General features: G+C 57.2%; 57 protein-coding genes and 1 pseudogene (2 of these 58 running past the window's edge). 20 read left to right on the top strand and 38 right to left on the bottom strand.

The window, feature by feature from the left end:
* The 3 genes in view from ACW55A_RS21540 to ACW55A_RS21530 are tightly spaced (at most 56 nt apart) and all read right to left on the bottom strand, a layout consistent with a single transcriptional unit that may run on beyond the window.
* On the bottom strand, positions 1-740 hold the 5' portion of the coding sequence (locus ACW55A_RS21540; protein WP_498811590.1) for an SMP-30/gluconolactonase/LRE family protein. It extends 277 nt beyond the left edge of the window; the window shows 740 of its 1,017 coding nt (coding positions 1-740); its start codon is at positions 738-740; its stop codon lies off the left edge, out of view.
* 20 nt (positions 741-760) lie between these two features.
* Positions 761-1,330 carry a cupin domain-containing protein gene (locus tag ACW55A_RS21535; RefSeq protein ID WP_003371174.1) on the bottom strand — a complete coding sequence of 190 codons (570 nt, stop codon included), beginning with the start codon at positions 1,328-1,330 and terminating at the stop codon, positions 761-763.
* Between the two features lie 56 nt (positions 1,331-1,386).
* Positions 1,387-1,881 (bottom strand): YagU family protein, encoded by a 495-nt coding sequence (locus ACW55A_RS21530; RefSeq protein ID WP_003371176.1) that lies wholly within the window; start codon positions 1,879-1,881, stop codon positions 1,387-1,389.
* A gap of 131 nt (positions 1,882-2,012) precedes the next feature.
* Here ACW55A_RS21530 and ACW55A_RS21525 point away from each other — a divergent pair, with 131 nt between their 5' ends.
* From ACW55A_RS21525 to ACW55A_RS21515, 3 genes are all read left to right on the top strand, one after another.
* Positions 2,013-2,933: a LysR family transcriptional regulator gene (locus tag ACW55A_RS21525; RefSeq protein ID WP_044310439.1), complete on the top strand. Its 921-nt coding sequence runs from the start codon at positions 2,013-2,015 to the stop codon at positions 2,931-2,933.
* Positions 2,934-3,089: 156 nt separating this feature from the next.
* Positions 3,090-3,245 carry a hypothetical protein gene (locus tag ACW55A_RS21520; RefSeq protein ID WP_003317799.1) on the top strand — a complete coding sequence of 52 codons (156 nt, stop codon included), beginning with the start codon at positions 3,090-3,092 and terminating at the stop codon, positions 3,243-3,245.
* Positions 3,246-3,348: 103 nt separating this feature from the next.
* Entirely contained in the window at positions 3,349-4,020 is a 672-nt protein-coding gene (locus ACW55A_RS21515; RefSeq protein ID WP_003430778.1) for a haloacid dehalogenase type II, read from the top strand.
* Positions 4,021-4,069: 49 nt separating this feature from the next.
* On the opposite strand, the gene ACW55A_RS21510 is transcribed toward ACW55A_RS21515, so the two are convergent.
* From ACW55A_RS21510 to ACW55A_RS21500, 3 genes are all read right to left on the bottom strand, one after another.
* Positions 4,070-4,513, bottom strand: a complete 444-nt coding sequence (locus ACW55A_RS21510; protein WP_455809637.1) for a DUF421 domain-containing protein — start codon at positions 4,511-4,513, stop codon at positions 4,070-4,072.
* Between the two features lie 14 nt (positions 4,514-4,527).
* Positions 4,528-5,055 (bottom strand): hypothetical protein, encoded by a 528-nt coding sequence (locus ACW55A_RS21505; RefSeq protein WP_003371185.1) that lies wholly within the window; start codon positions 5,053-5,055, stop codon positions 4,528-4,530.
* 450 nt (positions 5,056-5,505) lie between these two features.
* Positions 5,506-8,451, bottom strand: a complete 2,946-nt coding sequence (locus ACW55A_RS21500) for an autotransporter family protein (protein WP_498811589.1) — start codon at positions 8,449-8,451, stop codon at positions 5,506-5,508.
* Positions 8,452-8,872: 421 nt separating this feature from the next.
* Between ACW55A_RS21500 and ACW55A_RS21495 the strand changes: the two genes are divergently transcribed.
* Together ACW55A_RS21495 and ACW55A_RS21490 are read left to right on the top strand one after the other, a co-directional pair.
* Positions 8,873-10,147 (top strand): OmpP1/FadL family transporter, encoded by a 1,275-nt coding sequence (locus ACW55A_RS21495; RefSeq protein WP_498811588.1) that lies wholly within the window; start codon positions 8,873-8,875, stop codon positions 10,145-10,147.
* Between the two features lie 284 nt (positions 10,148-10,431).
* The gene (locus tag ACW55A_RS21490) at positions 10,432-10,932 is read left to right on the top strand and encodes a hypothetical protein (protein ID WP_455809639.1); all 501 of its coding nucleotides are present in this window, start codon (positions 10,432-10,434) and stop codon (positions 10,930-10,932) included.
* Between the two features lie 56 nt (positions 10,933-10,988).
* On the opposite strand, the gene ACW55A_RS21485 is transcribed toward ACW55A_RS21490, so the two are convergent.
* The 3 genes from ACW55A_RS21485 to ACW55A_RS21475 all read right to left on the bottom strand — a co-directional run bounded on the left by ACW55A_RS21485 (position 10,989) and on the right by ACW55A_RS21475 (position 13,960).
* The gene (locus ACW55A_RS21485; protein ID WP_003371192.1) at positions 10,989-11,495 is read right to left on the bottom strand and encodes a hypothetical protein; all 507 of its coding nucleotides are present in this window, start codon (positions 11,493-11,495) and stop codon (positions 10,989-10,991) included.
* A gap of 225 nt (positions 11,496-11,720) precedes the next feature.
* Positions 11,721-13,370 carry an ATP-binding response regulator gene (locus ACW55A_RS21480; protein WP_058396821.1) on the bottom strand — a complete coding sequence of 550 codons (1,650 nt, stop codon included), beginning with the start codon at positions 13,368-13,370 and terminating at the stop codon, positions 11,721-11,723.
* A gap of 365 nt (positions 13,371-13,735) precedes the next feature.
* Complete coding sequence (locus ACW55A_RS21475) at positions 13,736-13,960, bottom strand: hypothetical protein (RefSeq protein ID WP_024662187.1); 225 nt, start codon at positions 13,958-13,960, stop codon at positions 13,736-13,738.
* Positions 13,961-14,317: 357 nt separating this feature from the next.
* Between ACW55A_RS21475 and ACW55A_RS21470 the strand changes: the two genes are divergently transcribed.
* Genes ACW55A_RS21470 through ACW55A_RS21460 form a run of 3 tightly spaced genes read left to right on the top strand, consistent with a single transcriptional unit; the run spans position 14,318 to position 19,082 of the window.
* A complete protein-coding gene (locus ACW55A_RS21470) occupies positions 14,318-15,574 on the top strand; it encodes an HlyD family secretion protein (RefSeq protein WP_455809640.1) in 1,257 nt (418 codons plus the stop codon).
* Positions 15,571-17,721, top strand: coding sequence for a peptidase domain-containing ABC transporter (locus tag ACW55A_RS21465; RefSeq protein WP_455809641.1), 2,151 nt, complete (start codon positions 15,571-15,573; stop codon positions 17,719-17,721). The genes ACW55A_RS21470 and ACW55A_RS21465 overlap by 4 nt, the downstream gene beginning before the upstream one ends.
* Positions 17,721-19,082: a TolC family protein gene (locus ACW55A_RS21460; protein ID WP_498811638.1), complete on the top strand. Its 1,362-nt coding sequence runs from the start codon at positions 17,721-17,723 to the stop codon at positions 19,080-19,082. The genes ACW55A_RS21465 and ACW55A_RS21460 overlap by 1 nt, the downstream gene beginning before the upstream one ends.
* Before the next feature lie 15 nt (positions 19,083-19,097).
* Here the strand turns inward: ACW55A_RS21460 and ACW55A_RS21455 are convergent, their stop codons facing one another.
* On the bottom strand, positions 19,098-19,721 hold the full coding sequence (locus tag ACW55A_RS21455) for a response regulator (protein ID WP_498811587.1): 624 nt from the start codon (positions 19,719-19,721) through the stop codon (positions 19,098-19,100).
* A 249-nt stretch (positions 19,722-19,970) separates the two neighbouring features.
* Here ACW55A_RS21455 and ACW55A_RS21450 point away from each other — a divergent pair, with 249 nt between their 5' ends.
* Positions 19,971-21,584, top strand: coding sequence for an ATP-binding response regulator (locus ACW55A_RS21450; RefSeq protein ID WP_003371205.1), 1,614 nt, complete (start codon positions 19,971-19,973; stop codon positions 21,582-21,584).
* A gap of 22 nt (positions 21,585-21,606) precedes the next feature.
* On the opposite strand, the gene ACW55A_RS21445 is transcribed toward ACW55A_RS21450, so the two are convergent.
* From ACW55A_RS21445 to ACW55A_RS21410, 8 genes are all read right to left on the bottom strand, one after another.
* Positions 21,607-21,801 carry a hypothetical protein gene (locus ACW55A_RS21445; RefSeq protein WP_003371208.1) on the bottom strand — a complete coding sequence of 65 codons (195 nt, stop codon included), beginning with the start codon at positions 21,799-21,801 and terminating at the stop codon, positions 21,607-21,609.
* A 1-nt stretch (position 21,802) separates the two neighbouring features.
* Positions 21,803-21,994, bottom strand: coding sequence for a hypothetical protein (locus tag ACW55A_RS21440; protein ID WP_003430765.1), 192 nt, complete (start codon positions 21,992-21,994; stop codon positions 21,803-21,805).
* Between the two features lie 64 nt (positions 21,995-22,058).
* Positions 22,059-22,274 (bottom strand): hypothetical protein, encoded by a 216-nt coding sequence (locus ACW55A_RS21435; RefSeq protein WP_003371213.1) that lies wholly within the window; start codon positions 22,272-22,274, stop codon positions 22,059-22,061.
* Positions 22,275-22,461: 187 nt separating this feature from the next.
* Entirely contained in the window at positions 22,462-23,592 is a 1,131-nt protein-coding gene (locus tag ACW55A_RS21430; RefSeq protein WP_058416298.1) for a M20 family metallopeptidase, read from the bottom strand.
* A 12-nt stretch (positions 23,593-23,604) separates the two neighbouring features.
* Positions 23,605-24,360 (bottom strand): glutamine amidotransferase, encoded by a 756-nt coding sequence (locus tag ACW55A_RS21425; protein WP_003430764.1) that lies wholly within the window; start codon positions 24,358-24,360, stop codon positions 23,605-23,607.
* The gene (locus tag ACW55A_RS21420; protein ID WP_498811586.1) at positions 24,357-25,472 is read right to left on the bottom strand and encodes a phosphotriesterase family protein; all 1,116 of its coding nucleotides are present in this window, start codon (positions 25,470-25,472) and stop codon (positions 24,357-24,359) included. The genes ACW55A_RS21425 and ACW55A_RS21420 overlap by 4 nt, the downstream gene beginning before the upstream one ends.
* The gene (locus ACW55A_RS21415) at positions 25,469-26,257 is read right to left on the bottom strand and encodes a substrate-binding domain-containing protein (RefSeq protein ID WP_498811585.1); all 789 of its coding nucleotides are present in this window, start codon (positions 26,255-26,257) and stop codon (positions 25,469-25,471) included. Before ACW55A_RS21415 ends, ACW55A_RS21420 begins: the two co-directional genes overlap by 4 nt.
* 258 nt (positions 26,258-26,515) lie before the next feature.
* Positions 26,516-27,529, bottom strand: coding sequence for a LacI family DNA-binding transcriptional regulator (locus ACW55A_RS21410; protein WP_455809690.1), 1,014 nt, complete (start codon positions 27,527-27,529; stop codon positions 26,516-26,518).
* 706 nt (positions 27,530-28,235) lie between these two features.
* Between ACW55A_RS21410 and ACW55A_RS21405 the strand changes: the two genes are divergently transcribed.
* The 3 genes from ACW55A_RS21405 (at position 28,236) to ospF (ending at position 32,703) form a co-directional block, all read left to right on the top strand.
* Entirely contained in the window at positions 28,236-30,341 is a 2,106-nt protein-coding gene (locus tag ACW55A_RS21405; RefSeq protein WP_498811584.1) for an NUDIX hydrolase, read from the top strand.
* 108 nt (positions 30,342-30,449) lie between these two features.
* Positions 30,450-31,733 carry a cellulase family glycosylhydrolase gene (locus tag ACW55A_RS21400; RefSeq protein ID WP_498811583.1) on the top strand — a complete coding sequence of 428 codons (1,284 nt, stop codon included), beginning with the start codon at positions 30,450-30,452 and terminating at the stop codon, positions 31,731-31,733.
* A 166-nt stretch (positions 31,734-31,899) separates the two neighbouring features.
* The gene (gene ospF / locus ACW55A_RS21395) at positions 31,900-32,703 is read left to right on the top strand and encodes a type III secretion system effector phosphothreonine lyase (RefSeq protein WP_455809692.1); all 804 of its coding nucleotides are present in this window, start codon (positions 31,900-31,902) and stop codon (positions 32,701-32,703) included.
* A gap of 94 nt (positions 32,704-32,797) precedes the next feature.
* On the opposite strand, the gene ACW55A_RS21390 is transcribed toward ospF, so the two are convergent.
* The 13 genes from ACW55A_RS21390 to ACW55A_RS21330 all read right to left on the bottom strand — a co-directional run bounded on the left by ACW55A_RS21390 (position 32,798) and on the right by ACW55A_RS21330 (position 44,849).
* The gene (locus tag ACW55A_RS21390) at positions 32,798-33,874 is read right to left on the bottom strand and encodes a protein-glutamate methylesterase/protein-glutamine glutaminase (protein ID WP_003430751.1); all 1,077 of its coding nucleotides are present in this window, start codon (positions 33,872-33,874) and stop codon (positions 32,798-32,800) included.
* Positions 33,837-34,370 carry a chemoreceptor glutamine deamidase CheD gene (gene cheD, locus ACW55A_RS21385; protein WP_058396828.1) on the bottom strand — a complete coding sequence of 178 codons (534 nt, stop codon included), beginning with the start codon at positions 34,368-34,370 and terminating at the stop codon, positions 33,837-33,839. The genes ACW55A_RS21390 and cheD overlap by 38 nt, the downstream gene beginning before the upstream one ends.
* Positions 34,367-35,176, bottom strand: coding sequence for a CheR family methyltransferase (locus ACW55A_RS21380; RefSeq protein ID WP_003371237.1), 810 nt, complete (start codon positions 35,174-35,176; stop codon positions 34,367-34,369). Before ACW55A_RS21380 ends, cheD begins: the two co-directional genes overlap by 4 nt.
* 9 nt (positions 35,177-35,185) lie before the next feature.
* Entirely contained in the window at positions 35,186-35,725 is a 540-nt protein-coding gene (locus ACW55A_RS21375; RefSeq protein WP_455809693.1) for a chemotaxis protein CheW, read from the bottom strand.
* 36 nt (positions 35,726-35,761) lie between these two features.
* Entirely contained in the window at positions 35,762-37,417 is a 1,656-nt protein-coding gene (locus ACW55A_RS21370; RefSeq protein WP_054082221.1) for a methyl-accepting chemotaxis protein, read from the bottom strand.
* 30 nt (positions 37,418-37,447) lie between these two features.
* Positions 37,448-39,571 carry a chemotaxis protein CheA gene (locus tag ACW55A_RS21365; RefSeq protein ID WP_498811582.1) on the bottom strand — a complete coding sequence of 708 codons (2,124 nt, stop codon included), beginning with the start codon at positions 39,569-39,571 and terminating at the stop codon, positions 37,448-37,450.
* 46 nt (positions 39,572-39,617) lie between these two features.
* On the bottom strand, positions 39,618-39,908 hold the full coding sequence (locus ACW55A_RS21360) for an STAS domain-containing protein (protein WP_003403294.1): 291 nt from the start codon (positions 39,906-39,908) through the stop codon (positions 39,618-39,620).
* Positions 39,909-39,931: 23 nt separating this feature from the next.
* Complete coding sequence (locus ACW55A_RS21355; RefSeq protein WP_002553206.1) at positions 39,932-40,300, bottom strand: response regulator; 369 nt, start codon at positions 40,298-40,300, stop codon at positions 39,932-39,934.
* Positions 40,301-40,309: 9 nt separating this feature from the next.
* Entirely contained in the window at positions 40,310-41,527 is a 1,218-nt protein-coding gene (locus ACW55A_RS21350) for a methyl-accepting chemotaxis protein (RefSeq protein WP_455809695.1), read from the bottom strand.
* A gap of 647 nt (positions 41,528-42,174) precedes the next feature.
* Positions 42,175-43,473, bottom strand: coding sequence for an NAD(P)/FAD-dependent oxidoreductase (locus ACW55A_RS21345; RefSeq protein WP_003430739.1), 1,299 nt, complete (start codon positions 43,471-43,473; stop codon positions 42,175-42,177).
* 95 nt (positions 43,474-43,568) lie between these two features.
* Positions 43,569-43,754: a DUF3094 family protein gene (locus ACW55A_RS21340; protein WP_498811581.1), complete on the bottom strand. Its 186-nt coding sequence runs from the start codon at positions 43,752-43,754 to the stop codon at positions 43,569-43,571.
* On the bottom strand, positions 43,690-44,223 hold the full coding sequence (locus ACW55A_RS21335) for an MOSC domain-containing protein (RefSeq protein ID WP_455809697.1): 534 nt from the start codon (positions 44,221-44,223) through the stop codon (positions 43,690-43,692). The genes ACW55A_RS21340 and ACW55A_RS21335 overlap by 65 nt, the downstream gene beginning before the upstream one ends.
* Entirely contained in the window at positions 44,220-44,849 is a 630-nt protein-coding gene (locus tag ACW55A_RS21330) for a DUF1780 domain-containing protein (RefSeq protein WP_455809698.1), read from the bottom strand. Before ACW55A_RS21330 ends, ACW55A_RS21335 begins: the two co-directional genes overlap by 4 nt.
* 127 nt (positions 44,850-44,976) lie before the next feature.
* Between ACW55A_RS21330 and ACW55A_RS21325 the strand changes: the two genes are divergently transcribed.
* From ACW55A_RS21325 to ACW55A_RS21315, 3 genes are all read left to right on the top strand, one after another.
* Complete coding sequence (locus ACW55A_RS21325) at positions 44,977-45,444, top strand: hypothetical protein (protein WP_248672632.1); 468 nt, start codon at positions 44,977-44,979, stop codon at positions 45,442-45,444.
* A gap of 439 nt (positions 45,445-45,883) precedes the next feature.
* Positions 45,884-47,356 carry a tetratricopeptide repeat protein gene (locus ACW55A_RS21320; protein ID WP_248672633.1) on the top strand — a complete coding sequence of 491 codons (1,473 nt, stop codon included), beginning with the start codon at positions 45,884-45,886 and terminating at the stop codon, positions 47,354-47,356.
* A gap of 104 nt (positions 47,357-47,460) precedes the next feature.
* Positions 47,461-47,919, top strand: a complete 459-nt coding sequence (locus ACW55A_RS21315; RefSeq protein ID WP_057401677.1) for a hypothetical protein — start codon at positions 47,461-47,463, stop codon at positions 47,917-47,919.
* Positions 47,920-48,057: 138 nt separating this feature from the next.
* Here ACW55A_RS21315 and yacG read toward each other — a convergent pair whose 3' ends face one another.
* The 5 genes from yacG to pilB are packed head-to-tail and all read right to left on the bottom strand — an operon-like array spanning position 48,058 to position 52,672.
* A complete protein-coding gene (yacG, locus tag ACW55A_RS21310) occupies positions 48,058-48,267 on the bottom strand; it encodes a DNA gyrase inhibitor YacG (protein WP_002552020.1) in 210 nt (69 codons plus the stop codon).
* Positions 48,264-48,887: a dephospho-CoA kinase gene (gene coaE / locus ACW55A_RS21305; protein ID WP_003414821.1), complete on the bottom strand. Its 624-nt coding sequence runs from the start codon at positions 48,885-48,887 to the stop codon at positions 48,264-48,266. Before coaE ends, yacG begins: the two co-directional genes overlap by 4 nt.
* The gene (locus ACW55A_RS21300) at positions 48,884-49,756 is read right to left on the bottom strand and encodes a prepilin peptidase (RefSeq protein ID WP_003430731.1); all 873 of its coding nucleotides are present in this window, start codon (positions 49,754-49,756) and stop codon (positions 48,884-48,886) included. Before ACW55A_RS21300 ends, coaE begins: the two co-directional genes overlap by 4 nt.
* Before the next feature lies 1 nt (position 49,757).
* Entirely contained in the window at positions 49,758-50,975 is a 1,218-nt protein-coding gene (locus ACW55A_RS21295) for a type II secretion system F family protein (RefSeq protein ID WP_003371261.1), read from the bottom strand.
* Positions 50,976-50,977: 2 nt separating this feature from the next.
* Positions 50,978-52,672, bottom strand: coding sequence for a type IV-A pilus assembly ATPase PilB (gene pilB, locus ACW55A_RS21290; RefSeq protein ID WP_003430729.1), 1,695 nt, complete (start codon positions 52,670-52,672; stop codon positions 50,978-50,980).
* 226 nt (positions 52,673-52,898) lie between these two features.
* Here pilB and ACW55A_RS21285 point away from each other — a divergent pair, with 226 nt between their 5' ends.
* Positions 52,899-53,333: a pilin gene (locus ACW55A_RS21285; RefSeq protein ID WP_003371267.1), complete on the top strand. Its 435-nt coding sequence runs from the start codon at positions 52,899-52,901 to the stop codon at positions 53,331-53,333.
* Positions 53,334-53,583: 250 nt separating this feature from the next.
* On the opposite strand, the pseudogene ACW55A_RS21280 reads toward ACW55A_RS21285, so the two are convergent.
* A pseudogene (locus ACW55A_RS21280) lies at positions 53,584-53,790 on the bottom strand (winged helix-turn-helix transcriptional regulator); the annotation flags it as partial.
* Between the two features lie 53 nt (positions 53,791-53,843).
* Between ACW55A_RS21280 and ACW55A_RS21275 the strand changes: the two are divergent.
* The 3 genes from ACW55A_RS21275 to ACW55A_RS21265 all read left to right on the top strand — a co-directional run bounded on the left by ACW55A_RS21275 (position 53,844) and on the right by ACW55A_RS21265 (position 55,401).
* Positions 53,844-54,065: a glutathione S-transferase family protein gene (locus tag ACW55A_RS21275; RefSeq protein WP_498811580.1), complete on the top strand. Its 222-nt coding sequence runs from the start codon at positions 53,844-53,846 to the stop codon at positions 54,063-54,065.
* A gap of 239 nt (positions 54,066-54,304) precedes the next feature.
* Complete coding sequence (locus tag ACW55A_RS21270) at positions 54,305-54,997, top strand: DUF433 domain-containing protein (protein WP_498811579.1); 693 nt, start codon at positions 54,305-54,307, stop codon at positions 54,995-54,997.
* Positions 54,994-55,401, top strand: coding sequence for a PIN-like domain-containing protein (locus ACW55A_RS21265; RefSeq protein WP_498811578.1), 408 nt, complete (start codon positions 54,994-54,996; stop codon positions 55,399-55,401). The genes ACW55A_RS21270 and ACW55A_RS21265 overlap by 4 nt, the downstream gene beginning before the upstream one ends.
* Before the next feature lie 44 nt (positions 55,402-55,445).
* Here ACW55A_RS21265 and ACW55A_RS21260 read toward each other — a convergent pair whose 3' ends face one another.
* Complete coding sequence (locus ACW55A_RS21260) at positions 55,446-55,991, bottom strand: DUF1523 family protein (RefSeq protein ID WP_003371273.1); 546 nt, start codon at positions 55,989-55,991, stop codon at positions 55,446-55,448.
* A 119-nt stretch (positions 55,992-56,110) separates the two neighbouring features.
* On the opposite strand from ACW55A_RS21260, the gene ACW55A_RS21255 reads away from it, so the two are divergent.
* On the top strand, positions 56,111-56,267 hold the start of the coding sequence (locus ACW55A_RS21255) for an ATP-grasp domain-containing protein (RefSeq protein ID WP_455809580.1). 842 nt of this gene lie beyond the right edge of the window; 157 of the gene's 999 nt are visible here — the first part of the coding sequence; the start codon lies at positions 56,111-56,113; the stop codon falls past the right edge of the window.

Raw genomic sequence — 56,267 nt, 5'->3', positions numbered from 1 at the left:
CGCACCTGATAGACCATGATGCGATGTGCCAGCTTCTTGTTGGTGAAGTCGTGGGCCATTTGTGAGTCGGCCACATAAAGCAGCTGCTGATCCGGCGAGAAGGCCAGGCCGTTGGGCGAGTGGACTTCGGGAGTGTCGAGACGGGTGATCTGCCCGGTGTCGGGTACGTAGCGATAGATGAACTCGCCGCCTTGCTCAGGCTTGCCGCCATAGCCCTCGCTTTTGCTCAACACCCCGAAGGTGGGATCGGAAAACCAGAGAGCGCCGCTTTTATCCGCCACTACATCGTTCGGACTGTTCAGCCGTTTGCCCTGGTAGGTGTCGACCAATGTACGCCACTCACCATTGGGCTCCTGCCGCACGATGCCGCGCTTGCCATGGGAGGCCGCCACCACACGGCCCTGGCCGTCGAGCGTATGCCCATTTTGAAAGTCGGCTTTTTCCAGCCAGGTGGACACGCCATCCTTTGCCTGCCAGCTGCTGACCTTGTTGGCCTTGATGTCACTCCAGATCAAACGGCCATCGGCCAGGCACAGCGGGCCTTCTGCCCACTTCGCCTGATCGGTGAGCAGCTCGACGTGGGCCTGTGGGGCAACCAGTTGGCTGAAGGCCGGGTCGATAACGACTTGCCGGACAGGGGCGACGGCGTCGGTTGCGCCTGCTGAACCCGCAGCCAGGAGCGCACTGCCCAATAGCCATGAGGAGGGGCGCAGAAAGCGATTTTTACGGGTCGGTTTCATAGGTTCAGGTCCGTATGCGATCAGTAGGCACAGCTGCCGTTGGTACGTTTGTCAGCCGCACCCGGTTTAAGTTTGATGATCAGTTGAACATTGGGTTGATCACCCACGGTGCGCGTCAGGTGGCCTACACGTTCGTCATCCGGACGCGGCCGGGACCGGGTGTCGGCATTGAACTGCATCTCTCCCGGTCCTTGCACCAGCACACTGCCATCGGTGGTCTCCACCGACCATTGCCCCTGCAGGGTGACGACCCATTGTGGCCCCGGCGCGTGGTGCCAGTTGCCGACGTATCCCACCGGCAGCACCGCGTAGGCGATGCTTTCGATATCGTCAGGGGAGACGCCGACCCATTGCGGCGCGGCTGGCGGGGCATAGCTTTTGAACTCCAGGCCTTCCAGGCGGCAGTGGCCCACATGCGTGGCACCGTTTTCGTCAGCCCACAGCGTGGCATATGAAACAGGTGGTTGCAGTTGACCGTTACTGTGAGTCATTTGCGCAGACTCTTTCGGCACCGATTGCACGTCGGCATTGGCACTCGCCATGCCCGTGCAGGCGGCGCAGGCCAGAGCCAGGGTGTATAGAGAGTTCATCGGGTCACTCCGTTTACAGGGAAATTCCGTGTGTCTGTCGCAAGACAGCGCGCTACTCAGGCCGGTCGGGTGTGAGGCAGCCAGCGCTGCTGCAAATCCCGCCGTATGACTTCGATCACCCACATCCACAGCAAGTGCCCGAACGTTTCAGATAACAACTCCGAGGCAGGCAGCTCCCACAGCGGCGGTGCCCAATGGAACGCAGGCAGGATGACGCCGTGAAACCCCAGGGTCACCAACAGGCCGAAACCCAGACCCTGCCACAGGGCGGCGCGCGGATACCGGAGTACAAGCAGGCAATAGAACATGGCGAAGAAGATGGAAAAGCCATGGTGGACCAGGGCACTGCCGTAATTCACCACATGCTCTGAATACACATAAGTCAGCTGCTGAGCGTTGATGCCCAGCGAATCAAGCATCTCCACGGGCGGGACCGGGCGGTCCGGCGTGCGAGGCGGGAAGGGGATCTCTGTACCCCATTTGATGAAACTGGAAACATTGCCTCCAACAAAGCCGGCCAGTGCGGCGACACCATACGCTCGCGTGTTCAAATCAGCGCCCCTTCTTCGATAGACCAGGCTGTGAGCGATCTCGCTCTAGCCGTTTACCATGAAGTATGTGCAACGCTCATTTATTTGTAACATACTAATTTGATAGCTCATTGATACTAAAAAAATATCAGATGATTGATTTGAAATTGATGCGCCAGTACGTGGTGGTCGCTGAAACCTTGAATTTTCGCAAGGCCGCGCAGCGCTTGAACATGTCACAGCCGCCCCTGAGCGTTGCGATTCGTCGTCTGGAAGAATGCCTGGGCGTGCAGTTGTTGCTGCGCAGTACGCGCTCCACGCAATTGACCGCTGCGGGCGTCGTGTTTTTGGCCGAGGCTCGGCAGACGCTGTTGCAGGCCGAACGGGCCTGTGAAATGGCACGTCGCTCAGCGGCAGGCATGCTCGGCACGATTCGCCTGGGCTTTGTCGACAGCGTGGTCGATGGTTTGCTGCCGGCGCTGCTGCGTCGCTATCAGGCAGCGAACCCGAACGTCGATATTCAACTGCAGGAGGCCACCCCTCCCGAGCAACTTGAAGGCCTGCGCAACGACCGGCTGGACGTCGGCATTCTGGTGTTGCCGGTCATAGACCCGGGCAATATCCATATCGAGCCGCTGTTCGAGGATCGCATGGTTGCGGTGCTGCCGCAGGATCATCCCTTGGCCGAGCAGACGTCCATCGGTCTTGCGGCGCTGGCAGACCAACCCTGGATTCTGTTCGCCCCGCATCATGGCCCGGGCATGCACTCGCACATTCTGCTGGCCTGCGCCAACGCTGGCTTTACTCCTCGGGTCGTGCAACAGCCTCGCCAGATGCAGACCACCGCCGCGCTGGTGGCTGGCGGAATGGGCGTGGCGCTCATGCCGCAGCGCTATGCCCGACGTCAGCCGGGGCGGCTTGCCTGTCGTGAGCTGACGGGCCCAGGTACACCTGTCGCCTATGTGCTGGCGCTGGCGTATCGCGAGCTGTCTCCGTGTGCGCAGTCCTTGCGCGAAGTGATCATGGAGCTGGTTCAGTCGCCGGCGTTCACGCTGTCGTCTGCGGAGTCGTGACCCCGTCACCTGAACTCAGGTCCCAACCCGCTATTCGCGTGCCGGTTCAAATGCACTGAACGCCTTGCTACGCCCTGACTCCAAATCTTGCCCCGGCGCTCAAACAATGCATCACGTCGATGGGTGTTCGAATCCTCTGCCAATCAAGGAATTCCCATGACCGATCCACGTAACGTTGCCCACGACAAAAAAGTCCAGCAAGAGAAAAAGAACCACGGCGAAGAAATCGCGCCGAATGCCGAGCACGCGCCTCAGCCGGGGATGAAGCCGGCACTCAAGCACGATGATGACGAGCAGGAAGAGCAGGCGTAAGCCAGTGACCTGATCGTGACCTTTGGCGGTGCTGGCTGATGTCAGCACCGCCAGGTGGCGCATTCGATGCAATCACCTCAGGCAGGCAACAGGGGCCTATAGCATGCTCAAACACATCATTTTTGACGTAAACGAGACGCTGCTGGATCTGGCCGCGCTCGACGCTTTCTTCGAGGGACTATTCGGCGATAGCCGTGTGCGCACCGAATGGTTCCTGACACTGCAAGAGTGCTGGATGACCAACACCATAACCGGCCAATATCAGGCGTTTGGTGATCTGGCGCAGGGCGCTTTGAGAATGGTTGCCGCACGGCACAAGGTGGACGTGGGCGACGATCAGTGCCAGGCCCTGGCCGCAGGCATCAAATCTCTTCCTGCGCATAAGGACGTTCATCAGGCACTGCAGTTATTGAAGGACTACGGGTTTGTGCTCATTGCCCTGAGCAATGGCGCGCTGGAGGCGCTGCAGCAACAGCTCGAATTTGCAGGATTGACCGACTGCTTCGAGCACATCATGGCAGGCAGCGAAATCAGTCAATTCAAGCCAGCCGCAGCAACCTACCAAATGGTCGCACAGCGCCTGGGCATCGCTACGGATCAGATGATCATGGTCGCAGCGCACGCCTGGGACATCGCCGGGGCTGCCCAGGCCGGGTGTCGCACCGCGTTTGTCGAGCGCCCGGGGAAGGTGCTCAACCCGCTCGGCACCCAGCCTGACTTGATCGGTAAAGATGTTCAGGATGTCGCCATGAAACTTTGCGCAGGTCCGTTTTAGCGCTGATTCGCGAGTCGGCCTGCAGCCATCCCTGATCACTTGCAGACCTTCACTTGAAGGGTATGACCGATATCTCCCCGTTCCTTTCGATGATCGCGTACCTGATGTCCTTCATCTCCACGATTCCTTGCGTGGTGCGTGCTGCCTCCATCACATCGGATTCACTGATACGCGCCTCTCTCATTCGTTGAGTCAGTGGCTTGCCGTCTTCCACAATGACCGTGGGGCCGCTATCCAGAAACTTTGCCAACCGCTTTGATCGGCGTTTGGCCAGGGAAAAGCCGACGTCTATGGCGATAAGGGTGGAGATGATCAGTATCGCGTTAGTCACCGAAAAATCATCGCCCAGCAGCGCCTGCTGAGTGGCCTCGCCAATGATCAGCAACAAGACGAAATCGAAGGTGGTGAGGTCGGTAAGAGAGCGGCGTCCGGCAATACGAAACAAGACCATCAAGACAAAATAAATCGCTGCTGCTCTGAGCACTGCATCCATAAATCGCGTTCTCTCTACGGGTAGATAAACCTGGGCATCGGCAGCGTTTCGCCACCCAGCATATGCATTTGCCCTCGGTACAGTCCCACCCCGTTACTGCGAACAGTCAGGTACAAGGTGGCCAGACCGTCCTTGTCGGCCTGCATCGGAATAACCAGATCACGGCCTTCGCTGTGAAGGGGCGCGGGCTGGGGGTTGAGGTTCTCGATCGACACGCCTTCTAGCAGTCCACTGCCGACGACCAGATAACGCATTTCGGAGGGGGCGCCTTTGGACGTGACAATCATATCGTCCTGACTGCCGTTGCGGCTGAAACGCTCGTAGCTCACCTGCAGTTTGCCATCTGCCGTTTCGGGCTCCACCTGGCTCAATGGCCCTTTGGAAAACAAGCCGGCGAGGGTCAGCACTATCAGCACAATCAGGCCAGCCCAACCGATGCGCTCAAAGCGCCAGACTCGACGCTGCTGCGCCATATCTTCCTCGACGGGATATGACCGGCTGCGGAACTCATGGTCGTCCGCCTCATCACCGCGTAGTGCCATTAACGTGCTGTCCATTAGGGAAATTTTGTAGGCACCTTATTACGCTTCCAACCGGCCCGCTGTCCAGAACGGTTTAAGTCCTTGCCATGGTTTTGACGTTCCTGGTGAGTGACTGCCAGAAGCTCTGGCGTAAGGGCGTAGATGCGATTCACCGTATGTGATTGAGCGCTTGCCTGTAACAGTCGTGTTGTTTGAGATAAATGGCCGCATCACTCGCAGGTAATCTGATGGCCTGGAGCACGGTTTGAACGTTAGCCGAGCGAATGCCGACAGGAGGGCGATGAAGGGGCGGTTCGAGTGTCTTGCGTTACTCGTTGATCGGCGCGTAGGACGATAACGCGGAGTGGATTCGGTATCGCACTATGTAAATGCCTTCCAATGAATTCGGGCTGGATACCACTCCAGGCGAGCCTGTGCAAATGGTTATCCAGCCCGATGCTGCAATTACGATCAGAAGCGGACCGTCACGCCGGCATTCACCGAGTGGAAACGAGTGTCAGTGCCGAACTGCCCCTGGTAAGACAAGCCCAGATCGGTCTGACGGTTCAATCGCAGCTTCGCGCCGACTTCGGTCAAGGCGGTGTCGCGGTTTTGAGCTACGCCTTGCACTTCGAAGTTTGGACCGCCGGCAAAGCTCTGCTCGTTTCGCGGATCCAGATCACCAAAGGCGCGTCGCCATCCCAGTGAGCCGTAGACCTGAGTATCGAGGTTGGCCACTCGGGTGTTCGTCGATGCGCGCAGGCCGAGCGTCGAGAAGACGGTATTCTGCTTGTCGCTGGACACGTCTAACGCGGCTGGCCCACCTTTTTCGTGCAGATCTTTGGCGTCGTAGCGAACATAGGAAAGCCCGGCGAAAGGTTCCAGAGCCACGCTGCCAAGCGGTATGCGGTAGGCCGCTTCACCACTGGCCTGCAACGATTTCGCGTCGCGTTTGCCAGTCAAGTGATCACTGAATCCGGCGAAGGCCACATTCCGCTCGCTCTCCAGCTTGTGCAAGGTGTAGCCGACGTCGGCGCTGAGGCGCAGTGCATCGATCTGGGCTCCGGTGTACAGGCCAAGATGATAGTTGTCGCTGTGGCCGTCGGCATCGCGATCATCGGCGTCGAACTTCGAGCGGCTATAGCCAGCGTAGACGCCGCCGCGCCAATCCGGGGTGAAGCTGCCGTCCGCACCGAACAGCAGGCCACCTGTGCTTTGATGCAGACCGCCTGCGCCATTGTTGCTGCTTGTTTTGGTCCAGTTGCCGAATGGTTGCACCCAGGCACCGCTTTCGGCGGGTGGAGTGGTTGGCATCAGATTGAGTGCCATGGCTGGCATCCGCAATGTCCCGGTATCGAGAAGATTACGCACACGAGTCCCCAGTACTCCGGACACCACCTGGCTGTTGGCGATCAGGGCGGTCGAGGTACTGGCGAGCGTGTCGCCGGACAGCTGATCGGCAGCATTACGCGCGCTTTCGGCATCCAGAATCAACAGATTGTTATAGAGGCGCAGCGGTTCGCCGCTTTGCTCCAGCACGCTGAGCGCACCCGCTGTATTGAACTGATTCTGGGTCAGCATGACCGTTTGAAAGATACCCGGTGTTGGCGCGGGGGTCGGCTCTGGCTCAGGTGTTGGAGTCGGCTCAGGTGTTGGTGTTGGTGTTGGTTCAGGTGTTGGTGTTGGTGTTGGTTCAGGTGTTGGTACAGGTGTAGGCTCCGGAGTTGGAGTCGGCGCTGGAGTCGGCGTAGGTTCTACGCTTTTTTGTTCAATGGTGAGGTTAAGGTCATTGGCTGTGCGTTGCAGCCCGACATTCAGGAACGCCGAGTTGGTAAGTGCCTGGGCATAGGCAGTGCCTGCGGCGGCGCCGTCGACCAAACCGCCCTGGGCGGAGAGCAGCGTGTAGGTTCTGCCGCTCTGATAGCTCTGCGCGGGATCCAGCGCGGTCACGTTGACTTGCGTACCGCGCAGGGTTGCGGTGCCGCTCACGTTGATCCGGTCTGCGCTGCCGTCGCCCGCGATGTCTGCGGCGTAGCGTGAACCGGCGGCCATCTCGAGGTTGCCTTGTATCGCCAGCGCACCTATGGCGCTTTCTCCTGGCGACAGCGTACCGCCGGAGGCGACCTGGGTGCTGCCCACCTGACCGACACCGGCCAGAATACCTCCGTCCAGTACCTGAGCGCTGTTTGTGTAAGTCCCGAACTCAGTGCGGCCCGCAATGCCGTTGACCACCAGTGTGCCGTTACCTACGTTAAACCGCGAAACGCTTTGGGTGGTGGCTGTGTTGCCGCGCTGATTGACCTGGTCGACGTTCCCCGCCAACACCAGTCGCCCGCCGCGCACAACGACGCTACCGGCCAATCCCGAGGTGTCGCCGCTCAGCGTGGTATTGCCGCTGAATGCATACACTCGACCCGTACCATTCAGCGTGTTGGCGAACTGCAGATCGGTGTCAGTATGGTTGAACGCCAGGGAACCGTTGCCGGTGCCAAAGCTGACGGCGGTTTGCGGGTTCAGTCGGCCTGCCGCCAGAGCTGCTCCTGCAGTCATGGAATCAACATCGGTACGGTCAGGGTCCACCGCGACCGGGCCGCCGATGGTAAACGTGCCGCGCGTCGCCGAGTTGCTGTCGTTCACGAAGCTGATGAGCATACCGTTAGTGGCGCTCAGTTCGGCACCGTCGGCCAGCGACAGGTAAGTACGGACAACGTTGGTGCCGAGCGTCAGCGATTGCACGTCGAGACGGGTACCCTGTCCGGTAACATTGACCTGATTGCTTTGGTTGATAACGGCCGACCCCAGTCGCAGCTCGTTACTCGTCAGTACTGCGCCGTTCTCGAGGGTCAGGTCGTTTCTGTTCACAAAGGAGCCGCTGTTGTCCCAGCGGGTTCCTGCGCCTGAAAGCTTGACGACGGAGTCTATGTCGACCTGCTGGCTGTTGATTTTGCCGCCGTCATTGGCCGTGATGCTCGAGCGATAGACAAACACTCCGCCAGCCTGGATGTTGACCGCATCGACCAGGGAGTTCTGACCACTCACCGACAGCGTCGCGTTCGAAAATGCGTTGGAACGGGACCCGAAAACTTCACCCATATCCAGATCCCGAACCGACACCTGCCCTCCGTTACGGACCGTCAGATCGCCCTGGCCGACACCACCGACAACGATCGAGTTACCGAGAACGAATGAGGTGCGAGGCACCACCCAGCGCGAACCTGCCCCTTCAACCACAACATTGGCCTGAGCCATATTGACGCCGGTTCTGCTGGCCTGGCCAACGATGCTGCCGCCTTCGCTGGTCACGGTTGCGCCGCTGTTGATTGTCAGGGTAGAAGTGTTGCCGTCAGTTGCATTGACGTCGATCGCGCCATCGATCAAACGGTCGCTGTTAAAGGTTTCCTGACCATTAGTGAGCACATAGTCAACGGCCTGAGCCTCTGGAAGCAGTGCGAGAGTAATTGCAAAAGCAAGAGGGGATATTCTGAATAGGGGGTTCATAGCGACTCCAGATACTCCATAAAAGCCACCAGGGTGGCTGCCAGCCCCGAGGGCTTAAGCGTTTCCGTTCGGCGGGTTGCCAACAACGGGAGTATCAGGAGGGGAGGGTGCAGTGGATATAGCACGGATGTACTAGAGGCGGCCTATTACTGATTATATAAGTTCCGATCAACAGGCAGGCAGTTATTCAATAGCTCATCTGTACTATGGAAGTAGGTGTCGGCAACTCTTATCATCGCGCGGTTTTATTGAAACGTTAGAAATCGGCGTGGCCTCGGGTAACGTTGACAGTTGCAAATTCGCCATGGACGCTTATAAATCACAACGGCCGCAGATTAAAATGACCCTGTTGAAAACTACACTTGGCCTTGCCGCTGTATTGGCATCCACTCAACTTCTTGCTGGCGGCTTCGCCCGTACCGAGCAAAGTATCGCCGGTATGGGCAGCGGTCAGGCTGGCCGTGCATCGATGGCTGAGGACGCCAGCACGGTGTACGGTAATCCGGCAGGTATGGCGCGGCTGGACAACAGCCAAATCACCATGGGGGCCGCGTTCGTGGACGCATCCACTGACATCAGCCATGCCGCCGGTCGTTCACAAGGGAGTAATGATGGCAATATGGTGCCCTTCAGCACGGTGCCGTTCGGTTTTTACACCCGGAAAATCGATGAGCACTGGGCGTTCGGCCTGGGGCTCTACGCACCCTTCGGTTTGTCCACCGATTATGAAAGCAGTTTTCAGGGGCGCATGTTCGCCAGCAAAAGCGAGATCAAGGTGGTGACGTTGCAACCCACCATCAGCTACGCCTTCAATAACAGGCTGTCGATTGGCTTCGGTCCGACGTTCAACCGAATTGCCGGAACGCTTGAATCAGACATCACGCTTAATCCGGCCATTGCTGACACCCGTGTCAAGGTTTCAGGTGATGACACGGCCGTGGGCTTCAATATCGGCGTGTTATTCAACGCAACCGACTCCACCCACGTAGGCCTGACCTACCATTCCAAGGTCGATTACAAGCTGGGCTGTCACACGCAAGTTTCCACCGGCGCAGGAACGCCGCCGCAGTTGCTTGCGAGCAACCGTTACGACTGTACGTTGAAAGTGGCCACGCCGGAGTCTTACGATTTTTCAGTGACTCAGGAGCTTAGTGACGCCTGGACACTTTACGCCAGTGCGACCTGGACAGGCTGGAGCAGCATGCAGGACTTGAGCCTGCGCAATCAACCGGTCTCGGCCGCGCAAGGCGGCACGCTGGCTTCGGCACTGACCGGCTCCATTCAGGAAGGCCTGAACTGGCACGATACATGGGCTTACGCGCTCGGTACTGCGTATCGGCTGGATCCGCAGTGGGTGTTGCGTGCGGGCGTGATTATCGATCAGTCGCCGACCGGTAATACCGGGCGTTCACCCCGTACGCCGACCGGGGATCGCGAGGTCTTCAGCGTAGGGGCGGGTTACGACGTCACGCCACAACTGAGCCTGGATGTCGCCTACTCGTATCTTCAGGAAGAAAGTGTCGATGTCAGTCGCGCCAATGCACTGGGCAGTTACAGTGCGACGTACAAAAGCCGTGCGAGTTTATACGGTATTGGGGCGACGTATAGATTCTGATCCTGAAAGAGACTCTCATAACGCCCGGTTAAATTTTCCGGGCGTTGTTCTAATGCCGGTCAGTTAGCCTGGACCGGCTCGAGGAAGGTCCAGGTTTTTGCGGGGGTGACATAAAAATTTAATGGCTTGTTTCTGTGATCAAAAACAGTACGCCGTATAGCGCATCTGTACTATTGATACGCCCTCAGGTCGTAGATACAGTCCCGTGCGATGTGCATGTCGTGGTTACTTAAATAATGGATGCGTGGGTAACTCCTGCATCGATCAGTCGGCGGAGTATGTGAATGAAAAGTGCAGCCTTGTTTCCGTTAGTTCTGGCCTTGTCAGGATGCGCGGGGCTTGATCAGGCCATGTCGGTGACAAACGGGGTCTTTGATCAGACCGGAGATTTGCTGAGCGGGGATCTTCGGGGGCTGACAACTGCCAAGCAAACGACATTGACGGAAATCTGGAACGACTGGGAAACCAATGAGGTCACTGCCAAGGAAAAGTGGGACGCTAACACGCTGATCATCCCTGGCATTGTGCAGCGCATTACCAAGACAGGAACAGCCATCGGTCAGAATCAGATTGCGATCATCTTCACCGACCCCAAGAACCCCAAATGCACCGGTCAAGGGCTGACCCGCGATGACTTGCTGGTGAGCAAGAAGAAGATCAGCGGATTAAAGAAAGGCGACAAGATTCTGATGAAGGGTGTTCTCGGCACCAGCGAGTCAAAATGGACCGACAACGATTCCTGCTGGCTGTCTTTCGACAAGGCCGAGTTTACGCTTCAAAAATGACAGGCTGAACCGCCGGTAATCGCAGCATTACCGGCTTCACACTTATTGCTGAGCGGTCAGTATGTGTAGAACCGGTCGACCGTCTCGCCGTTGAAGAGTATGACTATCCTGTTGATCACCTTCTTCATACCCGTACTCTTCGTTCCTGTGACGGTACTGACGTCATCCATCACATCTTCGGCATCTCCCAAGTGACCATCTGCCTGCGCCAATACTGAGTTCGACGTTCCGGCGCCGTACTTGTAACTGTACTTGTAGGCCATTTTCTTCAGCATTGCCACGCCTGATTCGCCACGCTCGTATGACCACTGTGCGGAGTTGTCGCCGACATCATCTTCCGCCGAATTCGGAGCACCAAATTTCGCCCGGATTTGAGATTTGGTCGATTTTTTGGGAATGATATTGGCTTTTATATAGTCAGGCTCAAACTTAGGCTCACCCGTCAACGCATCCAGCCCGCCAAGAGGGTTACTGCCCCCCGTCGAACAGGCCGTTAAAGCGGCCATGACTGTTATCGCAACCGCTAAACCTTTTAGCCGCGCCAGTGAATAATAATTGCCCATGCCGAATGCCCCTGATGGTAAATCAGTTGTTGAAGGTTTTTATAGACAGACAGAAACGTGCGAAAAAGCCTTGCGGTGACAAGCTTTTCAGCGTCTATATATAATGAAGTCGTTTCTTTCTTAGCTTAGGCTAACGGCGTAAGTATTCACTATAGTACAGGTGTACTAGCGAACTATAACGCCGTTGTAATCAAACTAACGTGCGCTGTTGGCTGACTGTCGCACTCAGGACCCGGTAAGAGACGCGCGACGTGTCGTCTGCATCAAGTCCATCTTGAAACTCAGGAGCAGTGAACGTAACTCTGCAGGCCGTACCGGTTTGGACAGAACCGGTATCTGTGGGTCATTCAGCGATTGCTGTACATGCTGAATCTCGTGGCCAGTGATGACGATTGCAGGTATCCGGCGGCCATGCAGTTGGCTGAGGTAGCTAATGCAGTCTGCGCCTGTGGCGCTTCGGTCGAGGTCGAAGTCGGTAACGACCAGATCGCAATCGACGCTCGCTTGAGGGGTGGCGGAAGCGGTCTGGACGTCGCAGCCCCATTTGCGCAGCAGCATCGCGGTGGCCTGCAGCACGTTGTAATTATCCTCGATCAGCAGAACACGTAAACCGCCCAACAGGTGTTTGTTCCAGTCGATGTCCGGAGCGTGCGCGATTTGCCGTGCCGCCACAATCGGTAGCCCGCTGATGACAACCGCAGTGCCTTTATCCAGGCGCGAACCAATCCGGATGTGCAGCTTCAGCAGACCGGCGATGCGTTTGACGATACTTAGCCCAAGCCCTACGCCTTCAATGTCCTGATCACGCTCTTCGCGGACGCGATAAAACTCGTTGCACAAATGAGGGAGATGCTTTTCCGAAATACCGCGGCCCATGTCGTAGACGCCGATGTCCAACGTCCCCTTGCGGGGTCTGCAAGCAATAAGCAGGGGTTTGCCGGGGGCATATTTAAAGGCGTTCGAGATAAGGTTTTGCAGCAGGGTGCGAAGCAGCGCAGGGTCGCTGCGTATCTGTTGCCGGCACGGGCGCACGCGGATTTCGACACCGGCCCAGCTGGCCGCCTCACTGTTCTGGCTGACCAGGCCATTGATTAATGCGTCCACATCAATCGTCTCGAGGCGTGGACTCACTTCTCCCTGATTGAGGGTATAGATATCCAGCAGAGAGCGGAAAAGCTGTTCTACAGCGCTGAGTGCCCGGTCGATGTTATCGACCAAGCGGCGCTCGTCTGTGCCCAATGAAGCGTCGCGCAGACAGGCAGTAAACAGGCTGATGGAGTGAATCGGTTGCCGCAGATCATGGCTGGCCTGGGCAAGAAACCTTGATTTCGCCTCATTGGCCGCCTGGGTTTCATTCAGTGCGATGTGCAATCGCGAGAGCAGGAAGTAAACGAACGACGGCAGCACCAGCATGGTCAGGATCATCATCACCGCAACGGCGGGATGCTCTTGAAGGAAAGGGGTGAGCTGGATGATCAGGCACAAAGACGCCAAGGCAAAGCCGGTCGCCAGCAACAGGTAATTGCGCCCGTAACGCATGCCATACCCCACCGTCATGCTGAGCATTACCGAGTAAACCGGCAGCATCGGTTCGCCACCCACAGTGATTGTGACGATCCCGGCCATGTTATCGACGACCAGCGCGAACATTCTGCGCCGGGTAGACACACCGGGCCGTACTGCAATACGCCAGATAAGCCCGATACCAACGATGGCGAAGCCCAGGCAGTAGCCGAGAATGACCCACATTCGGCTGCCGGACATGTCGTCCAGTGCGTGCATGATCAATGCGTACAGTGCAGAGGTGGCAATCACTGCCATGCGCAACAACGCCTGGATCATTTCCAGGTCTCTGCATCGGGAGAGAATCGACATCACGTTTTCCTGGTCAGTCCAGTACTGCTGAGAGGCACGTCATGTGTTCAGCGCGTCGATGGCGGTACACAGATATTGTATAAAAGAAAAGGGGGCAGGCTCTGTACGAAAAGTGGGTGCGCTTGGGGACGTTGCGTTAAAGAAACGGGGCGGGATGCGCGTCCAGTCAGCATGCTCTTTACATCACGTAGCGTCGAACGCGACCTCGGCCGCTCCGCGACTGCTTTTGCCTTGCCTGACCTTCGCGCCGGCGTTTCGTCCAGAACCTGGCAATGTCGGCGCGCTGTATAACGCAGGCTTTAGATGTTCGTGAGTACGGAACCCGGAGGCAGTCCGGGTCCTGTCACTTGCATGCGATGGCCTTATCAGTTCTGCCAGGTGGTGTAATAAATTGGAATACCGCGCGAGTTGGTGATAGAGGCGTAGTTATAGCCGGGGGCAAACGACTCGCCGCCTGCGAAGGTATAACCAAAAGCACTGAACTCAATACCGCCTCCCACGCAGTCCAGCTCTGCCTCGTTCAACAGTCGAACTGCCTGACCGGTATGAAGCGTTTCGTGTGCTTTTTTTGGGTTAATTGCTTGAGTCATCGCGTCATTTCCTCTAAGCGGGTCATTGAAAAGTCAAGTCTTCCGTAGCAGCGACCTACGGCAGAGAGCGTTATTAAAATCATCCCCTGACGCGAGTAGCAATAGTACACATGAGCTATCTGTGCCGCTGTCTTTTGGCGACTAGTTCATGTGTGCTATTGAGGTGGTCGGTCGCCAACGCTTTAATACGTCGCGCTTTAAATACGGTGACGTTCAGTCGGTCGGTGCAGGGTTTGCCCGTTACTCATGTGACGGCTATATGAAACTGTCCGGCTTCTATTCGCCCCTCTCTTTAAATACTGTCGAGCCCTGTGGTTTCTTATGGCGCATTCCTGATGATCGACGCGATGCATATTTATGCTCTTTCGACCTGAAGCGCTCGCCGCTCAGAAGCGCAGCACGCTGGGTACGGTCTTGTTGATCAGCCCGGTATCGATGCGCCTGGCAGCCGCCGTCGCGCTACTGTTCTGCATCTGCATGGGGCTGTTTCTGACTTTCGCTACATACACCAAACGTACGGCGGCGAGCGGTGTGGTGCTGCCTGAAACAGGTCTGATCAGGATTTATGCGCCGCAAGCCGGGGTGGTCAACAACCTGGGCATCAGCGAAGGGCAGCCGGTGAATGCCGACGCTGTGTTGATGGCGTTGTCCAGCGATACGCAAAACGGCGAAGCGGGCGGTGCGCAACGGGCGATCAGCCTCTCGATCAAACGACGTCAGGAAAGCCTGACTCAGGAGATCGACAAGACCCTGGCCCTGCATCAGCAGGAGTTGGAAGGCAAAAAGCGTCAAGTCGAAGCGTTGGAAACCGAACAGCAGAAAATACTCGCGCAAATCGACCTGGCGCGTCAGCGGCTGGCGTTAACCAAAGGGATTGCCGAACGCTACGCCAACCTGCAACGCCAGGATTATGTGTCCCGTGATCAGCTTCAGGAAAAAGAAGACGCCGTGCTGGACATGCGCCTGCGTGGTGAAGAGCTGAATCGCTCGCTGCTGACAGTGCGCGCCGAAAGCACCAGGCTGCGCGCGGAGCTGGTCGAGTTGCCGTTCAACCACAGCAAGCAACTGGCCGATCTGCAACGCAGGCTGGCCGAGAATCAGGACCAGTTGGTCGAAAGTGAAACCAAACGGGAGGTCCTGATTACTGCACCAACGGCCGGTGAGGCAACCGCCATCGCGGTCTCCAACGGCTCACGGGTCGACAGTGCGCGGCCGCTGCTGAGCATCGTGCCTGCCAATGCAAAGCTGCACGCGGAGTTGTATCTCCCCAGTCGCTCGGTGGGCTTTGTGCGCGCCGGCGATACCGTGATGTTGCGTTATCAAGCCTATCCCTATCAGCGCTTTGGCCTGCAGCCGGGCAGGGTGTCGTCGATTTCACGTACTGCATTGCCTGCTGAGGAAGTCATGACGCTGGGCAATGTTTCCGAGCAGATGCGCGAGCAAGGCCCTTTCTATCGGGTCACGGTCGCGCTGGCGTCACAACTCATCGAGGGTCAGGGCAAACGCGAGCGCTTGCGCTCCGGCATGCAGCTTGACGCCGACATCATGCAGGAAAAGCTGCCGCTCTATGAGTGGCTGCTCGAGCCTTTGCGCGGAATAGGAAAACGCCTTTGAACCTCAAAAATGCGTTCACTTTCGGGGTTGGAACCAAACTGCCGGTGGTGTTGCAGACCGAAGCCACTGAATGCGGTCTGGCGTGCATGGCCATGATTGCCCGTTACCATGGACAGCACAACGACCTTTTTTCTCTGCGTAAGCGCCTTTCGCCGTCGATGAAAGGCGTGAACCTCAAGCAACTGATCAGCATGGCCGCGCAACTCGGGCTTGGCAGCCGGGCATTGCGCGTTGAACTGAGTGCGCTGAGTCAACTGCAACTGCCTTGTGTGCTGCACTGGAACTTTAATCACTTCGTGGTGCTCAGGGAGGTTACGGCGTACGGCGTGGTGCTGCACGATCCTGCGCGTGGCCTGTGCAAGCTGTCGCTGGATGAGGTGTCGGCGGCCTTTACCGGCGTGGCGCTGGAGGTGTGGCCCGAGAGTGATTTCCAGCCAGTGGCTGCCCGGCCGCCGATTTCGTTGCGCAAGTTGCTGGGGCGAGTGCACGGGTTTGGCCGGGTGCTCACCCACGTGCTGCTGTTGGCACTGGCGCTGGAGCTGTGCACTATTCTCAGCCCGTTTTTCATGCAGACCGTGATCGACAAGGTGCTGGTCAGCGCTGATCTGGATCTGCTGGCGGTGCTGGCCATCGGCTTCGGCATTCTGTTGATCGTGCAGCATACCGTTGCGCTGGCCCGTGGGTGGGCGCTTATGTACCTGAGTACAATGCTCGGCGCGCAGTGGCAGATTAATGTGTTCACTCATCTGCTGCGTTTGCCAGTAGCGTTTTTCGAGCGCCGCCATCTTGGCGATATCGTCTCGCGCTTCGGCTCTCTGAAGTCGATCCAGCAGACAGTCACCACGTCGTTCATTGAAGCCATACTCGACGGGCTGATGACGGTCATTACGCTGGGACTGATGATCGCTTACAGCCCTAAACTGGCGTTGGTAGCCGTGGTGGCGATGGTGATTTATGCCTTGGCGCGCTGGGCATGGTTCGGGCCGTTGCGGCGTGCCAGCGAGAATCAGCTGGTCCATGCGGCTCGTCAACAATCACACTTTCTGGAAAGCGTGCGCGGCGTGCGCACCATCAAGCTTTTCAATCGTCCTGAGCAGCGTTGCAGCGCCTGGAGCGCCTTGCTGGTGGAGGAAATCAACGCTGGCTTGCACCCCCAGAAACTGCAACTGGCTTATCGCACCTTCAACGGCGTACTGTTCGGGCTGGTGACGATCATTGTGATCTGGCTGGGCGCCACGCTGGTGCTGGAGGGGCAGTTCAGTGCCGGGATGCTGATTGCATTCAACTCGTACAAAGAGCAGTTCAACGGCCGCGTCGCCGCGCTGATCGACAAGATCGTCGACGTGATCATGCTGCGCCTGCATGGTGAGCGCCTGGCCGACATTGTGCTGCAGGACGCCGAGCCGGTTTCGGGACTGGATGGGTCGGATGACGCCAGCAGTGAGAACGTGCCCAGCCTTGAAGTACGTGATGTACGCTTTCGCTATTCCGAGTACGAACCTTACGTGCTGGATGGTGTGTCGATCCATGTTCGCGCTGGCGAGTCGGTCGCCATCGTCGGTCCGTCGGGTGGCGGCAAAAGTACTTTGCTCAACGTCATGCTCGGCATCCTGGCACCCAGCGCCGGTAGTGTTCTGCTGGATGGACAGCCGGTCGGGCCTGATCATGTCAGCAGGCTGCGGCGCCTGACCGGCACGGTACTTCAGGATGATGTGCTGTTCGCCGGGTCGATTGGCGACAACATCAGCTTTTTCGAGACCAGTGCCGACCAGCAATGGATTGAGCAGTGTGCACGGCTGGCCGCTGTCCACGATGACATCGCACAGATGCCGATGGGCTACAACACGCTGGTGGGTGACATGGGGACTGTATTGTCCGGCGGTCAGAAGCAGCGGGTATTGCTGGCCCGGGCGCTTTATAAAAGACCGCAGTTGCTGTTTCTCGATGAAGCGACCAGCCATCTGGACATTACTCGCGAAGCGGCGGTCAATCAGGCGCTTGAGACGCTGAACATCACCCGGATCATTGTCGCCCACCGACCGGAAACCATTCGATCGGCGGATCGGGTCGTGGCGCTGGCCAATGGTCGAATTGCCTACGACGGCCCCGTGCTCGGAGAGCCTTCAGCGCAGGGCTCCGAGCCGTGATGCGCCGTGTCGGCAAATGGGCCTTGTCGAGCGTCGCCGGTATGTTGCTGGCGTCGCTGTGCATGGCGGATAACCGCGTACCGGCGTGCCCTGGTTCCAGTCGGCTTCCCGACACCCTGAACCTCGCGACGGCGGTGTCTGTCGCGTTGTGTGCCGATCCCAAGTTGCGTGAAGCGTGGCTGACCGAGCTGGCGCGTCAAGCGGAGATGGACGCCGAGCATTCGGCCTACTACCCGACCGTGGAAGGGCAGTTTCAAAAAGGCCGGGCCGGCAAGACCACGCGTTATCCGGGGTTCTCCGAAGCCAATTCAAGGCTGAACGCCAGTACCAGCATCTACGGCGTGAACATGAGCTGGGTGCTCTTTGACTTCGGTCTTCGCGCCGCAAAAGTCGAAAGTGCCCGGCAATTATTGAACGCCGCCAGTAGCAGCCGCATTGAGGAAGTGCAGAAGTCGATGCTTGCCACCGCCAGAGTCTTTTACCAAGTGCAGGCCAACACCGCGCTGTTGCAGGCCAAAGTCAGTGCAGAACGTCTTGCCGACAACAGCTTGAAAGCTGCTGACGCGAAATACCGTGCTGGCGCCGGTGAGCAGACTGATCGTCTGCAGGCACAATCCGATTTTGCCGAAGCGCAGCTGGATCGAGTGATGGCGGAAGGCGACCTGGCAGCGGCGCGCGGCGAATTGGCCAGCCAGCTCGGGTTATCACCCGGTGCCCCGCTCAAACTGGTTGCGTTGGATGAGCCGGGCAGTGAGGACGTAGCGTTTCTGGGGGACGTCAATGCATTGATGGAGCAGGCCAGGGCGCTGCATCCCTCTATAGAAAAAGCCCGTGCGGACTGGGCGGCGAGTCAGGCAAGAGTTGATGAGGCGAAAGCTCAGAGCCGACCCTCCATCTCGCTGTTCAATAACTACAGTCGCCAGGATACGCCCATCGAGCAGGTTTCCACCCGTCAGGAGATAGACACCTGGACAATCGGTGTGCAAATCACGGTGCCGATTTTCGATGGCTTTCTCAATCGGCGCAGGGCGAAGGCTGCCAGTTACGAAAGCGCTGCTCGCGAACAGGCGTTGCATGAGGTTGAAAACAGTATTGCGTTGAGCGTCTGGAAGAGTCAGCAGGCGCTGGAATCCAGAACCCGGGCACTGGCCATCAGTCGTCTGTTTGTCGAGAGTGCGAGCAAGTCTTATGAAATTGCCCAAGGGCGTTACAAAGCCGGGGTGGGCAGTATTCTCGAGCTTCTGCGCTCGCAGAATGATCTGGCCTCAGCGACTCAGAAACGTGTGGAATCGTTGGTCAACTGGCATAACGCCAAGCTGCAACTGGCATCTGACCTTGGCAGTCTGAACATCGACGACTGAACGTTTTTCAAGCACTTACTTGATCGCCAGGCTGGAGATTTGCGCTGCGGCGGCCGCTCGGGTGGACACGCCCAGCACCTTGAGCAGGCTAGAAACATGTATACGCACAGTGAAAGGCGAGATACCCAGATCCTTGGCGATTTCCTTGTTGGTTTTACCGGCAGCCACCAGGCCAAGTACTTGTTTCTGACGGGCAGTAAGAGGGCTTAGCGCATTAACGGCCGATTCGTTGAAAATTGATCCTTCAGACTTGTACTTGACGACGACTTCGCCCTGACGGATAGCGACGATGGAGTCGGTTATTTCCTGCGGGTCGATGTTCTTGCCGATAAAGCCATCAGCGCCGTTCAACATGACTTGGGAGATGGTCTCCGGATCATCGATCATCGAGACCACGATGATCGAGGTGCGTCGGAACTCATTGCGCAGTTCGGCGATGGTGTGCATCGACTCCAGACCGGGAAAGCGCAGGTCGAGAATCAGTGTGTCAACTTCGTCACCGGAGCGCGCCAGCGTCAGCACTTCATTGAAATTGCCGGCTTGCTCAATGAGTGCTTCTGGCAGTAGACGTTCGATGGTGCGCAACATGCCTTCGCGAAATAAGGGGTGGTCGTCAGCCACTATGATTCTGCACGCCATGCCTCTGCTTCCGAATTTTTAGTCGGGTTATCATACTCGATAGCAACAATATGTATCGCCTGTGATACAAAATTAGAGTCATTATTTACGCGCTGCCGCGACACTCTGGAAAGGCCGGTTTGCAGGACGCCAATCAGATGATGGTGGCGACTGAAGTGTAATTAAGTTGCCGTGCAAAATGGCACACCACAAGCCTGTACTGCGCACGATCCCAAGCGGTATGAGTTCGCAGTAAATCGAGGTGCGTTGATGGACGACCGGAAAAACGCTGAACGGGATCAGGCAACGCTGAGGCTGATCGTGGCAACCTGCGCGATCATCTATGTGTCGCTGGTGGGGTTTCTGCCTGGGCTCGATGTAGCGAAGTATCAACCGATCATTCTCTATTACGTCGCCTTTCTGGTGGTGTCTCTGATTCTGCGCCAGCACATCATCACTTACCCGGGTGTGTTTCCGGTGCGCCGTGTCTTCGGGATGGTGCATGACTACACCGCAATTTCCGTCGGCCTGGTCGTGGGTGGTGAAGCAACGCTGCCGATTTTCAGTGTGATGGTCTGGGTGACCCTGGGTAACGGTATGCGCTTCGGCTCGCGTTATCTGGCGATTGCAGCCTCGCTCGCGCTGCTGGCGATATTGATCATCTATCAATTGACGCCTTACTGGCAGGCGCAACCATTTGTGGTGCTGATGCTGATCGCTGTCACAATTCTGGTGCCCGGCTACGCTCACATTTTGTTGGTAAGGGCTCGGCAGGCGTCAGAGCAGGCGACTGTCGCCAACCGTGAAAAAGAGCGTTTTCTCGCCCAGGCGAGCCATGATCTGCGCCAGCCCATTCACTCCATCGGCATGTTCACTGCGTGCCTGCGCGCCAGCCCGCTTGGCGAATACGAACGGCAACTGGTCGACAACATCGATCGTTCCCTGCACAACCTTTCGCAGTTGTTTCGCTCGATTCTGGATATCTACACGCTTGACAGCGGCAAGGTGTCGGCCAAGTCGGACGTGGTCAATCTGGGCGACATGCTCAATGAAATCGTGCAGCAAAATACGGCGGCTGCCCGATGGGCCGGCGTGGAGTTGAGAGTCCGGCCTTGTCGACGCTGGGTCAGAGTCGATGCCACATTGCTTGCCACGATGGTGCAGAACATTCTGTCCAATGCACTCAAATATGCCCCCGAGCACCCGGTGCTGATCGGTGTGCGTCGCCGCAACGGTGGCTTGTCGATCAGCGTGCACGATCAGGGGCGTGGCATTGCGGCGGAGCATCTGCCCAAAGTCTGCGACGAGTTTTACCGTATCCGGCATGTGCGCGACAAGGACGTGGAAGGCGTAGGGCTGGGGTTGTCCATCGTCAAGCGACTCAGTCAGATTCTGGAAGTACAGATCACTATCGATTCGCGGGTCAACCGCGGCACCACGGTGACCATTCACGGACTTGAAGAAGTGAGTGCTCCGGTACAGCCTGTGCGCAGAAAACCATTGGGCGACAGCCTGCTGAAAGGCGTCAGGATCTGTCTGGTGGAAGACGACCGCAACGTGCTGATGGCCACCGCCGCATTGTTGGAACGATGGGGGTGCGAAGTCCAGACCGCGCTTTCAGCCGAGGGCCTGACTACCAATTGCGACATCATCGTCGCCGATTATGATCTGGGTACGACGGCCAACGGCCTTGATTGCATCGAAAGCATAAGGGCTGCCCGAGGCTGGGACGTACCGGCACTCATCGTCACCGGGCGAGAGATGGACGTCGTTCTTGAATCGTTGCATGGCGCGGAAGTGTCCGTACTGTCCAAGCCGCTGCGACCATCGGAATTGCGCCTGAACCTGTTGTCGGTTCGGGAGAGGCGGGTGAATGTGCCCTGATCTGGCCAGGGCACACAGGGCATCAACCAATGAATGGCCCACGAATGTCTGACGGTGGAGGCACGTCAGGGAATGGATAGACGCAGACCGGATCAGGCTTGATCACGCCAACACCGGGTACCGGCATGATGGTGAAATCGGCACCACCGGACACCCGCTGCAATTCGGCATCTGTCAGTTCATGGGTGTTAATGGTTTCTAGGGGGCGGGACATCATGTCAACTCTCCTGGTCGCTATGAGCGTTTTCACTGAGGCCGCCAACAGCGACAGCTGCAAACATGCCGGCGAATCCAATGTAGCTCCATTGAAAGTCCAGGCTGGCGGCGATCAGAAAAGAAACCGCTGTGAGCCAGAACAGTAATGACGAATTGACGGCTTTCCCAAATACCTTATAACGATCGGATGTCATAGGGTTCTCCTAAGTACTGCATAAGTGCCTGTAGCACAGTGTTCACGCAGCATGACAAAACGTGTTATTGCGCCATCTGGTAGCTTTGGAACGCATCAAAAGCGCTGACAGCTGCCACACCGGCCAGTATCACTCCGGCACCGACCGCAGTCGCAGGTGCCAGAGCGGTAGCCGCCACCACCACACCAATGGCCGCAACGCCTTCGCCGGTGCTCATGCCACCGTTGATCTGCGACATTTCCTGCTCGTTGAGTTCGCGCATCATCAATTCTTTATTCATGGATCATTACCTTTTTATGGAGTCAGTTACTACCTGACGGGTAAGTAAGCCGATGCTCGTCAAGGCTGTTCAGACACAGCCTGTTCCGCGCTAAAGGCAGCGACAATACTCAACGAGTGCGCAGTTAAATCAAATAGTGCAGGTGTGCTAAACGGCACGTACTGGCAGAGTTGCGCAACGCTCCGCATCACACGTGCAGGGCTGTCCAGTCTTCGATCAATCCGGCATACAACTCGACGCATTGGTGAAGTTTGTCGACTTCACAATACTCATCGACCTTGTGCGCCATAGCGGGCTCCCCCGGGCCGAGAATAAGGGTGGGCGGATAGCCGATGGCGGGGAGCAGCACGGCAGCATCGGTAAAGTAGGGCACTGCCTTTTCCTCCAGGGGAGCGTCATGCAAGGCCTGGCAGCGTGCAAAAACCTGTTGCACCCAAGGCTCGTCGGGGCTGGCACAAATACCAGGCAGATCAATCAGGGTGCTCAACTCCGCGCTGCTGCCCAGGTGGGCCGCCAGCCGTCCGCGAATTTCATCGTGGTCCAAATTCGGTGCAGTGCGCAGGTCCAGGGTGAACGCTGCGTAGTCCGGCACCGAGTTGATGTTCAGGCCGCCGCTGATGGTGCCGACGTTCAGCGTCGGCTTGCGCATGAGTGGATGTGCAGGGCCTACTTCAAAGGTCTGCGCGCGGCCAATGTGTTCGGCGGCCAGGTAGATAGCGTTCACGCCTTCTTCCGGCATGGCGCCGTGGGCCGTCAGGCCATGGCTGGCGCAGCGCAGCCATAACGCGCCTTTGTGCCCGAGTATCGGGTAGTTGGCCGTCGGCTCTCCGATCAGCAGTGCGCCCAGTTCACCGAGCAAGTGGGGCGCGTCACTGCACAGTGCCTTGGCGCCGTCACAGCCGGTTTCCTCTCCGCCGGTGAGTATCAGGCGAACGCCGGGCCCGCGCCGAATGGAATCACGGCTGCGCTGGCAGGCCACGATGAAGGCGGCAATGCCCGCTTTCATGTCGCTGGATCCTCGCCCGTACAGCCGGCCGTCGGCAATCTCACCGGCAAACGGCGAGTGACTCCAGGTGGCATTGCCGAGCGGTACGGTATCCAGGTGGCCGGTGAACCCCAGCGGTTTGCCGGGGCCGTCGCCCTCAAGCCAGGCGACCAGATTGAAACGGCGCTCACCGAAACGCTGCAGCTCGCAGACAAAACCGTGGCGGCTCAGCTGCTCGGCAAGAAAAGCCGCACACGCTTCCTCGTCGCCCGGCGGGTTGAGGGTCTGGAACGCTAACAGTGCACGGGTCAGGGCTATCGGGTCATCGAGCATCGGAGCCTCCGGTCAGGTACGGCGGGTCAGCCAGTCGAGGCTGTTGATCCAGAAGCGGCGATAGCCTTCCCAGTCGAGAAAAGCTTCCGGCAGCCAGTGTTCGGAAAGGTCGCTGGTCCAGGCCAGAGAGCGTCCGGCACCGACTTCGCGCGCGGCAAGCAGCGGGTGCCGAGAGCCTTCGACGGTGGCCAGCAATTGAGCTTCGGGATGCAACTCAACTTCGTTGTAGCCAAGCAGGTACGGCCATTCGCCGCCCAGGCCTTGCAGTATCGGGTGATCGCTGTTGATCTGCGGCAGAAAGCCTTCCGGCACTTCGACACGATCGTCGTAAGGCAGGCAGCGCACAGGCAACACTTCCTCGACAGGCGTTCCGCGGTAGCGCGCGCCGCCGTTGATGCCTTGAAAGCTGAAGTAGCCGCCGACCATCATCAATGCACCGCCCTGCAAGACGTATTCGCGAAGGGCTTTGAGGCGGTTGGGCGTACGCTTGCCACGCAGCCAGGTGTCCGGGTGCAGCAGCAGGGTATTGGCTCCGATGTCGGAGAGGATCACCGCCTGATACTGACTGAGTGCTTCAACCGTGGCCGGAAAGTCAGTCTGTGCCTGATCGGCGCACATCTGCGTGATCTGATAGTCGCTGTCTGCCATCGCCGCAAGCAAACGCCGTGCGCCATTGTGCGCGGTGACGCTGTCGAACTGATCGAAGCCCTTGATGTGGGTTGACGTGCTGACCCATGATTCGCCAGCCAGCAATACGGACTGTTTCATGACGTTGCATTCCTCTGCGATGAAAAAGGAGCCTGGAAGCCGCGCTGGAAGACCCGGCGCGGGTTGTCGATCAAAAGGTTTTCGAGTTGTTCACCGGTAACGCCATGGCGGCGCAGGCGCGGGACAAAGTGTTTCAGCAGGTAGCCATAACCATGGCCGCCGTAACGGGTCAGCATGGTTTTCAGAAAGACGTCCTGAGACAACAGCACCTGCGAGCCGAAGCCGTGCTCGATCAGAGCGACGATGGCCCGCGCGTTTTCTTCATCGCTGGGCGACTGCGCGTGCTCGTCGGCGAAGTAGTAACCCATGCCGATCATGTCGTATTCCAGAAACGCGCCGCGTGCCGCCAGCGCATGCTGATACGCAGGGTCGCTGTGGCTAGGGTTCATGTGGCACAGCACCGTATGGCGCAGGTCGGCGCCTTCAGCCTCAACGATGTCCAGTACCCGGTGGCCGAGGCGCTCCCAGCCAGGCAGGTGCACCGAGAGCGGCACGCCGGTCGCAGCACTTGCACGGGCTGCGGCGCGCAGTGATTTTTCTTCGTCAGCCGTGAACGCGGCAGAAACACCAATCTCGCCGATCAGGCCGGCAATCACCTCGGGCTTCTCTTCACCGCCGCCCACGTCATGAATGATCTGCTCCGCCAGTTGTTCCACCGAGCGTTCGCGCACGTAATGCGGGTGCGAGGGTTCCAGATAGAAACCGGCACCCATGATGATATTCAGGCCGGTGAGACGGGAAATCCGCTGCAAGGCCTGCGGGTCGCGGCCGATGCCCAGATTGGTCGGATCGACCACCGTTTCCCCGCCCAGCGCCCGGTACTCCAGCAGTTCTTCGCACGCGAGGTCGACATCGAACAACTGACAATTGTCGCGGCTGACCAGCGGGTTCATGTGCAGCTCGCCGAGCAGTTCGATGCTCACCGGGCGCTCGGCCAGGTGCCGTTCGCCGCAGCAACTGGGTGCGACCCATTTGCCCGATGCGTCGAGCAGAATGTGTTCGTGCATCAGGGTGACGCCAAGGCGCTCGACCGGCATTGGCCCCAGCACCGTCATGGCATGGCCGCTGTCGACGCCGAGTGGAAGGGGTGAAGGATGACGAAACAGGCTCATGCTCCAGCCCTCCCGAGTGGGCGGCCGGTACGTAGAATGCGTGTGTTCAGCCAGATCGCCAATAGTACGATCAGGCCCGTGGCGATTTGCGTGTAGAACGGTGAGACGTGGGCCAGAATCAGCCCGTTCTTGATCGCTGCCATGGTCAGTACCCCCAACAGTGTGCCGACAATCGTGCCGAAGCCACCGAACAGGCTGGTGCTGCCGAGGACCACGGCGGCAATCACTTCCAGTTCGAAACCTTCGCCCTGATTCGAGGAGCCACTGCCCAGCCTGGCCGTGACGATCATGCCCGCCAGGGCGGCCGCCATGCCACTGAGCATGTAGACCCGCAGTAGCACCCCGCGATGATTCACCCCAGCACGGCGCACGCTTTCAGCGTTGGCACCGATATCCACGCCGACCTGTACGGCATTGTCGCCATTAATCACAGCGTCGATTGCCACCACCGGGATTCCCGCCTGCGCAGCTGCGGTGACCGCAGGTTTGATACCGTTGACGTCGATGGCGCAGACCAGAATGGCGTCGACCTTGTCCTGAATATAGGCCTCGATGGCGTCGTTCTGGGCTGCCGGATTGTCGTTGGCGTTGAACACCACCAGCTCTGCTCCGGCAGCTTTCGCCGCAGCCTGTGCGCCCTGGGTAATCTGGGTGAAATACAGCGCCTGCTGGTTGACCTGTACCAGAGCCAGACGTTTGCCGGTCTGGGCCTGAATGATGGGTGACAACGCCAAGGCCAGAACAGCGCCGAGGGTCAGGGTGAAACGCTTGCTAAAACGCAGCATTGCCATCCTCCTAGTCTGTTTGCCGGTGCGGCAAATCAGATCGGTAAACCGGTTTACCAGTCGTTTCAAAAAAAAGACAAATGAGCTTTGTCTTCAGGTTTGAGAACTGGAGAAAGCAGGTTGTGTGCCATTTTTTTCACGATCCCTGCCAGTCACCGTACGTCCTTGATGCGCCACAGTTTTCCGCAATCATCGGCTTTTCAGGATGCCGATGGCAGTGCACCGATTTAAGGCCGGGTGTTACTGGTTGCCCCGCAATCAGTCACTGCGCGTTGCTACCGTGCCCCGGCAGACCAACTCTACGGGTACGCGCACGACGTCCTGTGTACAGTCGCCGCCCGCCATGCGCTGCAGCAATTGCGCCACGCCGAGACGGCCAAGCTCCCTGGAGGACTGGCGGATGGTACACAGCGGTGGGGTCAGCAGACTGGCATACACGGCGTCGTCGAACCCCACCAGCGACATGGCGCCGGGCACGCTGATATTGCGCTCACGCAGGACATCGAGCACGCCCAGAGCGATGAAGTCACTGGCGGCGAAAATCGCCTCCGGAGGGTGGGGCAGGGTGAGCAGCTGAGCGGTTGCGATACGCCCGAACTCACGGCTGTAATCTCCAAAGCAGAGGTATTCCGGCACCTCTGCGATGCCCGCCAGCGTCAGCGCTTCCCGGTAGCCGGCATAGCGCTCGCGGGCACTCATCAAGGCCGGCGGCCCGGACACATGAGCGATGCGTCGATGGCCATGGCGGATCAGATAGTCAGTCGCCAGGCGACCGCCCTGATGGTTGTCGGCGAACACTTTGGGCTGCGAGGTGCCGGGAACGTCTTCGTCGAGCAGAATGATATTGCGGTAGCTCGCCAACTGACTGGCCAGCGTGCCGTCGTCCGGACGGTTGCTGACCAGTAGCAAGCCATCGACGTTACGTGAATCCAGCCAGCGCACAAAGGTGCTTTCACGTTCAAGCAGGTTGCGGGTGACACACAGCACCAGGTTATACCCGTTGGCGGACGCCTCTTCCTCGGCCGCGTCTGCCAGCTCGGCAAAAAACGGGTTGGCAATGTCCGGCAGCACCAGACCGATGGTCTCACTGCCGCCTTTGCTCAGGCGTCGGGCCAGACTGTTGCCCCGGTAGTCCAGCGCCTTGATCGCCGTGTCGATACGTTTCGCGGTCTCCGGCGGCAGGCTGATACTTCGATTCAGGTAGCGCGACACCGCAGCCTTGGAAAGGCCGGCATGGTTGGCGACATCCTGAAGTGTTACGGGTCTGGTCATGGCGGTCGGATTTTATACCTGAAAAACGAAGCATTGACGTGAGGTGCCGGTATCTTCTCATGCGTGCCCGAACAGCCCGACGATTTTCTCTGCGGGTGACGTCGAAAAAATCCATGTGGGGCGTTGGTCGGCCAGATCTCGTTAACCTTTTGTACGTTGGCGACACGCTCTGCTCGGGCAAATGTGTGCGGTCTGGAGCTTTTAGTGCGTCACTGAATATGGCGCATTATGTGTATGTTGTCGCATGACTTATGTCTGATCACTTCACACACTACGGTCACGCAAGTAGCTTAGGTATTCATTGCATTGACTTTAAGACATTCGCCACGAATGTCGATCACTTACAGTGATGGTTCTCCATTGAAGAAGTCCCTCTTGTTTGCTTAATGGAACCGCACAGCACACTGCGACACTCATTTACTCAATTTTCCAGTAAATGCGGGCGATGAGTGTTTGCGATGAATGCTGTTCAGCCAATTATAAGTTCTGCTTATTTTCAATATTTTCTCGGTGATAGCAACTGGCTGCTTTCTGGGGGCTGTTCATTATCAGCAGGCGTTATCCATGAGTGGATCAACCCGAAAAATGGCTATTTGCCTTGTGAGTATCGGTTGATGGCATTCAAGTCTGATAACGGTCCTGATGCCTGTCATTCCAGGGACGAATGTTCATCGCGTGCCGCAAGACGAACGTTCAGGAGGGCTTAATGATAAATCCCGTAAAACACAATTTCAGTCACCTTGGGTTTTCAAACGCTCAAAGTACCTCAGCACTGGGGCCTGTCAGTAATAAAGTGCCCAACTTTGTTTCGCGAGGGCGAGGCAAGGGGGTTCCAGTGGAGCAATTCAATACTGTCGAAGAGTGTCGTTTGGCGGGGCGGCAGGACAGCGTACTGGATTCGATAGACGGCAAAGAGTTCATGCAACTGCTGCAGAAGTACACGGCCTCTGAAACAACCGAAGAAGAATTTGCCGACCTGAGGGCCGCCATACCGCGCTACTCCATTGAGTTGGCCGAGTCGGATCACCCTAAAGTGCTTTATCGGGGGATATCTCTGGATGATGAGACTGCGTCGCTGTTACTGACTACCTCCAAGGGTTACCGCAGTCGTGAAATAGCCCATGGTCTTATTCACGGCCTGCGCGTGGTTAAAGGCGTTTACACCGCGACCGGGGTGGCCAGTGCCTCGACAGTGTCAGCCGTTTCGCAAGGCTTTGCGCTGGTGAACGCGAACAGGAAAAAAGAAACACCGGTTCTTTTTGTACTGAAAGCGATGCCTGCCGTTCCCGCGCTCAACCACAGTGGTGCGAAGGGGGTGACACTCAGTGAGAGCCGGTTGCCGTTATCGGTGGCCAGCAAGAGTGAACATGAAGTCATTCTGGATATCACCAACCGGTACGAAATTACGCAGGCTCGCCGGAGCGGTGAGTTCATTGTCGTCGACATGACGGTTTTAGGACGGTCCAAGAGGGGAGGTGAATTCGCTCTCGTCGAGACTGACAAATGGAAACAACTCTCTGGCGCCAAGGGCTCTAATCCAGGTGGATTGTTTCAAGCGCCCAATGGCGTTAAGTGGTATGTGAAAACCAACCCGTCTGCCAATAGGCTTCGAAACGAGGTGCTTGCCTCCAGGCTGTACCGTGCCGCAGGAATCGATGTTCCTGACATAGAGCTGGCGTCCCGCAAAGGCAAGCCCGCACTGATTTCAAAACTGATAGTAGGGAACCCCAAAGACCTCGATACGCTGGCAAAAAATAGCCAGTTGAAGTGCGGCTTTGCTGTGGATGCCTGGCTGGCGAACTGGGATGTCATCGGTCTGACGGGGGACAATGTCATCTTCAATCACCGTAACAAACCCGTGCGCATCGACCTTGGCGGCGCGCTGGTCTTCCGCGCCCAAGGGGAGCACAAGGGTAATCAGTTCGGTACCACGCCCATGGAACTGGTCACGATGCTGTCTCGTGAAGACAATTCGTCCAGTCGTGTCTTTCGGAACATCGAGCGTAATGACATCCGCGAGGGTATTGCAGCGATAGAAAAAATACCGGATGCGCGTATTGCCGCACTTTGCGCAGAGCATGGTCCTGGCAATCACAGCGAACGCATTGAGCTCGGTAAAAGACTGATCAGTCGGAAGAAGTGGCTGGTCGATATGAAGCAGACGCTTCCTTATATTCATCGCCAAAAGAACGAGCGTGGCAATGTTGTCACTGTTAAAAATCCCACGTCTCCCAGCGCTTTGGATACGTGGCGTGATCGATACGCCACAGCCGTTTTTGTACCCCACAGCGTTGTCCGTGGCAGCATGAACAACCTGCCGTTCAGATCATTTACGCCCCCCAACACAATGGATGGCTGGCGCCGATTTACAACCCGGGCGGTCAACTTCACAGAGCCGGAATTTAAGCGTTCCCAGCACCTTGCTCCCGCCAGTGGAGCGATCATTTTTGAGCCCGACGGCAGGGTGTGGATCACCGAGCCGACCAATCACCCGTTCGGCGCAACGCACGCTTTTCCCAAGGGAAAGCAGGAAGCCGGTTTGAACTTGAGGACCAATGCACTCAAGGAAGTCTACGAAGAGACGGGGCTTCTGGTGAAGTTCCACGGCTTCATCGGTGACTACGACCGAACAACATCCCGAACTCGTTATTACCTTGCCAAACGGATCGATGGAACACCGTCCGATATGGGCTTTGAATCTCAAAGCGTCAAGCTGGCAAACATTACCGAGGCCAAAAGACTGCTACCCAACGCCGTGGATATTGCCATCTTGCGAGACGCAGAGCGGGCTTATCTAAAGGGCCCCTTTTAATGAATATCCCTCTGCTTGAGCGCTGACAGACGATAAAGAGGATTTCTGAAGCCCTGCACAAAAACCCGTTCACCCAAACGCGTTACCTCCACAAAAAGGAGTAATGAAATGAGTATGAATACCTCTGTAAGCAACAACAGCCCGGGGTGGTCCCCTGTTTCATCGGGCAACCAGGCTCCGAGTCCGGACTATTCAGGTAAATCGTCGAGCAATGCCGTGCACTTTCTTCCTCCGGAAAGTACCCGGCGCGCGCCGAACACGGTGAGTTGGGGGAATGGCGCGCCGACAACCGCCACCACCGGGAATGGACGAGCAGGAGGGGGCGATCAAAGTGACTTGATCGAGGCGTTGACGACGCTGATTCAGGCGCTGCTGAAACGCTTGCTCGGTGATTCTTCCGCAAGTAACTCTTCTGCAAATAACCCTTCCGAGAACCCGTCCCCCGCTTCGTCCGGGCCAGGTCGAGCTTCTGCTTCTCCCGGCGGCGCTGCCAGTTCGACGCCAGACTCAGGACTGTCTGAGCAGTCAAATCAAACCCAACCGTTCAATAACACTGGCTTGGGTTCTCATGGCGGCGCGAATACGGTTCCTGACCGAATTGCGTCTCCTGAGGCAGCGCAAAAAATGGTCGAAGACGTGAAAAATGCCGGAGGGGAAACACTTCGTATCCAGATGACCCATGACCAGATCAATGACCCGGCGCAAATGGCCAAGCTCAAGGCGATGGTCGATGCCGGCGACAAACAAGGGGTCAGGATTCAGTTTACGTTTCGTGACAACGCCAATGGCGGTGGTGGCAACGTCTTGTCCGGCGACAAGCTCCGACAAGCCGCCGACGATGTCAAAAACGTGGTATCTGCCCTTGGAAACCATCCGAGTTTTGTACTCGATACGTTCAATGAGGGCGGCAAGAGTGCCACTCAAGGTTGGGCCGATATGCAGAGCACGCTGATCAAGTCAGCCCGCGACGCAGGTTACAAAGGCGACATCGTGGTGGAGGACAGCAATTGGGGTGGTGGTCTGACAGCCGGCGGGGAAAGCGGACTGGTCAAATACGCTGATCAGTTGAAAGCCGCCAACGGCAGCAACAACCCTGGCCTGATCGGCAGCATCCATGAGTACGCCAGCGGTGCCGATGCCTCCTCGCGTCTGTCATCGGAGATCAAGGCGCTTACGAGCGCGGGCTTCAAGCCGCAAATCGGTGAAGTCGGTAACGCCAACTGGACCGGAGGCGGTAACTTCGAACAGCGCGACGGCGCCAACCAGGCCGTGAAAGACAACATGGGCGCCCTGAAAGCGGCCGGTGCCGATGTGCTGCCATGGATGGACCAGTTCGAGAACGGCAAGATCAAACACGATGTCGGTTTCTCGAAAGGCGATCAGTTTTCCTGATCCTGTTTCATGGAACCTGATGTGCCTGTTGACCACTCAGCGGGCAGCTATCTGCGAGGTCGCCAACGACCAGTGCAGAGCGGCGAGTTGGAGAGGTTGCGCAGAGGCTGCCGCTATCTACGCAACCCCCTTTTTTCATGACCGATAAGTAGCAGGTATAAAAGCTATGCCTATCAACAGACCCGCCTTCAATTTAAAACTCAATACGGCAATTGCCCAGCCGACTGTGAAGAAGGATGCAGGTGCAGAATTGCGCCGTTTGAATCAGAGCGAAGTGCGTGCCAACACACAGACATGTTTTGCCGTTAATCACCGTGCCCCCACTTATGACGTCGCGCAAAGTGCGCTGGGTGAAAATCACGGTGGCTGGACTGCCGCCAATCATTTCAAGATGACGGGGTCTGAAGTCTTCATCCATATGGATCGCCTGGAGCCGAACTGCAAGGGAGAGTTTGCCGGAGACAAGATCCACCTCAGCGTGGCGCCTGAGGATGTACCGAACGCATTCAATGCGATAGGCAAAATACTGCAGGCGAGCGACAGCCCGGTGGACTCGTGGAAAGTGACTGACATGAAGTGCCTGCAGGCAGAGATGCCGGCGGCAAAGCAGCGTGTGGCGCTGGGCGCTCAGTTCACAATCTACGCCAAGCCTGACCGTGCAGATAACACCTACAGCCCAGAGTACATGGGCAAAATGAGGGGGATGATCAGCAGTATCGAACAGGAGTTGAGCGCCGCCGGTGTGAGGCAGAGCAGCCATCGCCCGGACTCCGATGTCTCCCCTGGGCACTGGAGCTATGCGTCTTACCGCAATGAGCATAAAAGCAACAGATCAGGGACTTCCAATCAGCACAGGAACCTGGAGGCAGAGCCTTTTTTCCAGTTGGTCTCATTCTCTGACGGGGCTTCAGGGTCATCCAGGTCCAGCGCTGGCCATCAGGCTTTGCTGACACCATCGTGGGCCCGATAAGGCTGTTTTTCTGAGCGCTGCCGTGCGCCCGGGGTTTCTACAGTGAAATGTGAGTGTCGAAAGAAACGCTGGTTGCACGGCGACAGCTTCGGGTTCACCGGTGCAGGATCACCTGATGAATCTCCTGCAACGGGATGATCCGCTGCGCCGCGTTCAGTTTGATCGCTTCCTTGGGCATGCCGAATACCACGCAGCTGGCTTCGTCCTGAGCCACTGTCGCGCTGCCGGCATCAAGCATTTCCTTGAGCCCGCGTGCGCCGTCGTCGCCCATGCCGGTCATGATGATGCCGGTGGCGTTCTTGCCGGCGAATTTGGCCACCGAACGGAACAGCACGTCCACCGAAGGACGATGGCGGTTGACCAGCGGGCCGTCGATGACCTGGACGTGGTAGTAGGCGCCGCTGCGCGTGACCATCATGTGTTTGCCGCCGGGGGCGATCAACGCGAGGCCGGGCAGGATGCGGTCGTTGTTTCTGGCCTCGCGCACCTCGATCTGACTCAGGCTGTTCAGGCGTTCGGCGAACGATGCGGTGAATTTTTCCGGCATGTGCTGGACGATGACCATGCCGGGACAGACGCGGGGCAGGGCCGTCAGAACCGCTTCAAGTGCCTGTGTACCGCCTGTCGAGGTGCCGATGGCGACGATGCGTTCAGTGGTCTGCGCCATGGCATGGCCGCTGGCAGCCGGCAAAATGGCATCGGCGGTCAGTTTGCTGGCCGGGGTCAGCACCGGGGCGGCGGTGCGCTTGCCGAGGTTCCTGACGTTGGAGTTGGCTGCTGCGCGTACTGCTGCAACCAGCTCGGCAGCCGAATCGATGAGGAAGTTCTTCAGGCCGGTGGTGGGCTTGGTGATGATTTCCACCGCACCGGCAGACAGCGCCTGCAATGAGGTTTCCGCGCCTTTCTGGGTCAGCGACGAGCAGATCACCACCGGTGTCGGCCGCTCGCTCATGATCTTCTTGAGAAAGGTGATGCCGTCCATGCGCGGCATTTCCACGTCCAGCACAATGACGTCCGGCCATTCCTGAGCGAGCTTGCTCATGGCAAATATCGGGTCTGACGCCGCACCCATCACGTGAATATCGGGGGTGTCGTTGAGAATGGCCACCAGCACCTGGCGTACCACGGCCGAATCATCGACCAGCAGTACGCTGATTTTTTTGTTTGGCATCTTTTTCCATTGCTTCCATTGGTTGGTGCCTGACCCATACGTTTCCGTCCCACAGGTCGAAGATGATGCTGCGATGGCCGGTGCTGCCCAGATCCTGAGCCATCAGCTTCAAGCGGTGCTGTTCGGCCAGCGCAAGCGCCGCATGAACGTTGCTGTCAGCGACGTTCTGCATGTGCGGGTCATGGCGATGAGCTGGAAACATTTCGCCGCCGCCAAACAGTTTGACCTGATATTCCTCCGGCAGGGTGCCATTGGCCAGTGCATGGCGAATGAGTATTTCCATCGCTTCGTCAGCGTACCTGCCGTCCAGTGGCTGATGCCTGCGTATGCGCCCGGGCAACATGAAGTGGCACATGCCGCCAATATGCCGCCACGGGTGCCAGAAGGTAATCGCCACGCATGAACCCAGCAACGTGCGCAGGCGAGTCGGCCGGGTCTGAAAGACCACTTCGCCAGGCCCCAGCACTATTTCGGCTACACCGACAGGCGTGTTCATGGTTTGCGGTAAATCGAAGGGGAGACCATTTTCAACATGTCATTTACACCGTTCAGGCTTTCTGAGTGGCTGATGATGAAATAGCCTCCTGGCTTGAGACGCGGGATCAACCGCGCCACCACTTTGCTTTTGGTTTCCTGATCGAAATAAATCATCACGTTGCGCAGGAAGATTACGTCGAACTCGCCCAGATCCGGCAGGGTGTCATTGAGATTGACCTGCACGAAACTGACCCGGCTGCGCAACGACTTGTCGATCAGGAAGGTCCCTTCCTGGCGACCTATGCCTTTCAGACAGTATTTGAACAGCAAAGGTTGCGGTAACGTCTCGGTGCGTTCCATGGGGTAGTGACCGCTGCGCGCCTTGCTCAGCACGCGGGTGCTGATGTCCGAACCGACCACTTCCCAAGGGGTTGTGCCCAGTTGTTCGGCCAGGGTCATGGCCAGGCTGTAGGGCTCTTCGCCAGACGAACTGGCAGCGCTCCAGATACGGAACATTTTGCCGTGCGTGACCTTGGGCAGCACCTGCTGACGCAGAAAATCGAAGTGCTTGGGTTCGCGGAAGAAATACGTTTCGTTGGTGGTCAGCAGGTCCAGCGCTACTTGCAGCTCGCCGTTGCGCTGATCGTTCATGATCAGCTTGAAATACTCGCCATAGTTGTCCAGCTCGTAATGCTTGAGACGCTTGAACAGGCGGCCGGCGACCAGCGCTTTCTTGGCCAGCGTCAGTTTGATGCCCGCAGCGTTGTACAGCCAGTTCTGGAACTGGCCGAATTCGCGATCGGTGAGCGACGCTGTATCAGGCATGTGCAGACCTCACGTCGCATCGACGTCGGGCGGCAGCGACTGGCTTGCCTCGGCAAGGCTGGACATTTCATCGATGGACAACACGCGGTCGACCTCAAGAACGATCACGAACTTGCCGTCGACCTTGGCCATGCCGCTGATGAAGTCGGCGCGAATTCGCGCACCGAAGTTCGGCGGCGGCTCGATCTGCGACGCCGGAATCTCCAGTACCGCCGAGACATTGTCGACCAGCAGACCGATGTCCTGCGGCTGGCCGTCCTCGCTGTTGGCCTCGATGATGATCACGCACGAACGCCGGGTGATATCCGAGTTCTGCCGCCCGAAGCGCGCCGACAGATCGACCACCGGCACCACCGCGCCGCGCAGATTGATCACCCCGCGCACGAAGGCGGGCATCATCGGCACCACCGTCAGGCTGCCGTACTCGATGATTTCCTTGATGCCCAGAATGCCGATGGCGAACATCTCGCCACCGAGCATGAAAGTCAGGTACTGCGCCTCTTCTTCGACCGTCGCTGCGGTCTGCCGAGTCGTGGCCAATGAGCCCATGTCGTTCTCCCCTGGAGTCTCTATCGAAGCCGGCAATCAGAAACGGGTAAATTCCGATTCGTCCGGGGCGCCCGCCATGCTTTGCGCAAATGCCTTGCGCGGAGCCTGCTGTGGAGGGCGCGGAGGCTGACGGTTCGGGCTGTTGCGGCTGTCGAAAGTAGCGTTCTGCGCGACGGCCCTTGGCGATGCGTCGAGGGTGAAGAAACTCATGGCCTGTTGCAGTTGTTCGGCCTGGCTGCTCATTTCTTCAGCTGTGGCCGCCAGTTCTTCGCTGCTCGATGCGTTTTGCTGGGTGACCTGGTTGAGCTGGGTCATGGCAGTGTTGATCTGCGCCACACCGGCTGCCTGCTCTTCCGACGCAGCACTGATTTCCTGCACAAGATCGGAGGTCTTGTTGATCGAGGGCACCATCTCGTCCAGCAACTTGCCGGCCTTCTCGGCCATGTCCACGCTGCTCGACGACAACTCGCCGATTTCCTGCGCGGCCACCTGACTGCGTTCGGCCAGCTTGCGCACCTCGGCTGCCACAACCGCGAACCCTTTGCCATGTTCGCCGGCACGCGCGGCTTCGATGGCGGCGTTGAGGGCGAGCAGGTTGGTTTGGTAAGCGATGTCGTCGATGATGCTGATGCGCTGGGCGATTTTCTTCATCGCCACAACGGTCTGCTGCACCGATTCGCCGCCATCGGTGGCCTCCTTGGCGGCCTTGCTGGCCATGCCATCGGTGACTTTGGCGTTCTCGGTGTTCTGGTTGATGCTGGCGCTCATCTGCTCGACCGACGCGCTGGTCTCTTCGACGCTGGCGGCCTGCTCGCTGGTGGCCTGGCTCATCGACTGAGCGGTGGCGCTGACTTCTTCCGAGGCACTGGCCAGGTTGTCGGCGGCATTACGCACTTCGCCGATGATGTGCGACAGCTTGCCGACCATGTTGCGCATGGCGTTGAGCACCATGCCGGTCTCGTCCTTGGAACCGTGGCCGATGTGGGCGTTGAGGTTGCCCTCTGCCAGCTGCTCGGCGGCCGTTGCAGCCTCTTTCAGCGGGCGGGAGATGATCCGGGCGATGAACAGCGCCAGGCCGAGACCGATCAACAAGGCTGCAACCAGCACGACGACGATCGAGATGCGTGCGTTTTCGTACAGCGTGGTGCCTTTGTCACCAGCAGCAGTCGCCCCGGCGTCGTTGAGCTCGACCATTTTTTGCAACTGACTGGTCACTTCGTCGAAATGCGTTTTGGACTCGCCCTTCAGCAGCGCTCGTGCCTGGGCTTCGAGGCCCTGACGGGACATGTCGAACAACTCGTTGCTGCTCTTGAGGTACGCAGCCCATGTCGAGGTAACGCCATTGAACAGTTGGCGATCTTCGTCACTGACCACCAGCTTGTCATAGGTGGCCAGGCGGGTTTCGAACTGTTTGCGAGAGTCCGCTGCTTCAAGCTCCATCTGCGCCTTTTCCTGGGCGGTGTCGGCTGCAATATGGCGGTTTTCCTTCAAGCGATAGTTGGCGGCGAAGAAGCGCATGCCCGAAGCCGCGCGCATGGACGGCATCCAGTTTTCCTTGATGTCCTGAGCGGCCTGGTTGACCTGGCCGAGCTGGATGATGGCAAAGACTCCCATGGCCGCGGTCAACGCCAGAACCACCAGAAACGAGGTAATCAGCTTGGTGGAAATCTTCAGATCGTAGAACCATTTCATTGAAGTAACTCCTTGGGAATTGCGAATCCGTCAGCGAGAAGTGGGCAACAGGGATTGAGGCGCCTGGGTCGAGCGGGCCTCCATTTGTACGATCTGGTTGAGCAGGGCGGGTATGTCGAGAATCAACGCCACGGCGCCGCTGCCCAGAATCGTCGAGCCGCTGATGCCGCGCAGCGCGCCGAACAGCTTGCCCAGAGGTTTGATAACGGTTTGGAACTCGCCAAGCAGGTCATCGACCACCAGACCGGCCTTGTGCTCGGCGTAACGCACCACCACCACGTTCTGGCGCCTGGCGGCCGGGCCTTCATGATTGAAGTGGTCACGCAGGTAGACCAGCGGCAGCACTTCGCCACGCAGGTCCAGGTAGCCGCTGTCGCGGGTCAACTGCCGGTTGTGTTCGTCCAGCTCGATGCATTCCTGCACCATGTCCAGCGGGATTACGTACGTCGACTGATCGATACCGACCAGAAAACCGTTGATGATCGCCAGCGTCAGCGGCAGGCGGATGCGCACGATGGTGCCCTGACCGGGCTGACTGTCCAGATCCACCGTGCCGCGCAGCAAGGTGATGTTGCGCTTGACCACGTCCATGCCGACACCGCGCCCCGAAAGGTTGGTGACGGCCTCGGCAGTGGAAAAACCGGGTTCGAAAATCAGGTTGTAGATTTCCTGATCGGTGAGGCTTGCGCCGGCCGCCACCAGTCCGCGTTGCTGGGCCTTGTCGAGGATGCGCTCGCGGTTGAGTCCGGCCCCGTCGTCGGCGATTTCAATGACGATGCTGCCCGAGTCGTGGTACGCGTTGAGGCTCAAATGACCTTTGGCCGGTTTGCCTGCTGCGCGACGTGCTTCGGCGCTCTCGATGCCGTGGTCCATGGAATTGCGCAGCAGGTGCATGAGCGGGTCGCCGATCTTTTCGACGACGGTCTTGTCCAGTTCGGTCTCCGCACCATTGATGATCAGGTCAATGTCCTTGCCCAGTTCCTGGCTGACATCGCGCACCACACGGCGGAAGCGATTGAAGGTGTCGCCGATGGGGATCATGCGCAGGTGCAGCGCGCCATCCAGAATCTGCTCGACCAGCCCCGATACGGTGGAACTGGCTTCCTGAAGCGGGTCGTTGTCGCACGACTTGGCCAGCAGGCTGGCACCAGCGCTGGCAATGACCAGCTCGCCGACCAGATTGATCAACTCGTCGAGCTTGTCGGCGTTGACCCGCACATAGCGGCCATCCTTGTTTTTCTGCTCGCTGGCCGAAGAAGGGCGCTCTACAGCGGTTGCCGTTGCCGTTGCCGTTGCCGTTGCGGGCGTACGAGGCACTGCGCGCTGATCGCCCAGCAGTTCGCCGCTGGCCACCAGAGGGCTGTGTTCGGGCTGCGAGACCAGTTCGGTGCCGGTAGGCTCAAGGTGGTCTGGCGTCTCATTCACCGGGGTGATTTCCACTGCGCAGTCTTCACGCACGAAATCGAAGACTTCGTTGATCGCGGCGTGCCCGGCAGCAGAGCGGAAATCGATCTCGAAACCCAGGTGGCAGGATTCCGGGTCCCACGCCTCAACTGCTGGAATACTGTCGGTTACCGTCGTGACCTGGACCATCTGCCCCAGGGTATTGAGGTAGCGCAGGAACGACAGCGGGTCCATGCCGTTGCGAAAAACATCCACGCCAAAGCGCAGCGAGATATGCCAGAGCACTTCAGCTGACTGTTCATCATCACTGACGACCGACGCACTAGTGCTGTCAGCGGCCCCGGCGCTGGCCGGTGCCTGGAAGACCTGCAATGCCTGACGCAACGCCACCTCACGCTCCAGGGCAGGCGGCTGCAACTGCTCGCCACGGCTGGCAACCACGTCGATCAACTCAAGCATGTGATCGCCGGATTTGAGCAGCACGGCGATCAGCTCGGCGCTTACCGAAACGCTGCCTTCACGCAGACGATCCAGCACGTCTTCGACGATGTGAGTAAAACTGACGATAGGCGTCAGCCCGAACAGTCCGGCCGAGCCTTTGATGGTGTGCGCTGCGCGGAAAACCGCGCCGATCGCGTCCTGGTCGCCGGGCTCGCTTTCGAGTTGCAGGAGGGATTCCTCCATCGCCTGCAAAAGCTCACGCGCTTCAACGATAAACGTCTGCTGTGCCTGATCGAGATTAATACTCACGATGACTTCCTTGATCGATCACTGGGCCGTACTGCAAATGGACGCGCTACAGCACTACACCCGGATTACATAACTCGAAGGTTTCGCTGACCGCTTTGCTTTGCCCGGTCAGGTGCAGCGAAGTCCCGGTCTTGCCGGCTTCGCGCTGAATCACAGCCAGCAGTTGCAGACCGGCGCCGTCCATCTCGGTGACCTGTGAAAGGTCAACCTCCAGGCGTGCAGCAGCGCCGATCTGTGGCAATAGCCTGGCGGCCAATTCGGTCACGGTGTAGATCGTCAACTCACCATCTATCTGCACGCGTGCAGTGTCGTTGGCGCTCTCGTCTGGCGTGGGCATGCTGGCCTCCAGGGGCCTGAGTCTCAGGGCAGGATCAGCTTGGAAACCGCTGCGAGCATTTGTGCCGGCTGAAACGGTTTGACGACCCACGCCTTGGCGCCTGCGGCCTGACCTTCGGCCTTTTTCGATTCCTGGGATTCGGTGGTCAGCATGATGATGGGCGTGAACTTGTAGCTGGCCAACTTCTTCACTTCCTTGACGAAAGTGATGCCGTCCATGTTTGGCATGTTCACGTCGCTGATGATCAGGTGCACTTTCTGCCCGGTGAGCTTGCCCAGTGCATCCTTCCCGTCACAGGCTTCGATAACGTCATATCCGGCACTCTTCAGCGCGATACCGACGACTTGCCGGACGCTGCTTGAATCGTCGACCACCAATACACTCTTAGCCATGATTTACTCCTAGAAAAACGTGATTTCCTGCGAATCCTGCTGTGCTGCCGATTCACCTCGGTGAGTGCGACGCTGCTCGTCGGTCGCGTAGGTGGACTCCATGCGCGCCAGCCATTGCCGGGCGTCGATGGCGACCGCCTCATCAGGGGATTGGCTAGCCTGCAGAATGTGCGCGTGCAACGAGTCGATGTTGTCGCGTACGTGGGCGAGAATCTGGCTGACCCTGTCCTGAAACTGCAGGTTCACCAGGACCTCGGTCATTTCGTCGCGAATCCCGTAGCTCTCCTGCTTGAGCAGGTCAGCGGACTCGGCCAGGCGACCGGTGATGCTCTGGAAGCGCTCCAGTACGTTCTGAATGCTTTGCTCGGAAGCGGCCACCGAATGGCTGTCCTGATCGGCGCCGCTCGATGCAGCCTGCACCAGCTGGGTGATGGCGTTGTTGATGATGTCGACCTTGGCGGACATCTGCTGACCGGTTTCGCTGGACTTGCTCGACAGGCTGCGCACCGCGTCGGCCACCACGGCAAAGCCACGGCCCGCTTCACCGGCACGCGCCGCCTCGATGGCCGCGTTGAGGGCCAGCAGGTTGGTCTGTGCGGCAATCGCTGCAACGTCGGCGGCCATGGTGCGCAATTCGCCGGTGTAGGCGGTGAGGCTGCGGACCTGGGAGAGCGTCTGGTCGCGGCTGGCCTGGGTGGATTTGAGCGAGTCGATTACCCGGCTTAGTTCGCTGTCGCTCTGCGACAACACTTTCAAAGCACCGTCGGCGTTCTGACCGTCCAGTTCACCGGCAGCGTGCTGCGACGCCTGCACGGTTTCCTGCAGGCGCTCGGAAATGCCCATGAAACGCGTGCTCAGCTCGACGATGGCGGTTTCGGTCTGCTGGCGCGAGCTCTCGACCTGCTTGGCCCAGATCGGCATGGCACCAAGGAGGATTTCATTGAATTGGGCGCTGGAGGCCATGGCGCTGCTTTGAGCGCTATGTGCCTGATGATGGTCCAGCGCCTGAGCCACTGCGTGGCGCACTTCGTTCTGCTGTGAGCGGGCAGACCAGGCACAAGCGCCGAAACCGATCACCAGCAATGCAGCGCAAGCCACCAGATTGGCGGTACCCATGCCGAACTGAGAGAGAATCCAGGCAATGGCGGGGACGACGGGAATGAGTGAGAACCAGATGAAACGCGGATGACGTTGCGCAGGAGTGCTACTGAATTGATTCGACATCATGGGTTCGATCCCTGAACAGTGCAGCGTTGTACACGACTCAATGGTTATCTGCGCGCCGCAGACAAACTTGATAACAGTACGAGAGCCTTCCGTCCGATTGCTTGGCGCACAACCCGATCCGTTAAAGGTAGCGGGTATTCGGGGCACCGCAAGTCGGCGCAGCAAACGCGTTGGCAGAGCAGCCGGATTCACTTAGGAGAGGACGCAGAGCGTCCAGAACGGCATGCGACGCAGAGCGCCGCACGATAGAGGGGTGATCGTTCCTCACGCTCCAGCGTGGGAATGCAGTTCACGACGCTCTGCGTCGCAAGAGGACGCGGAGCGTCTGGAATGGCATGCGACGCAGAGCGCCGCACGATAGAGGGGTGATCGTTCCTCACGCTCCAGCGTGGGAATGCGTTTCACGACGCTCTGCGTCGCAACAGGACGCGGAACGTCCGGAATGGCATGCGACGCAGAGCGCCGCACGATAGTTGCGGTGATCGTTCCGCACGCTCCAGCGTGGGAATGCAGTTCACGACGCTCTGCGTCGCAAGTTCTACGCTGCGCCGCACAGTCAAGAGCGAACGCAGAGCGTCCAGAACGGCATGCCTACGCGAAGTACGGGCACGGCGGTGTTCTCCCGTACGCCTCTCGTCTTGCGTACCTTAGTGCAGCTTCATCCGCGGCTCGGTGCCTTTGCCGATCTTGCTGCCCAGCATCAGCATCAAGGTACGGAAGGTGCCGTACAGCGCCATCTGGTGCATGCGGTACAGCGATACATAGAACATGCGCGCCAGCCAGCCTTCAAGCATCACGCTGCCCATCAGGTTACCCATCAGATTGCCGACCGCCGAGAAGCTCGACAGCGAGATCAGCGAGCCGTAGTCCTTGTAAGTGTATTCCGGCAACGTCTTGCCTTCGATCCGCAGGCGCAGCGATTTGACCAGCAAGGACGCCTGCTGGTGAGCTGCCTGAGCACGCGGCGGGACGTTGCGGTCGGTGCCTTTTTGCGGGCAGGCCGCGCAGTCACCGAAGGCGAAGATATTTTCGTCACGGGTGGTTTGCAGCGTCGGCAGCACTTGCAACTGATTGATCCGGTTGCTTTCCAGGCCATCCAGTTCCTGCAGGAAGGCCGGGGCACGGATACCTGCCGCCCAGACCTTCAAGCTCGCCGGAATGACCTGCCCGGTAGCAGTGATCAAACCATCAGCCGTCACTTCACTGACTGCTGCATTGGTCAGCACCGTCACGCCGAGTTTTTCCAGCGTCTTGTGCACCGGCGCGCCGATGCGCTCAGGCAGCGCGGGCAACACCCGTGGACCGGCTTCGATCACCGTGATGCGCAGGTTTTCCGGCTTGATCTGGCCCAGCCCGTAAGCCGCCAGCTCATGCGCCGCGTTGTGCAGTTCTGCCGCCAGCTCGACACCGGTTGCACCGGCACCCACGATGGCCACGGTGATTTCCTGTGCGCTGTCGGCCTGGCCGGCGTGGGCGCGCAGGTAGTGGTTGAGCAGTTGCTGGTGAAAGCGCTCGGCCTGTTTGCGGCTGTCGAGAAACAGGCAGTGTTCTGCCGCGCCCTTGGTGCCGAAGTCGTTGGTGGTGCTGCCCACGGCGATGACCAGCGAGTCGTAACCCAGGCTGCGTGCCGGAACCAGTTCTGCGCCGTTTTCATCCAGCGTCTCGGCCAGATGAATCTGGCGGCTGGCGCGGTCCAGACCGGTCATGCGCCCGAGTTGAAACTGAAAGTTGTTCCACTTGGCCTGAGCTACGTAGTTCAGCTCGTCCTCATACGAGTTGAGCGAACCGGCAGCCACTTCGTGCAACAGCGGTTTCCAGATATGCGTCAGGTTGGCATCAACCAGCGTGACACTGGCCGTGCCTTTCTTGCCCAGGGTCTTGCCAAGACTGGTAGCCAGCTCCAGACCGCCAGCGCCTCCGCCAACGATAACAATACGATGCGTCATAAGGATTACTCGGAAGGTTTAAGGAATTCGGGGGGAGCTCGTTCTTCGCGAGCGCAAGGCAGCTCATAGCGTCAGAAGGCTCAATAAAGGGTTCATCACCACACTGTCCGGGTCAGGAGCGGCCTGCGCTCGACTGGATGCCGGTGTGCCTGAAGGTACTCTTCGACACACCTTTGCGGTTCCGGGTTCAGGTGGCTGCTCAATTTATGCGTTGTCTCAAGCGTGCTGACGGGCAGGGGGCCAGGGATCAGTGATTTCCAGCGGCTCGACTTGCAACACATCGTCCAGGCGGATGATGCCGCTTTGTAACACTCGCGCAGTGATTCCGCCATGCCCACGCACCGCCTGGAACGTCCCGTGACCAAGGCGCTGCTCAAGTCGCGCACACGGCTGACACCAGCCGGTGGTTTCGAAAATCGCCTGACCGATCCGGAAGCGTCGATTCTTCAGGTTGAACAGGTTGATGCCACTGATCACCAGATTGCGCCGCAAATCCTGCGGCACGATGGGGTTATCCGCCACGCGGTTCAGCAACGAGCCAACCACCGCCAGATGTTCCCACTGGATCAACGTCACCTGCCGCGCATTGCGCGGGCCGGGCCGCGAGTGATCGCCGGTCAGACCCGCTTCGCGACGCGCTTCCACGGCATCGAGCTCGATCATCTCGACCCGCGATTGCGGACGCACGCCTATCCAGCGCACGCGACCTTGTTGAGGCACATCGGCCAGCAGTTCCTGCAAGGGGCTCATAAACTGATTCCAACATCGAAAACGACACTGCGCCCCAGATTGGTACGCAGAAAATCCGGAGCGCCGGGATGCGCGAACAATACCCGAGCGAAGGTCGGCCCCACCAGCGACAACGAGCGCCAGCCCTGACGCAGGTATTCGGTCGGTGGTGGAAAGTGACTGTTGAGGTCCAGCACCTCGCGTTTGAGGCTGGCGAAGGCGATGATATCCAGCCCGCCCAGGTCAATGCCGCGTTCGCGATAATTGGTGGATTTCTTGCGCAGGGTAGGGGCGAGTCGGTGCAGCAATTCAGAGGCCGGAATCCGCTTGGGCTTGACCTCCCGACGTACCAGTTGGCTCAACGAGAACGCGCTTCGTCGTCGCGCCAGCTCCTCGCGCCACTCGTCATTGAGACGCCGCCCCTCATCCAGCACGAAAAACACCTCGAAGCGCCCGTCACGAAACAGCACATCCGGCGGCTCCTGACTGGCAGGCGTGAAGTCCTCATTGCGATGCGCAATGTTCAGCCCCTGCAACAGGCGCTGACAAACCCAACGCTCACGCTCCCACTTCCGCGCATTGGAAAGAAAGGCGTTGGCTTGTTCGGCCTGGATCGTCAACAGGCGTAGGTAGTCTGAGTCATCCATAGGGCCAAGCTTAGCGTTCAAGTTGCCATGACTGGAAGAGTGAATGCAGGGGTGTAGACTGGCAATTCATTTTTTGATCGCTTGCGAAAAAATGCCCGCAGGCGCCGTTTTTATCGAGGATCGACCTGTGAAGCTTCTGCCCATTCTGCTGCTGGCCTTGCTGCCCCTCACCGCCAACGCCCTGCAAGTCGGCGAGCGCTTGTCTTCCTGGACACTGCTCGATCAATACGACCAGCCCTACACCCTGAACAACCAGACACAAACCCTGCTGGTCGCACGCAGCATGGACGCCGCGAAACTAGTCAACGCTGCCCTTCAGGACAAGCCAAAAGGCTTTCTGGAATCACGCCACACGGTGTTTGTCGCTGACATCCAGAAAATGCCAACCATCATCGCCAAGATGTTCGCCATCCCCAAAATGCGCGATTACAGCTACCGCGTAATGCTCGATCGAGACGCGCGCATCGTGCCGCAGTACGCAGGCGATGACGATAAAGTGCTGTGGTTACAGTTGCGCGACGGGCAGTTGGTCAGCCAGCAACAGTTTGGCAGTGCTGATGCGTTGAGGGCTGCGTTGGAGAAGCCTCAATTTTGACTGCGTGCTTGCGCAGTTATTTATACATGTTCTGCGTTGGGGCAGATTCAGGTCGGTGTCAGAGCATGGGTTAGATAAGCCTGCCTGATCTGGGGTCGAGCATTCATAGGGCGCTTGCTCAACACTCAAGGCGACGGTTATGAAAATACACTGTGCAGTTTTCAGTTTTTTTGCCGTATGTATAGCGCATGTTAGATTTCCATTCGGTCGCCTAAAGCTTTTCTGTCCTGTGCCGAAGGCATGAAAAGCCAGTCAAATGGTACTCGGTACTTCTTCTCACACGGACCGTAAATGACGCTATTTTCCTCTCTGGGTCGGGCAGATCTTGATCTGCATTTTTACCGGCCTACAAGCGTTCTGTGCCTGTTCGATGCCAAATGCCTACGGGCGAATGTGGCGGGTGATGAGGGCCTCTAAACATGTATTCAGGAAGCGGATATTGAAAGCTGATGCACTCTTCGCCGGGTTTTTGTTCTTTTGTCTTTCAGCGGATGCATTGGCATCAATGCAAAAAGGCCTGGATGCGTACAGTCAAGGACTGTATGAGCAAGCATTTTCTCTCTTCCAGAAGGAGGCTGCCAAGGGTAATGCTGAGGCCGAGTACTACATCGGGTTGCAGTATGAGGAGGGGAAAGGTGTATCCAAAGATACGCTAAAGGCCTTTGAGAATATCTCTGCCGCCGCACAAAAGCGGCTGGTGCTGGCTCAGTACAGGTTAGGTTTTTTTTATGAAAACGGTATTGGCACGGCTGTAAATCTATCAAAGGCTGCTGACCTTTATAAGGTCGCTGCGGAGCAAGGTTTACCTGCTGCACAGTCCCGATACGCACTTATGCTTGGCGAAGGAAGAGGCGTAGAAAAAGATGAAACGTCAGCGGTTGGCTTCATACAGCGTGCCGCTGACAGTGGTGATGCCGAGGCGTTGAATATTCTGGGGGTGGGATACATCGAAGGTCGTGGTGTCGACCGTGATGCGGCCAAAGGTTTTCGCTTTCTCAAATTGGCAGCCGAGAAAGGCGATCTCCTGGCGCAACGAAACCTGGCTAAAAGCCTCGCGGAAGGAACGGGTGTCGAGAAAGATGAGCATGAGGCATTTAAATGGTATGAAAAATCCGCTGCGGGAAACGACCCTATCGGTCAACTGGCGCTGGGCCAAGCCTATGAGTATGGCAAAGGTGTAGAACAGAACTATGAGAGCGCCCTTGCCTGGTACCGGCGCAGCGCTTCAACTGGCTATGCCCCTGCGCAGTACAAGATTGGATATTTTTATAGCGTTGGCAAAGGGACAGCGACGGACTACAAAGAGGCTCGTTATTGGCTTAGGCTCTCAGCTACTCAAGGGCTTGCCGTTGCGCAGGCTGATCTGGCAAGTCTTTTTGAATCAGGCCGTGGCGGTGCTGTTGATAACGCCACAGCTGCAAAGTGGTATCGATTGGCTGCGGCTCAAAGTATGCCTCGTGCGCAGTATCAACTTGCGCTCATGTTAAAAGAGGGGCGTGGTGTTGAGCGTAACTATGCAGAAGCGCTGCTGTATTTTCGTGCGCTCTCCGCGGAGCGCATTGCCTATGCGGAAAACGAGTTAGGCAACATGTACAAACACGGCTATGGTGTTCCCCAGGATTACTCGAAAGCTATGGACTGGTACTGGAAAGCGGCAGGACAGGATGACGACGTCGCTTTCGCGAACCTTAGCCTGATTTATGAGAAAGGTCTGGGTGTTTCGAGAAATCCAGTGATTAGCTATGCCTTGATGAAGTGCGCGTCTAGCATAAACCCTGACAGCGAAGTCTACAAAGATGCGATAGATAAGGTTGCGCAGGAGATGGATTCCGGAAAGGCTGTGGATGGAGACAGACTGTCGCACGAGATTTGTAGAAACAAGAGCGTTGCTGTCGATAACTATCTGAAATAAGAATTTTTGCACAGCTTTTTAACGATTTGGAAAACGCGTCATCCTGCTCTGAAAAAAAGGGCGGAGTGGTGAAGGTAAAATTACCCTGAAGCAGGAACCTGGCAGTGTTTATTTTGGGTTTGGCGGTTTATGTGTTGGGCGGTATAGGTCTCTATTATTTTACCGGTCATTTAACAGCTGCCGGTGAGGTGATGGATGCCACGTATGCCTGGATTTATCTTGACGCGGGAGTTCGAATATCGACCTATCAGTTTACTTGCTTTGGTTGGTCGACAGCATGCCACGCTTGTTGGATGGCACTTTTCTCGCCAAAGGGTGTGGTGTGGGTAGGCAGTATGAGGTTTTCAAACGTCGTTTATTTGTTTTTTAGAATGCTCGGTTATTTGTTTTTCTGTCTTTTTATTCTGGCGATTGTTGGAGTGGGGGTTGCCAAGAGGCCATTTTCTGACTTTCATCAATTCTTTTCCATACTGGTTCCCTGTCTTTTGCTGGGAGGCTGGGTTTGGTCTGCACGAGATTTTCTGATTGCGGTTTCTGGGCTCAGGAAAATGAGCGTCAGGTGAATATACCCTTGAGAGGTTGACCACAGCCGCTTGGAGTCAGGCGACTGTGAGGCAGCCTTTGTGAGTAATGCGGATCGCCGCCGCGGTCACTCCGACACCCGTTGGACAGAAGCAGAGTTGCCTGCGCATTGAGGGCTATCAATGCCCCCGGTGCGGAGCCTCCAGATCACCCGAGAACAATTCATCCTCAGCATCCGGGCTCACCGGAATCGCATGCTCTTCAGAAGCCCAGGCCCCCAGGTCGATCAGTTTGCAGCGCTCTGAGCAAAACGGGCGGCTCGGACTGGCGGCGCTCCATTCCACCGGGGCATCGCAGGTTGGGCATTGGACGGTCATTGGTTGGCTCATGATTGGCCTCCACGCAAAGTAAGGTAAAAGTGGTGCAGCCGCTCGACTTCGCTGTTCAGCCAAGCGTGATCGCGGTCGTTGACCAGCACATCGTTGGCATGACGCAGGCGGTCTTCACGCTGGATCTGCACCTTGAGAATGGCTTCGACCTGCTCCTGGCTGGAGCTGTCGCGCAGCATGGTGCGTTCTATCTGCAGGTGCGCCGGAGCATCGATCACCAGCAGCCGCTGAACCATGCGGTATTGCCCGGACTCGACCAGCAGTGGCGAGACCAGAATGGCATACGGCGATTTGGCCTTGGCCAGATGGCTGACGATTTCCTGATTGATCAGCGGATGCAGCAGCGCTTCCAGCCAGCGCCGCTGCTCGGGGTTTTCGAAGATCAGCTTGCGCAGCGCGCCTCGATCCAGCTCGCCGCTGGTCTGCAACACGCCTTTACCGAAGTGCGCCGCTATCTGCTCCAGCGCCGGGCGCCCGGGCTCGACTACCCAGCGGGCGGCATGATCGGCATCCACAGTGTCGACGCCAAGGTCGCTAAAGCACTTCGCCGCTGCACTTTTACCGCTACCGATGCCGCCAGTCAGGCCAAGAATCCAGGGTTTTTCATCAGGGTGAGTCATCTGAAACCGGCAAACTGCATGTAAGAGTCGGTTATTTGACCACCCCAGAGCAAAGCGATCCACCCCGCAATGGCCAGATAAGGACCAAAGGGGATAGGCGTACCGCTTTCGACCCTGCGCACACGCATCATGATCACCCCAAGCACCGCGCCCACCAGCGACGATAACAGGATGGTCAACGGCAAAATCTGCCAGCCGCCCCACGCGCCCAACATGGCCAGCAACTTGAAGTCGCCATAACCCATGCCTTCCTTGCCGGTCACCAGCTTGAACAGCCAGAACACCGACCACAGCGCCAGATAGCCGGCCACCGCTCCCCACAGCGCATCGTTCAGCGAGGTGAACAGCCCGAAGGCGTTGACGATCAGGCCCAGCCACAGCAGTGGCAGCACCAGAGAGTCAGGTAACAGCTGGTGGTCGGCGTCGATCAGACTCATCGCCAGCAGGCCCCAGCTCAACACCAGTATCGCCGCTGCCTGCCAGCCGAAGCCGAAATGCCAGGCGACGTAGGCCGACAACACTGCGCAGGTCAGCTCGACCAGCGGGTAACGTTGGCTGATCGGCGCTTTGCACTGCGAACATTTACCGCGCAGCAGCAGATAGCTGATGACCGGCAGGTTTTCCCACGGGCGGATTTTGTGCGCGCAGTGCGGGCAATTGGAGTGCGGCAGTATCAGATTGAAGACTGGCTGATCGGGTTCGGCGGGCAGGCCGAGCATTTCGCGGGATTGGGCTTTCCATTCGCGCTCCATCATTTTGGGGAGGCGGTAGACGACTACGTTGAGGAAGCTTCCGACGATGAGGCCGAGTAGGCAGCAGGTAATGACGAAGGCCAGCGGTGAGCTGGCCAGGAAATCGAGGAGGGGCATTTCAGACAACGCTTCCGAGTTTGAAGATGGGGAGATACATGGCAATAACAAGGCCGCCGACGATCACTCCCAAAAAGGCCATGATCATAGGTTCCATCAGGCTGGTCAGGTTGTCGACCATGTTATCGACTTCATCCTCGTAATAAGTAGCTACCTTGTCGAGCATGGTGTCCAGGGCGCCGGATTCTTCGCCAATGGCTGTCATCTGGATCGCAAGGCTTGGGAATACTCCCGTAGATCGCATCGAGAAATTCAATTGCATACCTGTGGAAACGTCTTGCTTGACCTTATTGACTGCATTTTTGAACACTACATTGCCTGTGGCTCCAGCAACCGAGTCCAACGCCTCTACAAGCGGTACACCAGCGGCAAAAGTCGTAGCAAGTGTGCGCGCATAGCGAGCTACCGAAGATTTGAAAATAAGAGGCCCAATGAGTGGTGCCTTTAGCAAAAGACGATCAAGTCCGTCGCGAAATTTTTGAGATTTTTTGTAAGCCCGTTTAAATAAAAAAAATCCTGAAAACAATAGGCCAACGATTAACAGCCACCACTCCTGAACAATTTTTGAAAGACCAATAACCATTAGAGTGAACGCAGGTAAGTCCGCACCAAAACCAGCAAACACGGATTGAAACTGCGGTACCACTTTGATCAACAAAATACCTGATACAATAATCGCTACGATCAACACGGCGATTGGGTACGTCATTGCTTTTTTTATTTTAGCCTTGAGCTTTTCCGTCTTTTCCTTATAGCTTGCCACTCGGTCCAGCAGACTCTCAAGTGCCCCTGCTTGCTCACCGGCATCTACCAAGTTGCAAAACAAGTCATCGAAATATTCCGGTTTCTGTCGCAATGCCGTCGCAAAGCTGTTGCCGGCCGACACCTCCTGCTTGAGTGAACCCACGAGCGTACGCATGTTCGGGTTTTCAGCACCCTCGCTGATGATGTCAAACGACTGCAGCAATGGAACGCCGGCTTTCATCATTGTGGCCATCTGCCGAGAAAAAAAAGCTATATCCAGTGGCTTTATTTTCTTGCCCTTACCGAAGATCGAAGCGGACTTCTTGCGCACTTTGGTCGGATTGATGCCTTGCTTGCGCAGTTGTGCTTTTACAAGTGCCAGGTTATGGCCGCTCAGTTCTCCACTGGTTTTAGTGCCTTTCTTGTCCACACCTTCCCACGTGTAAACGATGACTTTGACTGCCTTGCTGGCCATGTTTAATCCTTGGTCACGCGATTGACTTCTTCAAGGCTGGTGATGCCCTGCATAGCTTTCGAAAGGCCCGAGGTTCGCAAGTCGTGGAAGCCGTCCTTACGCATCTGCCTGGAAATCTCTAATGAGTTGCCTTCTTCCATGATTATGCGCTCCAGTTCCGCTGTTTTCTTGACGACTTCGTAAATACCGACCCTGCCTCTATAGCCACTATTGCAATGCTCACAGCCCACTGGGCCATAAATCTTGAAAGTGCCAATCTTCTCTTCAGGAAAACCTTCTCGAATCAGTGTCTCGCGAGGAATATCGAGTTCTTTCTTGCAGTGGCTGCACAACTTGCGCGCAAGGCGCTGCGCAATAATCAGGTTGATTGCTGTAGCAATGTTGAATGCTGCGACACCCATATGATGCAGGCGAGTCAGGGTTTCTGCCGCACTGTTGGTGTGCAGGGTTGACAGCACCATGTGGCCGGTCTGTGACGCCTTGATGGCGATTTCGGCAGTTTCCAAGTCGCGAATCTCGCCGACCATAATTACGTCGGGATCTTGACGCAGGAACGCGCGCAATGCCTGAGAAAAGTCCAGCCCCTGACGCGGATTGACGTTGACTTGGTTGATACCTTCCAGGTTAATCTCCACCGGGTCTTCGGCTGTAGAAATGTTGATGTCTACGGTATTGAGAATATTCAGGCCTGTATACAGCGAAACAGTCTTGCCGGACCCAGTGGGACCAGTTACGAGAATCATGCCCTGCGGCTGTTTCAGCGCTTCCAGATACAGTGCCTTTTGTTCTGGCTCGTAGCCCAGAGCATCAATACCCATCTGCGCACTGGTCGGGTCTAGGATCCGCATCACAATCTTTTCGCCCCACAGTGTGGGCAAGGTATTCATACGAAAATCGATAGCCTTTGTTTTGGACACCCGCAACTTGACCCTTCCGTCCTGCGGTTTGCGTCGTTCCGAAATATCGAGGCTGGCCATGACCTTCAGGCGCGCAGCAATACGGTTTGCCAGATGGATCGGCGGTCTGGCGACCTCGTGCAGGATGCCATCGGTACGCAAGCGTACACGGAAGATCTTTTCGTAGGGCTCGAAGTGCAAGTCGGATGATCCTAATCGGATGGCATCCATAAGCATTTTGTTGACAAATCGCACTACTGGAGCATCGTCAGCATCATTCTGTGTAGCTAGAGAGGTTTCCTTGCCATCGGCCGGTTCGATATCCAAGCCCAGATCGACATCTTCCAGATTACCTAGACCGGTATCACTGTCAAAAAAGCGATCTATTGCAGTGGTCAGCTTGTCATCTTCTACCAGAATCGCTTCGGTATTCAGGCCGGTGCTGAACTGAATATCGGTGACTGCCTGATGATTGGTCGGGTCCGATATGCCAATGAACAGCTTGTTCCCACGTCGCCACAGCGGCAAGGCATGATGCTGTCGAACCAGCTTTTCACTCACTAGGCCTTTAGGCTGGCTTTCTTTGTCCAGACTGGCGAGGTCCATGAATGGCACGCCAAACTGGTCGGAAGCCATCTCTGCCAGTGTCAGACTTTTGACCAGTTTGTTCTGAACCAGATAGCTCACCAACGAAATCTTGTCGCGGCGCGCCTGTTGATACGCTTGTTGCGCAACAGATTCAGTAAGTAGCTCGGCGAGGACCAATTGTTTGGCCAAGCCAGTGAGGACAGCATCAGTCATAAAACCACCAGACACAGACAATGGGTGGGTTATAGCGCAGTCGGGCGGTGCTGCCAAATGGCAGAGAGACATGTGACGAAAATTGTCAGTTTCTGCTGATTTCTGAGCCTTTCAGAGTCGTGTATTTCGCATATTCTTGCAGCAGTCAGAGCTGCTGTATTGTTGGCACGACCTATGCTTTCTCGATCGCAAGGCACCACATAATTGACGCCTCGGAGAAGTAGCAATGAAAGCACAAAAAGGTTTTACGTTAATTGAACTCATGATAGTAGTTGCGATCATCGGTATTCTGGCTGCCGTCGCAATCCCTTCATATAACACTTACACATTAAAGGCTAAGGTTTCTGAGGCCTCCGCAATTTCTGCGCCGGCGCAGCAAGCACTTGCGCTGGCTTTCAATGACGGTAGTCTATCGACTGCAACAACAAATGCATCTTTAGGTTTGCCGGCTGCTGCTAGCATAAATAGTAAGTATGTTGCTTCTGTTACTGCTGTTGGTACGTCAGCAACGCAGGGGACTGTTACAGTTTTGATGCAAGCTACCGGTAGCGCTGACGTAGACGCAAAAACCGTGGTATATTCAATGATATGTGTTACAAGTGCTCAATGCACATGGACTGTTGGTGGTACGGTTACAACCGCCTACCTTCCTAAAACTTAATGGTTAAATCCCCTTTTGTCAGGGGTATGGAATAGCCTAGCCGTAGGCTGGGCTATTCTTTGTGTGCCACACGCTATGAATTTTTAAATGCCATGCCATGCTATAAGCATCCGCGATAACTTAACAGGTCTTACTTGGTGGTAAAGGTTCTGAAGTGGTGTTGGTTGTTGTAATTGGCTCTTCGCGGTATCTTAGTTTCACTATTGGCGTTTTCAGCTAATATGATGGTCTTCTTGATGCTGATGTCAGACTAAGGCCAGTCACTGTTCAACTGTGGTTTACCACCTGCCAATTCAACCATTTCATCCCTCCGCTTCAACCTAAGCTTATACCCAATCTCCGCAATCGCCTCAATCGCAGGAAGCAACTCCAGCCCCAACTCCGAAAGGCTGTACTCCGCAGAAGGTGGCGAAGTCGCCAGCACCGTCCTAATCACCACACCTTTCTCTTCCATCTCCTTAAGCTGATGCCACCGACGCTCAGCGTCCGGTCATCGCCAGACAAACCTACTTGAATGGCCTGCTGGCGGATGGCCGTGATTACCTGCTGGTTAACGATTTCAGCGTTGCTGACACCTACCTGTTCGCGGTAACACGCTGGTCTGTCAATTTTGGCATTTCGCTGGAAGCGCAACCTGCTTTGCAAGCGTTCATGGCCCGAGTCGAAGCACGTCCATCCGTCAAGGCTGTACTGAAAGCGGAAGGTTTTCCCGAACTGTTCAACAAGGCCTGAGCCTGCTAGAGACTCAGATCAGACTCACCTGTTGAAACAATAACGCCCCCGGCGAATGTGCTTCGTTGGGAGCGCTTTGATTCGATTGCTTGGTGCTATGCGATTGCATCGTAGGACATTTCAGCTTTTGTATTAGGTCACTTCCTGATCCACTTCGGTTATCAAAACGTCCGTTGATTGATATCCGAATCAAGCCCAGAATTACTCACCTGATTACCCCACACATGAGGAGAGAGGCTATGAACACTACTACATCACCCAGCCGCCTCCTCGGATTAGGTCTCTATACCCCAGCAGAAGCGTCCTCATACACTGGCATTTCGGCGAAAGACATTCGCAGATGGATGTTTGGCTACAGCGCGGCAGGCGTCGATCACCCCGGCCTCTGGACGCCAGAGGTCGCATTTCTGGACGACAAGCTGCTCGGCTTCCACGACCTGCTGGAAATTCGTTTTGTTCATGCATTTCGCCAGCACGGCGTCAGCTTGCAAGCGATCCGCAGCGCCTCGTTACAAGCCAGAGAAATGTTCGGTCAGTTCTACCCGTTTACGTGCAGACGTTTTCAAACTGACGGACGAGACATTTTCGCGACCGTCCTGGATGAAACGGGTGATGAGGCTCTGCTGGATCTGGTGAAGCGGCAATATGCGTTCAAGCAGGTCATTACGCCCTCTCTGTACGAGGGCATTGATTACGCAGGTGAAGAGTCGGCAAAGCGCTGGTATCCGGTAAAGCGAAGCAAGGCAGTTGTTTTGGACCCGGCAAGGAATTTCGGCAAACCGGTGTTGGCAACAACGGGAATCGACACAGCAGCGATCTATCATTCTTATCTGGCTGAAGGCCAGAACGCGAAGCGTGTAGCGTTACTTTATGAGATTCCGCCTGCAGCAGTGGAAGCCGCAGTCAATTTTGAGCACAGGATCGCGGCTTGAATTTTTTGATCGATAACAATCTGCCGCCCGCTATCGCCAGAGCGCTCAATGAGCTGACCAAGAGTGAAGGTCACTCAGTGGTATCGCTGCGTGAAAGATTCCCTGCCAACTCCGCTGATATTGAATGGGTGACCCATCTCAAAAAAGAAGGCGGTTGGGCGGTCGTGTCTCAGGACAAGTTTTCCAAGGGAGACGCTGAGCGTCGGGCATTTCGGGAGTGTGGGATGCCCATTTTCTGTCTTGCCAGGCAATGGGGGAAAATGACCTACTGGAACAAGGCAGAAAACTTGGTCAGGTGGTGGCCTTCAATTACCGAGCAGGCTTTGCTAATCGAAGGCGGCGCAGCCTTTCGTGTGCCATGGGCGTTTTCTGCGGCTCGCAAGTTCCAGCAGCTCCATATATAGCCCGATCATAGACCGGACTTTTCGCAGTATCTAAAGTATGAAAGTTACCTCACCACCCCATCAACCCGCGCCCGCCCTTTAAACCGCCTCCTCACCCCAACCACAACCATCACCACCAGCAATCCCACCACCACAAAAAAGATCGTATTAAAAATCGGAAACGGCTGATCACGACTCGTCACCGCCTCAACCTCTGTCACGTTGGGAAACATCGACAGGATCGTTATCCGCCAGCCGTAGTAACGGATCAAAGCCAGTTGCTGGGAGTCACGCGAGTAGCCCTGGGCTTTGGCCTGGATGTCGGCGGAGTCGAATTTGAAGTACCACGGGAAGCTCCAGCCGGTGTCTTCGTTGCGGTAGACCACGACTTTCTTGGTGTCCGGGTCTTCGGTGTTGATGAAGTACACGTCGCGGGTCGGGCCGTCTGCCGGGTTTTCAGCGTTGATGACGCCGTCGGCGTCCATTCTTTTGACTTCCACGCCGGTGATCATCACGACATCATGGCGCGGCAGGACGTAGTAGAGGCTTAATGCGCCGATCCCCAGTGCAACGAATACCACAAGCCAAATCGACCTTCTCAGCCACTTCATACCAGCGTCCTCTGTTTAAAATTGCGTGACTTTGCCCTAATCCGAACATTTCGAAGCAAAACAGTTATTACAAAATTCGACAAGGCCGTTGCTGACGGCGTTGTCTCCCGGAGATTGACATGATTTGGTTCCTTGAAGGGCAATCCAGCCAGCGTGAAGTGATCATGGGTGCGCGCGATGCGCTGCCTGCGTCGGTACAGATCATCGCTTCGCATCGTCAGCAGCGTTCCGAAATCACCGGGCAGGCCGATGTGGCGCTGCAAGAGCCGGTCGATA

This window comes from Plantibacter cousiniae (nom. nud.), assembly GCF_977070315.1.
Note: the sequence above shows the minus strand (reverse complement) of the source record. Positions and strands in the feature narration are given on the sequence as shown.

Coding starts and splice junctions, on each gene's coding strand:
- ACW55A_RS21260 (WP_003371273.1), bottom strand. CDS start 55,991: ATGAAGTGGCTGAGAAGGTCGATTTGGCTTGTGGTATTCGTTGCACTG.
- ACW55A_RS21475 (WP_024662187.1), bottom strand. CDS start 13,960: ATGACTCAAGCAATTAACCCAAAAAAAGCACACGAAACGCTTCATACC.
- ACW55A_RS21400 (WP_498811583.1), top strand. CDS start 30,450: ATGAGTATGAATACCTCTGTAAGCAACAACAGCCCGGGGTGGTCCCCT.
- ACW55A_RS21515 (WP_003430778.1), top strand. CDS start 3,349: ATGCTCAAACACATCATTTTTGACGTAAACGAGACGCTGCTGGATCTG.
- ACW55A_RS21495 (WP_498811588.1), top strand. CDS start 8,873: ATGACCCTGTTGAAAACTACACTTGGCCTTGCCGCTGTATTGGCATCC.
- ACW55A_RS21440 (WP_003430765.1), bottom strand. CDS start 21,994: ATGACATCCGATCGTTATAAGGTATTTGGGAAAGCCGTCAATTCGTCA.
- ACW55A_RS21410 (WP_455809690.1), bottom strand. CDS start 27,529: ATGACCAGACCCGTAACACTTCAGGATGTCGCCAACCATGCCGGCCTT.
- ACW55A_RS21425 (WP_003430764.1), bottom strand. CDS start 24,360: ATGAAACAGTCCGTATTGCTGGCTGGCGAATCATGGGTCAGCACGTCA.
- ACW55A_RS21535 (WP_003371174.1), bottom strand. CDS start 1,330: ATGAACTCTCTATACACCCTGGCTCTGGCCTGCGCCGCCTGCACGGGC.
- ACW55A_RS21430 (WP_058416298.1), bottom strand. CDS start 23,592: ATGCTCGATGACCCGATAGCCCTGACCCGTGCACTGTTAGCGTTCCAG.
- ACW55A_RS21350 (WP_455809695.1), bottom strand. CDS start 41,527: ATGATGTCGAATCAATTCAGTAGCACTCCTGCGCAACGTCATCCGCGT.
- ACW55A_RS21355 (WP_002553206.1), bottom strand. CDS start 40,300: ATGGCTAAGAGTGTATTGGTGGTCGACGATTCAAGCAGCGTCCGGCAA.
- ACW55A_RS21520 (WP_003317799.1), top strand. CDS start 3,090: ATGACCGATCCACGTAACGTTGCCCACGACAAAAAAGTCCAGCAAGAG.
- ACW55A_RS21340 (WP_498811581.1), bottom strand. CDS start 43,754: ATGTGTTGCAAGTCGAGCCGCTGGAAATCACTGATCCCTGGCCCCCTG.
- ACW55A_RS21485 (WP_003371192.1), bottom strand. CDS start 11,495: ATGGGCAATTATTATTCACTGGCGCGGCTAAAAGGTTTAGCGGTTGCG.
- ACW55A_RS21505 (WP_003371185.1), bottom strand. CDS start 5,055: ATGGCACTACGCGGTGATGAGGCGGACGACCATGAGTTCCGCAGCCGG.
- ACW55A_RS21380 (WP_003371237.1), bottom strand. CDS start 35,176: ATGCCTGATACAGCGTCGCTCACCGATCGCGAATTCGGCCAGTTCCAG.
- ACW55A_RS21300 (WP_003430731.1), bottom strand. CDS start 49,756: ATGCCCCTCCTCGATTTCCTGGCCAGCTCACCGCTGGCCTTCGTCATT.
- pilB (WP_003430729.1), bottom strand. CDS start 52,672: ATGACTGATGCTGTCCTCACTGGCTTGGCCAAACAATTGGTCCTCGCC.
- ACW55A_RS21445 (WP_003371208.1), bottom strand. CDS start 21,801: ATGATGTCCCGCCCCCTAGAAACCATTAACACCCATGAACTGACAGAT.
- coaE (WP_003414821.1), bottom strand. CDS start 48,887: ATGACTCACCCTGATGAAAAACCCTGGATTCTTGGCCTGACTGGCGGC.
- ACW55A_RS21335 (WP_455809697.1), bottom strand. CDS start 44,223: ATGAGCCCCTTGCAGGAACTGCTGGCCGATGTGCCTCAACAAGGTCGC.
- ACW55A_RS21450 (WP_003371205.1), top strand. CDS start 19,971: ATGGACGACCGGAAAAACGCTGAACGGGATCAGGCAACGCTGAGGCTG.
- ACW55A_RS21405 (WP_498811584.1), top strand. CDS start 28,236: ATGATAAATCCCGTAAAACACAATTTCAGTCACCTTGGGTTTTCAAAC.
- ACW55A_RS21270 (WP_498811579.1), top strand. CDS start 54,305: ATGAACACTACTACATCACCCAGCCGCCTCCTCGGATTAGGTCTCTAT.
- ACW55A_RS21455 (WP_498811587.1), bottom strand. CDS start 19,721: ATGGCGTGCAGAATCATAGTGGCTGACGACCACCCCTTATTTCGCGAA.
- ospF (WP_455809692.1), top strand. CDS start 31,900: ATGCCTATCAACAGACCCGCCTTCAATTTAAAACTCAATACGGCAATT.
- ACW55A_RS21435 (WP_003371213.1), bottom strand. CDS start 22,274: ATGAATAAAGAATTGATGATGCGCGAACTCAACGAGCAGGAAATGTCG.
- ACW55A_RS21370 (WP_054082221.1), bottom strand. CDS start 37,417: ATGAAATGGTTCTACGATCTGAAGATTTCCACCAAGCTGATTACCTCG.
- cheD (WP_058396828.1), bottom strand. CDS start 34,370: ATGAACACGCCTGTCGGTGTAGCCGAAATAGTGCTGGGGCCTGGCGAA.
- ACW55A_RS21420 (WP_498811586.1), bottom strand. CDS start 25,472: ATGAGCCTGTTTCGTCATCCTTCACCCCTTCCACTCGGCGTCGACAGC.
- ACW55A_RS21330 (WP_455809698.1), bottom strand. CDS start 44,849: ATGGATGACTCAGACTACCTACGCCTGTTGACGATCCAGGCCGAACAA.
- ACW55A_RS21460 (WP_498811638.1), top strand. CDS start 17,721: ATGCGCCGTGTCGGCAAATGGGCCTTGTCGAGCGTCGCCGGTATGTTG.
- ACW55A_RS21390 (WP_003430751.1), bottom strand. CDS start 33,874: ATGCCAAACAAAAAAATCAGCGTACTGCTGGTCGATGATTCGGCCGTG.
- ACW55A_RS21375 (WP_455809693.1), bottom strand. CDS start 35,725: ATGGGCTCATTGGCCACGACTCGGCAGACCGCAGCGACGGTCGAAGAA.
- yacG (WP_002552020.1), bottom strand. CDS start 48,267: ATGAGCCAACCAATGACCGTCCAATGCCCAACCTGCGATGCCCCGGTG.
- ACW55A_RS21480 (WP_058396821.1), bottom strand. CDS start 13,370: ATGTCGATTCTCTCCCGATGCAGAGACCTGGAAATGATCCAGGCGTTG.
- ACW55A_RS21415 (WP_498811585.1), bottom strand. CDS start 26,257: ATGCTGCGTTTTAGCAAGCGTTTCACCCTGACCCTCGGCGCTGTTCTG.
- ACW55A_RS21295 (WP_003371261.1), bottom strand. CDS start 50,975: ATGGCCAGCAAGGCAGTCAAAGTCATCGTTTACACGTGGGAAGGTGTG.
- ACW55A_RS21525 (WP_044310439.1), top strand. CDS start 2,013: ATGATTGATTTGAAATTGATGCGCCAGTACGTGGTGGTCGCTGAAACC.
- ACW55A_RS21470 (WP_455809640.1), top strand. CDS start 14,318: ATGCTCTTTCGACCTGAAGCGCTCGCCGCTCAGAAGCGCAGCACGCTG.
- ACW55A_RS21345 (WP_003430739.1), bottom strand. CDS start 43,473: ATGACGCATCGTATTGTTATCGTTGGCGGAGGCGCTGGCGGTCTGGAG.
- ACW55A_RS21510 (WP_455809637.1), bottom strand. CDS start 4,513: ATGGATGCAGTGCTCAGAGCAGCAGCGATTTATTTTGTCTTGATGGTC.
- ACW55A_RS21360 (WP_003403294.1), bottom strand. CDS start 39,908: ATGCCCACGCCAGACGAGAGCGCCAACGACACTGCACGCGTGCAGATA.
- ACW55A_RS21490 (WP_455809639.1), top strand. CDS start 10,432: ATGAAAAGTGCAGCCTTGTTTCCGTTAGTTCTGGCCTTGTCAGGATGC.
- ACW55A_RS21285 (WP_003371267.1), top strand. CDS start 52,899: ATGAAAGCACAAAAAGGTTTTACGTTAATTGAACTCATGATAGTAGTT.